Source organism: Stenotrophomonas sp. Steno-Z2 (genome assembly GCF_056393235.1).
The window spans coordinates 1,073,534-1,129,867 of record NZ_JBWJOY010000001.1 but is presented as its reverse complement, the minus strand read 5'-3'; the positions used below and the strand labels follow the sequence as shown (position 1 = coordinate 1,129,867).

At 69.6% G+C, this 56,334-nt stretch carries 50 protein-coding genes (2 of these 50 only partly in view); 24 read left to right on the top strand and 26 right to left on the bottom strand.

All coding sequences use genetic code 11. The features are described 5' to 3' along the window. Positions 1 to 98, top strand: partial view of a bifunctional 4-hydroxy-2-oxoglutarate aldolase/2-dehydro-3-deoxy-phosphogluconate aldolase gene (gene eda, locus AC06FP_RS04910; RefSeq protein WP_456117637.1) — the final stretch only. 541 nt of this gene lie to the left of the window's left edge; only the last 98 of its 639 coding nucleotides appear in the window; its start codon lies beyond the left edge, outside the window; its stop codon occupies positions 96 to 98. Between the two features lie 266 nt (positions 99 to 364). Here eda and AC06FP_RS04905 read toward each other — a convergent pair whose 3' ends face one another. Continuing rightward, positions 365 to 2,452 carry a TonB-dependent receptor domain-containing protein gene (locus AC06FP_RS04905; RefSeq protein ID WP_478074756.1) on the bottom strand — a complete coding sequence of 696 codons (2,088 nt, stop codon included), beginning with the start codon at positions 2,450 to 2,452 and terminating at the stop codon, positions 365 to 367. A 205-nt stretch (positions 2,453 to 2,657) separates the two neighbouring features. Here AC06FP_RS04905 and AC06FP_RS04900 point away from each other — a divergent pair, with 205 nt between their 5' ends. The 3 genes from AC06FP_RS04900 (at position 2,658) to AC06FP_RS04890 (ending at position 5,641) form a co-directional block, all read left to right on the top strand. Then, a complete protein-coding gene (locus AC06FP_RS04900) occupies positions 2,658 to 3,860 on the top strand; it encodes an amino acid aminotransferase (RefSeq protein ID WP_456117636.1) in 1,203 nt (400 codons plus the stop codon). Positions 3,861 to 4,067: 207 nt separating this feature from the next. After that, on the top strand, positions 4,068 to 5,081 hold the full coding sequence (locus AC06FP_RS04895) for a class 1 fructose-bisphosphatase (protein WP_478074712.1): 1,014 nt from the start codon (positions 4,068 to 4,070) through the stop codon (positions 5,079 to 5,081). A gap of 131 nt (positions 5,082 to 5,212) precedes the next feature. Continuing rightward, positions 5,213 to 5,641: a nuclear transport factor 2 family protein gene (locus AC06FP_RS04890; protein ID WP_478074711.1), complete on the top strand. Its 429-nt coding sequence runs from the start codon at positions 5,213 to 5,215 to the stop codon at positions 5,639 to 5,641. A 27-nt stretch (positions 5,642 to 5,668) separates the two neighbouring features. Here AC06FP_RS04890 and AC06FP_RS04885 read toward each other — a convergent pair whose 3' ends face one another. After that, positions 5,669 to 6,760 (bottom strand): PA0069 family radical SAM protein, encoded by a 1,092-nt coding sequence (locus AC06FP_RS04885; RefSeq protein WP_478074710.1) that lies wholly within the window; start codon positions 6,758 to 6,760, stop codon positions 5,669 to 5,671. A 106-nt stretch (positions 6,761 to 6,866) separates the two neighbouring features. Between AC06FP_RS04885 and cls the strand changes: the two genes are divergently transcribed. From cls to AC06FP_RS04870, 3 genes are read left to right on the top strand one after another with little or no spacing between them, the layout of a single operon-like run. After that, on the top strand, positions 6,867 to 8,327 hold the full coding sequence (gene cls / locus AC06FP_RS04880) for a cardiolipin synthase (RefSeq protein ID WP_478074709.1): 1,461 nt from the start codon (positions 6,867 to 6,869) through the stop codon (positions 8,325 to 8,327). A gap of 47 nt (positions 8,328 to 8,374) precedes the next feature. Beyond that, complete coding sequence (locus AC06FP_RS04875; protein WP_456117631.1) at positions 8,375 to 8,653, top strand: hypothetical protein; 279 nt, start codon at positions 8,375 to 8,377, stop codon at positions 8,651 to 8,653. After that, positions 8,650 to 9,405, top strand: coding sequence for a pyridoxine 5'-phosphate synthase (locus tag AC06FP_RS04870; RefSeq protein WP_478074708.1), 756 nt, complete (start codon positions 8,650 to 8,652; stop codon positions 9,403 to 9,405). Before AC06FP_RS04875 ends, AC06FP_RS04870 begins: the two co-directional genes overlap by 4 nt. Positions 9,406 to 9,610: 205 nt before the next feature. Here the strand turns inward: AC06FP_RS04870 and AC06FP_RS04865 are convergent, their stop codons facing one another. From AC06FP_RS04865 to recF, 9 genes are all read right to left on the bottom strand, one after another. Then, positions 9,611 to 10,021, bottom strand: coding sequence for an ExbD/TolR family protein (locus tag AC06FP_RS04865; protein WP_055768671.1), 411 nt, complete (start codon positions 10,019 to 10,021; stop codon positions 9,611 to 9,613). A 3-nt stretch (positions 10,022 to 10,024) separates the two neighbouring features. After that, positions 10,025 to 10,450, bottom strand: coding sequence for an ExbD/TolR family protein (locus AC06FP_RS04860; protein ID WP_433853102.1), 426 nt, complete (start codon positions 10,448 to 10,450; stop codon positions 10,025 to 10,027). Between the two features lie 45 nt (positions 10,451 to 10,495). Continuing rightward, positions 10,496 to 11,239 (bottom strand): TonB-system energizer ExbB, encoded by a 744-nt coding sequence (gene exbB, locus AC06FP_RS04855; RefSeq protein WP_153190421.1) that lies wholly within the window; start codon positions 11,237 to 11,239, stop codon positions 10,496 to 10,498. 85 nt (positions 11,240 to 11,324) lie between these two features. Beyond that, the gene (locus AC06FP_RS04850) at positions 11,325 to 11,996 is read right to left on the bottom strand and encodes an energy transducer TonB (protein WP_478074707.1); all 672 of its coding nucleotides are present in this window, start codon (positions 11,994 to 11,996) and stop codon (positions 11,325 to 11,327) included. Between the two features lie 146 nt (positions 11,997 to 12,142). Further along, entirely contained in the window at positions 12,143 to 13,336 is a 1,194-nt protein-coding gene (locus tag AC06FP_RS04845; RefSeq protein WP_478074706.1) for a tetratricopeptide repeat protein, read from the bottom strand. Between the two features lie 152 nt (positions 13,337 to 13,488). Beyond that, positions 13,489 to 14,295: a M48 family metallopeptidase gene (locus AC06FP_RS04840; protein ID WP_456117627.1), complete on the bottom strand. Its 807-nt coding sequence runs from the start codon at positions 14,293 to 14,295 to the stop codon at positions 13,489 to 13,491. Positions 14,296 to 14,367: 72 nt separating this feature from the next. Continuing rightward, positions 14,368 to 15,210: a lysostaphin resistance A-like protein gene (locus AC06FP_RS04835; protein WP_478074705.1), complete on the bottom strand. Its 843-nt coding sequence runs from the start codon at positions 15,208 to 15,210 to the stop codon at positions 14,368 to 14,370. A gap of 72 nt (positions 15,211 to 15,282) precedes the next feature. After that, on the bottom strand, positions 15,283 to 17,742 hold the full coding sequence (gene gyrB / locus AC06FP_RS04830) for a DNA topoisomerase (ATP-hydrolyzing) subunit B (protein WP_478074704.1): 2,460 nt from the start codon (positions 17,740 to 17,742) through the stop codon (positions 15,283 to 15,285). A 109-nt stretch (positions 17,743 to 17,851) separates the two neighbouring features. After that, positions 17,852 to 18,952, bottom strand: coding sequence for a DNA replication/repair protein RecF (recF, locus tag AC06FP_RS04825; protein ID WP_478074703.1), 1,101 nt, complete (start codon positions 18,950 to 18,952; stop codon positions 17,852 to 17,854). A gap of 430 nt (positions 18,953 to 19,382) precedes the next feature. Between recF and AC06FP_RS04820 the strand changes: the two genes are divergently transcribed. Then, on the top strand, positions 19,383 to 19,571 hold the full coding sequence (locus AC06FP_RS04820) for a hypothetical protein (RefSeq protein WP_478074702.1): 189 nt from the start codon (positions 19,383 to 19,385) through the stop codon (positions 19,569 to 19,571). On the opposite strand, the gene dnaN is transcribed toward AC06FP_RS04820, so the two are convergent. Both dnaN and dnaA read right to left on the bottom strand, forming a co-directional pair. Continuing rightward, positions 19,552 to 20,652, bottom strand: coding sequence for a DNA polymerase III subunit beta (dnaN, locus tag AC06FP_RS04815; RefSeq protein ID WP_478074701.1), 1,101 nt, complete (start codon positions 20,650 to 20,652; stop codon positions 19,552 to 19,554). The two genes, AC06FP_RS04820 and dnaN, sit on opposite strands and share 20 nt — an antisense overlap. A gap of 321 nt (positions 20,653 to 20,973) precedes the next feature. Next, on the bottom strand, positions 20,974 to 22,305 hold the full coding sequence (dnaA, locus tag AC06FP_RS04810) for a chromosomal replication initiator protein DnaA (RefSeq protein ID WP_456117621.1): 1,332 nt from the start codon (positions 22,303 to 22,305) through the stop codon (positions 20,974 to 20,976). Positions 22,306 to 22,558: 253 nt separating this feature from the next. Here dnaA and rpmH point away from each other — a divergent pair, with 253 nt between their 5' ends. From rpmH to AC06FP_RS04770, 8 genes are all read left to right on the top strand, one after another. Further along, positions 22,559 to 22,699 (top strand): 50S ribosomal protein L34, encoded by a 141-nt coding sequence (gene rpmH, locus AC06FP_RS04805; RefSeq protein WP_006404565.1) that lies wholly within the window; start codon positions 22,559 to 22,561, stop codon positions 22,697 to 22,699. A 38-nt stretch (positions 22,700 to 22,737) separates the two neighbouring features. Further along, positions 22,738 to 23,199, top strand: a complete 462-nt coding sequence (gene rnpA / locus AC06FP_RS04800) for a ribonuclease P protein component (RefSeq protein WP_456117620.1) — start codon at positions 22,738 to 22,740, stop codon at positions 23,197 to 23,199. Then, positions 23,199 to 24,917, top strand: a complete 1,719-nt coding sequence (gene yidC / locus AC06FP_RS04795) for a membrane protein insertase YidC (protein WP_478074700.1) — start codon at positions 23,199 to 23,201, stop codon at positions 24,915 to 24,917. Before rnpA ends, yidC begins: the two co-directional genes overlap by 1 nt. A 210-nt stretch (positions 24,918 to 25,127) precedes the next feature. Next, a complete protein-coding gene (locus AC06FP_RS04790; RefSeq protein ID WP_478074699.1) occupies positions 25,128 to 27,788 on the top strand; it encodes a polysaccharide deacetylase family protein in 2,661 nt (886 codons plus the stop codon). A 3-nt stretch (positions 27,789 to 27,791) separates the two neighbouring features. Then, a complete protein-coding gene (gene mnmE / locus AC06FP_RS04785; protein WP_478074698.1) occupies positions 27,792 to 29,135 on the top strand; it encodes a tRNA uridine-5-carboxymethylaminomethyl(34) synthesis GTPase MnmE in 1,344 nt (447 codons plus the stop codon). 185 nt (positions 29,136 to 29,320) lie between these two features. After that, a complete protein-coding gene (locus AC06FP_RS04780; protein WP_478074697.1) occupies positions 29,321 to 30,937 on the top strand; it encodes an ABC-F family ATP-binding cassette domain-containing protein in 1,617 nt (538 codons plus the stop codon). Between the two features lie 212 nt (positions 30,938 to 31,149). Next, the gene (locus AC06FP_RS04775; RefSeq protein ID WP_478074696.1) at positions 31,150 to 32,196 is read left to right on the top strand and encodes a glycerophosphodiester phosphodiesterase; all 1,047 of its coding nucleotides are present in this window, start codon (positions 31,150 to 31,152) and stop codon (positions 32,194 to 32,196) included. Further along, the gene (locus AC06FP_RS04770; protein WP_478074695.1) at positions 32,126 to 33,142 is read left to right on the top strand and encodes a hypothetical protein; all 1,017 of its coding nucleotides are present in this window, start codon (positions 32,126 to 32,128) and stop codon (positions 33,140 to 33,142) included. Before AC06FP_RS04775 ends, AC06FP_RS04770 begins: the two co-directional genes overlap by 71 nt. A 24-nt stretch (positions 33,143 to 33,166) precedes the next feature. Here AC06FP_RS04770 and AC06FP_RS04765 read toward each other — a convergent pair whose 3' ends face one another. Next, complete coding sequence (locus AC06FP_RS04765; protein ID WP_478074694.1) at positions 33,167 to 33,955, bottom strand: rhomboid family intramembrane serine protease; 789 nt, start codon at positions 33,953 to 33,955, stop codon at positions 33,167 to 33,169. 96 nt (positions 33,956 to 34,051) lie between these two features. Continuing rightward, the gene (locus tag AC06FP_RS04760) at positions 34,052 to 35,011 is read right to left on the bottom strand and encodes a TerC family protein (protein ID WP_456119509.1); all 960 of its coding nucleotides are present in this window, start codon (positions 35,009 to 35,011) and stop codon (positions 34,052 to 34,054) included. A gap of 280 nt (positions 35,012 to 35,291) precedes the next feature. Here AC06FP_RS04760 and AC06FP_RS04755 point away from each other — a divergent pair, with 280 nt between their 5' ends. After that, positions 35,292 to 36,461, top strand: a complete 1,170-nt coding sequence (locus tag AC06FP_RS04755) for a class I SAM-dependent rRNA methyltransferase (protein ID WP_478074693.1) — start codon at positions 35,292 to 35,294, stop codon at positions 36,459 to 36,461. Between the two features lie 270 nt (positions 36,462 to 36,731). Beyond that, positions 36,732 to 37,973: a dipeptidase gene (locus AC06FP_RS04750; protein ID WP_478074692.1), complete on the top strand. Its 1,242-nt coding sequence runs from the start codon at positions 36,732 to 36,734 to the stop codon at positions 37,971 to 37,973. Positions 37,974 to 38,314: 341 nt separating this feature from the next. Here AC06FP_RS04750 and AC06FP_RS04745 read toward each other — a convergent pair whose 3' ends face one another. The 5 genes from AC06FP_RS04745 to AC06FP_RS04725 all read right to left on the bottom strand — a co-directional run bounded on the left by AC06FP_RS04745 (position 38,315) and on the right by AC06FP_RS04725 (position 42,096). Then, positions 38,315 to 38,719, bottom strand: coding sequence for an arsenate reductase ArsC (locus AC06FP_RS04745; RefSeq protein WP_478074691.1), 405 nt, complete (start codon positions 38,717 to 38,719; stop codon positions 38,315 to 38,317). A 21-nt stretch (positions 38,720 to 38,740) separates the two neighbouring features. Next, positions 38,741 to 40,180, bottom strand: a complete 1,440-nt coding sequence (locus AC06FP_RS04740; RefSeq protein WP_478074690.1) for an amino acid permease — start codon at positions 40,178 to 40,180, stop codon at positions 38,741 to 38,743. A 357-nt stretch (positions 40,181 to 40,537) separates the two neighbouring features. Further along, the gene (locus AC06FP_RS04735) at positions 40,538 to 40,894 is read right to left on the bottom strand and encodes a DUF488 domain-containing protein (protein WP_478074689.1); all 357 of its coding nucleotides are present in this window, start codon (positions 40,892 to 40,894) and stop codon (positions 40,538 to 40,540) included. 25 nt (positions 40,895 to 40,919) lie between these two features. Continuing rightward, positions 40,920 to 41,543 carry a leucine efflux protein LeuE gene (gene leuE, locus AC06FP_RS04730; protein ID WP_478074688.1) on the bottom strand — a complete coding sequence of 208 codons (624 nt, stop codon included), beginning with the start codon at positions 41,541 to 41,543 and terminating at the stop codon, positions 40,920 to 40,922. 19 nt (positions 41,544 to 41,562) lie between these two features. Then, positions 41,563 to 42,096 carry a nucleoside 2-deoxyribosyltransferase domain-containing protein gene (locus AC06FP_RS04725; protein WP_456117608.1) on the bottom strand — a complete coding sequence of 178 codons (534 nt, stop codon included), beginning with the start codon at positions 42,094 to 42,096 and terminating at the stop codon, positions 41,563 to 41,565. 80 nt (positions 42,097 to 42,176) lie between these two features. On the opposite strand from AC06FP_RS04725, the gene AC06FP_RS04720 reads away from it, so the two are divergent. From AC06FP_RS04720 to AC06FP_RS04710, 3 genes are all read left to right on the top strand, one after another. Then, complete coding sequence (locus AC06FP_RS04720) at positions 42,177 to 43,724, top strand: DNA recombination protein RmuC (RefSeq protein WP_478074687.1); 1,548 nt, start codon at positions 42,177 to 42,179, stop codon at positions 43,722 to 43,724. A gap of 52 nt (positions 43,725 to 43,776) precedes the next feature. After that, positions 43,777 to 44,322 (top strand): glutathione peroxidase, encoded by a 546-nt coding sequence (locus tag AC06FP_RS04715; protein WP_478074686.1) that lies wholly within the window; start codon positions 43,777 to 43,779, stop codon positions 44,320 to 44,322. 92 nt (positions 44,323 to 44,414) lie between these two features. Beyond that, positions 44,415 to 44,597 carry a hypothetical protein gene (locus AC06FP_RS04710; RefSeq protein WP_478074685.1) on the top strand — a complete coding sequence of 61 codons (183 nt, stop codon included), beginning with the start codon at positions 44,415 to 44,417 and terminating at the stop codon, positions 44,595 to 44,597. 64 nt (positions 44,598 to 44,661) lie between these two features. Here AC06FP_RS04710 and AC06FP_RS04705 read toward each other — a convergent pair whose 3' ends face one another. From AC06FP_RS04705 to AC06FP_RS04680, 6 genes are all read right to left on the bottom strand, one after another. After that, complete coding sequence (locus AC06FP_RS04705; protein ID WP_478074684.1) at positions 44,662 to 45,675, bottom strand: MlaA family lipoprotein; 1,014 nt, start codon at positions 45,673 to 45,675, stop codon at positions 44,662 to 44,664. Between the two features lies 1 nt (position 45,676). Then, positions 45,677 to 45,985: an STAS domain-containing protein gene (locus AC06FP_RS04700; RefSeq protein WP_478074683.1), complete on the bottom strand. Its 309-nt coding sequence runs from the start codon at positions 45,983 to 45,985 to the stop codon at positions 45,677 to 45,679. Continuing rightward, a complete protein-coding gene (locus tag AC06FP_RS04695) occupies positions 45,975 to 46,643 on the bottom strand; it encodes an MlaC/ttg2D family ABC transporter substrate-binding protein (protein ID WP_478074682.1) in 669 nt (222 codons plus the stop codon). Before AC06FP_RS04695 ends, AC06FP_RS04700 begins: the two co-directional genes overlap by 11 nt. Before the next feature lie 2 nt (positions 46,644 to 46,645). Then, on the bottom strand, positions 46,646 to 47,164 hold the full coding sequence (gene mlaD / locus AC06FP_RS04690; RefSeq protein WP_456117601.1) for an outer membrane lipid asymmetry maintenance protein MlaD: 519 nt from the start codon (positions 47,162 to 47,164) through the stop codon (positions 46,646 to 46,648). A 102-nt stretch (positions 47,165 to 47,266) separates the two neighbouring features. Next, complete coding sequence (locus AC06FP_RS04685; RefSeq protein ID WP_456117600.1) at positions 47,267 to 48,016, bottom strand: MlaE family lipid ABC transporter permease subunit; 750 nt, start codon at positions 48,014 to 48,016, stop codon at positions 47,267 to 47,269. Then, a complete protein-coding gene (locus AC06FP_RS04680) occupies positions 48,016 to 48,804 on the bottom strand; it encodes an ABC transporter ATP-binding protein (RefSeq protein WP_478074681.1) in 789 nt (262 codons plus the stop codon). The genes AC06FP_RS04685 and AC06FP_RS04680 overlap by 1 nt, the downstream gene beginning before the upstream one ends. A 196-nt stretch (positions 48,805 to 49,000) precedes the next feature. Between AC06FP_RS04680 and recC the strand changes: the two genes are divergently transcribed. The 3 genes in view from recC to recD are tightly spaced (each overlapping or abutting the next) and all read left to right on the top strand, a layout consistent with a single transcriptional unit that may run on beyond the window. Beyond that, on the top strand, positions 49,001 to 52,357 hold the full coding sequence (gene recC, locus AC06FP_RS04675) for an exodeoxyribonuclease V subunit gamma (RefSeq protein WP_478074680.1): 3,357 nt from the start codon (positions 49,001 to 49,003) through the stop codon (positions 52,355 to 52,357). After that, positions 52,354 to 56,010, top strand: a complete 3,657-nt coding sequence (locus AC06FP_RS04670; RefSeq protein ID WP_478074679.1) for a UvrD-helicase domain-containing protein — start codon at positions 52,354 to 52,356, stop codon at positions 56,008 to 56,010. The genes recC and AC06FP_RS04670 overlap by 4 nt, the downstream gene beginning before the upstream one ends. After that, a protein-coding gene (recD, locus tag AC06FP_RS04665) for an exodeoxyribonuclease V subunit alpha (protein WP_478074678.1) crosses the window boundary here: on the top strand, positions 56,007 to 56,334 show its 5' end (the start). It continues 1,613 nt past the right edge of the window; the window shows 328 of its 1,941 coding nt (coding positions 1-328); it begins with the start codon at positions 56,007 to 56,009; the stop codon falls past the right edge of the window. The genes AC06FP_RS04670 and recD overlap by 4 nt, the downstream gene beginning before the upstream one ends.

The window sequence follows — 56,334 nt, the reverse complement described above, 5'->3', positions numbered from 1 at the left end:
TGGGCGGTTCGTGGCTGACCACGCGCGAGCTGCTGGCGGCACGCGACTGGGCCGGCATCGAACGGCTGGCGCGCGAGGCGGCGGTGCTGCCGGGCTGAGCGCTGAGCGGGTCTGGCCGATGCGGGGCTTGCCCCGCATCGGGCTTTCCCGGCAAAGCCCCGTGCCGGGCGAGCCCGGCACCTACGGCCTCATCGGTCGCGGCGGCGCCCCCGACATGTCGTCCCAACCGGCACCGCGCATCGGCGATGCAACCCGACCTGCGCATTCCTGCGGCACGTCCAAGCGTAGATGCGGGGCTTGCCCCGCATATGGCTTTCCCGGTAAAGCCCCATGCCGGGCGAGCCCGGCACCTACGGCCTCGTTTTCACTCGTTCCTGCCCCACTGCCATTCCAGGCCCAGCGTCCAGCCGCGATCCGGGCCGGGTTCGTAGTAGCGGCGGTTGCCGTCGTTGACGATGACCGAGCCGATATGGCGCCGGTCCAGCAGGTTGTCCACGCGCGCGAACAGGCGCAGCGGGCCGTGCGCGGTGCGCCACTGCCGGGCCGCTTCCAGGTTCAGCAGGGCGTAGCCCGGCGCGCGCTCGTTGCCCAGGTCGGTGGCGACCGTGGCCCCTGCGGCCACGGTTTCGAGCGCCAGCTGCCACGGGCCCGGTTGCCAGCGCCAGCGCGCATGGAGCTGCTGGCGCGGCACGCCCGGCAGCGCGGTGCCGGCCGCCACCGGATTGCGCGGCACGGTGCAGGGCGCGGGCAGGCCGGTGCAGGTGAGGTAGCCCTCGCGCACCGTGGCCTGCAGCCAGGTCCAGGCCAGCTGCAGCTGCTGGGTTTCGCCGATGGGCTGCCGCCAGCCCAGCTCCACGCCCTGGCGGCGGGTGGCGCCGATGTTGCGGTAGCTGCTGCGGCCGCCGACGCTGCTGGCCACGGCCAGCTCATCGTCGGTGTCGGCACGGAACAGCGCCAGTTCCAGCCGCGCGCCGGCCTGGGTGCGCCACTTGGCGCCGATTTCGTAGGTGCGGCTGGTGGCCGGGGACAGGTCCAGCGCCAGCCCGGCGCCGCCGTCGGCGCGGTAACCCAGTTCGTTGAAAGTCGGCGTCTCGAAGCCGCGCCCGGCCGAGGCATACAGGCGCAGGTCCTCGCCGGCGCGGAACACCAGCCCGGCCACCGGCGTGGTGGCGGTGTAGTCGCGGCGGCCGCTGTCGTCGGGATTGCCGGCGGCGATGTAATGGTCGTCGGAACGGAACCGTACCCGGCTGTGGCGCGCCCCGGCCAGCAGCGACCAGCGCGGGCCGAGCTGCCACCAGGCCTGCGCGAACTGGTCCACGTTGCCGACGCGGTCGCGCTGGTCGCGGCGCAGCCGGCCCCTGGTGCCCAGCACATCACCGGCAAAGTTCTCGTAGCCGGTGCGGTGCTGGCGCTGGCCGTCGGCGTTGGCGCCGATCACCAGCTCCAGCGGCCGGCCGGCGAGGGCGCCGTGCCAGGCCCAGCGCGCGTCCACCCCGCCATAAGCGCCGTCCAGGTCGATCACCCCGCCCGAATGCAGCGGGCTGGCCTGCGCCGCCGGCGGGATCGCCAGGAACTGCTCCACCGTGCGCTGCCCGGCATAGGCCATCAGCCGCCAGGTCTGGCGCGCGCGTTCCAGCGTGTACACCGCACCGGCCTGCGCCTGGCGCACCGATTTGCGGGTGTCGTACTGGTGGGCCACCGCGGTGGCCTGGCGCGGATCGGCACGCACCTGGTCGGCGCTCAGGCCCAGCGGGTCCTGCGCGTGCGGGGCATCGAGCACGTTGAACAGCAGGTCCAGGCGCTGGCCGGGCGCAAGGTCGAAACCGAGCCGTGCGTTGAGCGATTCCCGCCGCGCCGCGCTGTGTTCGCGCCAGCCATCGGTGCGGTAATCGCTGGCGGCGACGTTGTAGTGCATCGCCCCGGTTTGGCCCCTGAGCTGCAGGCCCAGGCTGCGGCTGTTGTCGCTGCCGATGCTGGCGCGCAGCCGCCACGGGTCGCCGGCCTGGCCATCGGCGCTCCACAGCTGCACCACGCCGCCGGAGGAGTTGCCGTACAGCGCCGAGAACGGCCCGCGCAGCACCTCGATGCGTTCGGCGCCGAGCAGGTTGAAATGCGACAGCTGGCCCTGGCCGTCCGGCATCGTCGCCGGCACGCCGTCGGCCAGCAGCCGCACGCCGCGCACGCCGAAGGTGGAACGCGCGCCGAAGCCGCGGATCGACAGCTGCGTGTCCTGCGCCAGGTTCTGCCGCTCGCGCGCCAGCAGCCCGGGCACGCCGCCCAGGGCTTCGGACACCAGCGCGCCGCGGCCGTTGGCGTCCTCGTCCACGCCAAGGGTGGTCATCGACGCGGGCAGGTCGAAATCGTCGACGGCATGCACCCGTGCCGCCTGTACCTGCACGGCATCGAGCGTGGCGGGCGCGGGGCCGGCCCATGCCGTCGCCGGCAGCGCCATGGCCCATCCGAACGCCGGAAACAACCGCTTGCATCGCTTCATGCCGGCATCATCGCCGATCGCCGGCAGGCGAGGCGTCACGTCGCGACGGTTCCGCCTGAAACCCTGCGGCCAAGGCCTCCCGGCCCTGTTACGATGGGGCGGTTTGACCGCGCCGCGCGGTCGTCCCGAACTTCCCCCTCCCGCCACCGTGACGAGTACCGCCGTGTCCTTCTTTGCAAACGTGGAACAGGTTCCTGGCGACCCGATCCTGGGTCTGACCGAGGCCTACAACGCCGATCCGCGCCCGACCAAGGTCAACCTTGGCGTCGGCATCTATTACGACGAGGACGGCCGCATCCCGCTGCTGCGTGCCGTGCATCTGATCGAACAGCAGCTTGCCGCCGAGGCCAAGCCGCGCGGTTACCTGCCGATCGACGGCCTGCCGGCCTATACCCAGGCCACGCAGAAGCTGGTGTTCGGCGAGGGTTCGGACCTGATCGCCGCCGGCCGCGTCGCCACCTCGCAGACCATCGGCGGCAGCGGCGCGCTGCGCGTGGGTGCGGACCTGCTGCACAGGCTGCTGCCGCACGCCACCGTCGCCATCAGCAATCCGAGCTGGGAAAACCACCGCGCCGTGTTCGGCGCCGCCGGCTTCGACGTGGTCGATTACACCTATTTCGACAACGCCAGCCACGGCCTGGATTTCGCCGGCATGATCGCCGACCTGCAGAAGCTGCAGCCGGGCACCGTGGTGCTGCTGCACGCCTGCTGCCACAACCCGACCGGCGCCGACCTGGACACCGCGCAGTGGCAGCAGGTCGCCGCGCTGCTCAAGGAGCGCCAGCTGTTCCCCTTCATCGACATGGCCTACCAGGGCTTCGACAAGGGCATCGAGCAGGACGGCCAGGCCGTGCGCATCATCGCCGAAGCCGGCATCGACAGCTTCATCGTCGCCAACTCGTATTCCAAGTCGTTCTCGCTGTACGGCGAGCGCGTCGGCGCGCTGTCGGTGGTGGCCCCGGATGCGACCTCGACCCGGGCCGTGCAGTCGCAGGTCAAGCGCATCATCCGCACCATCTACTCCAGCCCGTCCACCCACGGTGCCGCGCTGGTGGCCGGCGTGTTGGGCAGCGCCGAGTTGCGTGGCATGTGGGGCGCCGAGCTGACCGGAATGCGCGAGCGCATCCACGCCCTGCGCGCCAGCATGGTGCAGAAGCTGGCCGCCCTGGGCGCGCCGGAGTTCGGCTTCATCCAGCAGCAGGCCGGCATGTTCTCCTACTCGGGCCTGAGCAAGGCGCAGGTGGACCGGCTGCGCGACGAGTACGGCATCTACGCCGTGGGTACCGGCCGCATCTGCGTGGCCGCGCTGAACCAGAAGAACCTGGACTACGTGGCCAAGGCGGTCTTCGACGTCAGCCGCGGCTGATCGCATCGCCCCGTTGCAGCGAAAGCCCGGCGCAATGCCGGGCTTTCTGCATCCGCAGCTGCGGGGCCTGCCCGCACGCGGCCGTCGCGGGAGAGCCTGCTCCGGGCAAGCCCGGCACCTGCATGGGACATTTCCTGACTCGCGTTCGCAAATAAGCGGACAACCCGCGACAATAGCGCTCCTTTTGTCTGAAGGTAGCTCCCGACCATGTCCCGCACGTCGCTGACCCGCTTCCTGATCGAAGAACAGCATGCCCGGCGCATCAACGCCGACCTGCGCCAGCTGGTGGCGGTGGTGGCCCGCGCCTGCACCAGCATCTCGATCGCGGTGAGCAAGGGCGCGCTGGGCGGCGTGCTCGGCGATGCCGGCACCGGCAACGTGCAGGGCGAGGCGCAGAAGAAGCTGGACGTGATCTCCAACGAGATCCTGCTCGAGGCCAACGCCTGGGGCGGCCACCTGGCCGCCTGCGCCTCGGAGGAAATGGACCACAGCCAGCCGGTGCCGTCCGAATACCCGCAGGGCGACTTCCTGCTGCTGTTCGATCCGCTGGACGGCAGCTCCAACATCGACGTGAACGTGTCGGTGGGCACCATCTTCTCGGTGCTGCGTGCGCCGGCCGGCGTCGACAGGCCCGGCGACGAACACTTCCTGCAGCCGGGCGTGCAGCAGGTCGCGGCCGGCTACTGCATCTACGGGCCGAGCACCATGCTGGTGCTCAGCGTCGGCCACGGCACCCATGCCTTCACCCTGGACCGCGAGACCGGCGAATTCGTGCTGACCCAGCGCGGCATGCAGGTGCCGGCCGACACGAAGGAATTCGCCATCAACATGTCCAACCAGCGCCACTGGGAAGCGCCGATGCAGGGCTACGTGGCCGACCTGCTGGCCGGCCGCGAAGGCGTGCGCGGCAAGGACTTCAACATGCGCTGGATCGCCTCGATGGTGGCCGACGTGCACCGCATCCTCACCCGCGGCGGCATCTTCATCTACCCGTGGGACAGGAAGGACCCGTCCAAGGCCGGCAAGCTGCGGCTGATGTACGAAGCCAACCCGATGTCGATGCTGATCGAGCAGGCCGGCGGCGCCGCCACCGACGGGCGCCGGCGCATCCTCGACATCCAGCCCGACCACCTGCACCAGCGCGTGCCGGTGTTCCTCGGCTCGCGCAACGAGGTGGCCGAGGCCACCCGCTACCACCACGAGCACGACGCGCAGGCCTGAATCCACGCGGCCGGGGGCAGGGCGGGGCGGTGCACCGCTGCGGTGTGCCGTAAACCACGGCCGGGCATTGCCGGCACTACCGAGCCGCAGGCATTCGGGGCACCATCGGCGTTTTCCGCGAGGACACGCCGATGCGCGCCTGGGTCGCCGTACCGCTGCTGCTGGTTTCCGCCCTGGCCTGGGCGCAGGCGCCCACCCTGGAGCAGGCCGATACCGACTGGAACCGCCTGCGCCTGCAGGGCGATGCGGCGGCATTGGCGCCGTTGCTGGCCGAGGACTGGCTGCTTACCCATTCCGACGGCCGCGTGCAGCACAAGGCCGACTACCTGCAGGAACTGGCCACGCGCCAGCGCCGCAATACCCGCATCGACAACGAGGACGTGCAGGTACGCCGCTACGGCGATACCGCCGTGATCACCGGCACCAGCGTGCAGGCGGCGGTCAGCGACGGCCAGCCCTGGGAAGGGCGCTTCCGCTTCACCCGCGTGTGGGTGCTGCGCGACGGCCACTGGCAGATGGTGGCCTCGCACTCCTCGCGGCTGGCCGCGCCCGGTTCCTGACCATGCGGGCCGCAGGGCATCGGCGGATCAGAACAGCTCGCCCTGTGGCGAGGCCTTTTTCGGCGGCGCCGGCGGCACGAAACGGCTGCAGTCCAGCCACGGCCATTGTTCACGCGAGGCGTTGAAGCCCAGGCGCTTGGTGGCCAGCGCGAAGCGCCGCGACAGCAGCTGCGCGTAGACGCCTTCACCGCGCATGCGCTTGCCGAATTGGCTGTCGTAATCCTTGCCGCCGCGCAGCTGGTTGATGGTGCTCATCACGTGTTCGGCGCGCTGCGGGTGGTGCGCCTGCAGCCAGTCGCGGAACAGGGGCGCCACCTCGTAGGGCAGGCGCAGCAGCACGTAGCCGGCGCTGCGCGCGCCGGCGTCGCGCGCGGCTTCCAGCACCGCCTCCAGCTCGGCATCGTTGATCCACGGGATCACCGGCGCCACCATCACGCCCACCGGAATCCCGGCCTCGTGCAGGCGCCGCATCGCCCGCAGCCGCGCATGCGGCGCGGAGGCGCGCGGTTCCAGCTTCGCCGACAGGTGCGGGTCCAGCGAGGTCACGGAGAAGTGCACGCTGACCAGGCGTTGCGCGGCCAGCGGCGCCAGCAGGTCGATGTCGCGTTCGACCAGCGCGTTCTTGGTGATCAGCGAGAACGGGTGGCGGGTTTCCAGCATCACCTCGATCAGCTGGCGGGTGATGCCCAGCCTGCGCTCGATCGGCTGGTAGGCGTCGGTATTGATGCCCAGCGCGATCGGCTTGACCACGTAGCCGGGTTTGGCCAGTTCCCTGCGCAGCAGTTCGGCGGCATTGGTCTTGGCGAAGATCTTGGTCTCGAAATCCAGGCCCGGCGACAGGTTCAGGTAGGCATGGGTGGGCCGCGCGAAGCAGTACGAGCAGCCGTGCTCGCAGCCGCGGTACGGGTTCACCGACTGGTCGAAGCCCACGTCCGGGGAGCTGTTGCGGCTGATGATGCTGCGCGCGACTTCCACGCGCACGTCGGTGCGCAGGCGCGGCGCGGCGAACTCTTCGGCCTCGTCGGTCGTCCAGCCGTCGTCGACGGCATCGGTGGTGGTGGTTTCGAAGCGGCCGGGCAGGTGGCTGGTGGCACCGCGGCCCTTGATCGGTGTCGGCATCGGTCTACGCTAGCGCGGCTGCGTCGCAGATGCAGCGACGCGGCGTTCATGCAGGTGTACGACGCCGCGTCGCGCACCGCGCACCCGCCGTGGCTAGAATCGCGGCATGCGTGAAACCCTCTACAGCCTCTGGACCAGCGTGTCCTCCATCCCGCACGCGGCGCAGGTCCTGGCGGCCGCCTATGTGGTCTACCTGGTGCTGCTGGCTGGCTACATCGTGCTGCAGAAGCGCGAACCGGTGGCGACGCTGAGCTGGATCCTGTCGCTGGCGGCGCTGCCCTACATCGGACTGTTCGTGTTCTACGTGCTCGGCCCGCAGAAGATCGTGCGCCAGCGCCTGCGGCGCGGGCGTTCGCGCGAGGGCATGGAGGCCTACAACGCGGTCTGCCCGGCCGACGTGCACTGCACCGAGCTGGCGCGCATCGGCCAGGCCACCACCGGGCTGCCGCCGAGCACCGCCACCGCCGTGGACTGGCTGGTCGACGGCGCGGCGACCTATGCCGCGATCCTGGCGGCGGTGGCCGGCGCGCGGCGGCACGTGAACCTGGAGTACTACATCTTCGAGCCCGACCATGCAGGCACGGCCCTGCGCGACGCGCTGGCCGAGCGGGCCAGGGCGGGGGTGAAGGTGCGCCTGCTGCTGGACGCGGTCGGGTCGTCGCGGGTCAGGCGCAGCTTCCTGCGGCCCCTGCTGGACGCCGGCGCCGAGGTGGAGTGGTTCCACCCGCGGCAGCTGCTCAAGCCGTTCCAGCGCCCGTGGCTTAACCTGCGCACGCACCGCAAGCTGGTGGTGATCGACGGCGCGGTCGCTTTCACCGGCGGCATCAACATCACCGACGCCGAGGACGACAGCCGCAACCCCGACGCCTACCGCGACCTGCACACCCGCCTGACCGGCCATGTCGTGCGCAGCCTGCAGCTGGTGTTCCTGGAGGACTGGATCTACGCCAGCGGGCAGGGCGTGGCCCATTTCGACCGGGAGGACCTGTTCCCTTCCGATGGCCCCGCGCGCGAGGACGGCACGGTGCAGGCGCAGGTGCTGGTGTCCGGCCCGGACTCCTCGTGGGAGGCGATCCACCGCATGCACGTGGCGGCGATCCACGAGGCCACCCGCCGCGTCTGGCTGGTGACCCCGTACTTCGTCCCCGGCGAAGCCGCGCGCATGGCGCTGACCTCGGCCGCGCTCGGCGGGCTGGACACGCGCCTGCTGGTGCCACGGCGCAGCGATTCGCTGTTCGTCACCCTGGCCGGCCGCTCCTACTACGACGAACTGCTGCAGGCCGGGGTCAAGATCTACGAATACGGCCCGCGCATGCTGCATACCAAGGCCTTCATCGCCGACGACGACACCTGCATCGTCGGCAGCGCCAACTTCGACCACCGCAGCTTCCGGCTGAACTTCGAGCTGTCCATGCTCTACCACGACCGCGGGCTGACCGCGCAGCTGCAAGCGATCCTGGAACAGGAGTTCGCCCGCGCCACGCCGGTGCTGCCCGACCGCCATCGCCCGTTGTGGCGGCAGCGCCTGCCCGAGGCTTTCGCCCGCCTGGCTTCGCCGCTGCTGTAGCCGCACCGGGCGGGCCGCTACACTGGGCGCCTCCATGGGAGATCGTCATGTACTGGCTGTTCCTGCTGCTCGCGCTGGGCGCCTTCACCCTCGCCATCACCACCACGCACACGGGCCTGCTGCTCCTGTCGCTGCTGGCCGCGCTGCTCTTCTTCCTGCTGTGGATGAAGGGGCTGTATGCGGCACGCTTCGCCGGCACGGCCCACCAGACACCGCGTGCCCTGCACCCGGCCGAGCTGCAGGCCCTGCGCGACCAGCTGCGGCCAGGCATGCCACCGGCCGCGTCCCCGCCTCCTTCCGCCCCCGAACAACACCCGCCGTCATGACCCGCCTCAGCGTCAACGTCAACAAGATCGCCGTGCTGCGCAATTCCCGCGGCGGCAACGACCCCGACGTACTGCGCGCGGCAACGGCCTGCCTGGACGCCGGCGCGCACGGCATCACCGTGCATCCACGCCCCGACCAGCGCCACATCCGCGCCGACGACGTGCATGCGCTTTCCGCGCTCACCCGCGCGCGGGGCGTCGAGTTCAACATCGAAGGCAACCCGTTCGCGCCGCCGCGCGCCGGCTACCCGGGGCTGCTGCCGTTGTGCGAACAGACGCGGCCGGCGCAGGCCACCCTGGTCCCGGATGGCGACGGCCAGCTCACCTCCGACCACGGTTTCGACTTCGCCCGCGATGGCGAACGCCTGCGTCCGCTGATCGCCGCGCTGAAAGCCTGCGGTTGCCGGGTCAGCCTGTTCGTCGACGCCGGCAATCCGGACATCGCCGCGGCCGCCGCGCTCGGCGCCGACCGCGTCGAGCTCTACACCGGCCCCTATGCCGAAGCCTTCACCGCCGGTTCCGCGGACGCCGCACTGGCGCTGTTCGCGGACGCCGCGCGCCGGGCGCAGGCCGCGGGCCTGGGCGTCAATGCCGGCCATGACCTGTCGCAGGCCAACCTTGGCCGCTTCCTCGAACATGTACCGCAGGTGCTGGAAGTCTCCATCGGCCATGCGCTGATCGGCGAAGCGCTGTATGACGGGCTGGACGCGACGGTGAAGGGCTATCTGGCGGTGATCGCGCGCGGCCCCTGAGCATCGGCGCGGCCTACGGCCGCCGCTGCCATCCCTGTCCAGGTACGACGCCCCTGCCGCCGCCGGGGCGGCCTTCGATCGCCAGGGGTCCGGCTGCCGTCATCCGGCGTACCGACGATCCGCGTCCAACGTTCTTCATCGACAAAAAAAAAACGCCCCCGGCAAGCGGGGGCGTTTTCCAGTCGCGTCATGACTTGGTATTGCGTTACTGCACGAAACCGATCTTCTTCATCTGGGCGTTCTTGGCCTGGGCCAGGATCTTGGCCATGACCTCGTACTCCGAATCCGGATTGGCGTCGATGCGAAGTTCCGGCTGGTTGGTCGGATCCTTCTGTACTTCTTCTTCCATCTTCTGCTGCAGCTCGTTCACGTTCACCGGGCTGTTGTTCCAGTAAACCTGATTGCTCGCATCCACGCGCAGATCAATCGGCGGCGGCGGCTCGCGCAGCTGCGGCGGCGGGTTGATGACCCTCTGCGGCAGGTCCACGGCGATCGGATACGTCATGATCGGCGCGGTCACGATGAAGATGATCAGCAGCACCAGCATCACGTCCACGAGGGGCGTGACGTTGATGTCGGCCATGGGGCCCCTGTTACCACCACTACTGAATGCCATCGCTTATTGCCCCTTTTCTTTGGTGGCAACGAAACCGACGTCCAGCATGCCCTGGCTCTGCGCGATCTTGGTCACTTCGTTGATCACGCTCATCTTGGTGGTCTTGTCACCACGCAGATTGAGCGGCGGCTGCGGCGTCTGCTGGGCAGCAGTGGCGAAACGCGACTCCATGGTCTCCTTCGACACAGGCTCATCGTTCCAGTAGAGCGAACCGTCTTCCTTGACCGCCACCGTGATCGGGCCCGAACGCTTTTCAGCGTCGTCCGGATTGATGTACAGGTTGGCCTCGGGCAGCTCCACCTTGACCTTGTGGGACATCAGGGGAGCCGTGATGATGAAGATGATCAGCAGCACCAGCATCACGTCCACGAGGGGCGTGACGTTGATGTCGGCCATGGGGCCGCCGCTGTTACCACTACTGAAAGCCATAACGGGCTCCGTCTATATCGTTGCGAGGACTGCTCTGCTGCCGGCTCAGCGAACGCGCGAGCCGGTGGCGAAGAAGTCGTGCAGATCGTGCGCGAAGGTGTCGAACTTGCTGACGGTGGCGCTGTTGATCTTGCTGAAGAAGTTGAAGGCGAACACGGCCGGGATGGCGACGAACAGACCGATCGCGGTCATGATCAGCGCTTCACCCACCGGGCCGGCAACGGCGTCGATCGAAGCGGAGCCGGTGGCACCGATCTTGATCAGCGCGCCGTAGATGCCCCACACGGTACCCAGCAGACCCACGAACGGAGCGGTCGCGCCGACGGTGGCCAGCAGGATCATGCCGCCCTGCAGCTTGTTGGATTCGCGGGTGACGGCCTGACGCAGAGCGCGGTCGACGAACTCCGAACGGCTCAGGGTTTCGGCGGCGCCAGCCTGCTGGTGGTGGGCAGCGGCCTGGGCAGCGTCCAGCGCGATCTTCGAGAACGGCTCGGAAGCCGGCTGCTCTTCCATGGCGCGGATGGCGTCCTGGGCATTGGCGGCATCCCAGAACATGCCCGGCACGCGGTCGGAAGCCGACTTCAGGCGAGCGGTGCGGAAGATGTTGATGACGGTCCAGTACCACGACATCGCCGACATGGCGACCAGGGTCAGCAGCACGACCCAGGAAACCGCGAAGTCACCCGGCTTGGAGGTCATTTCGTGAATCAGATGCTCGAAGCCCATCTGCGAGAGCGCGTTGTTTGCGTTGCCCCCGGCAGCAGCGGCGATGAAGATTTCCTGCAGCATGACGCTTACCTTTGTTGTGTGTGGTGTTAAAGGGTGTAGCTAAAGTCGAACGGTTCCCCGCTGGCGGCCATTGGCCGCCGGAGGATCAGCTCAGCGCAAAGTTGACCGGGACGCGGACGCGACCAGCCGCCTTTTGTCCATTGATGACGGAAGGATTGAACTTCCACTTGCGTGCCGCTTCCATGGCGGCGCGGTCGAGATCACGGTTACGGCTGGACTTCTCGACGGACACATTGGTGACGTTGCCGCTGGCGTCGACATCAATGATGAGGATGACCTCGCCCTGGATACCGGCGCGGAAAGCGGCCGGCGGGTAACGCGGCGGGTTCATGTTCTTGGACGAGATGTCCACGCTGGCCTGGATGTCGGTGACCTGCGCCGGCGGCGACGGCGGCGACGGCGGCGTCACCACGTCGTTCGGGCGCGGCTCCGGAATGTCCACCACCGGAGCTTCCGGCGGCGGCGGCAGCGGCGAGGGCTTCGGCGGCGCCAGGTTCTTGACCGGCGGCGGCGGCGTGTCCTGCGGCGGCGGCGGCGGCGGCGGTGGCGGGGGCGGCGGCGGGGCGTCGACCAGGGTCACCATGACGTTGCGTTCCTTTTCCGCGGCGGCCTTGGGGGCCACGGCGGGAATCAGGAGCATCATCAGGGCTGCCAGATGGAGTGCGATTACAAAGGCGATACCGGCGATGCGGGGCCAGCTCAGACCCTTGTCTTTCTCGCCGTCATACCTGTGGTGGAAAACCAGTTGTTCCGTCATGCGCCAAGAGCTCATTAGTGGGGCCGGGGCGGCGCTGTTCCGACGCCCCTGATTCAGCGGTGCATGACACCGCAGGAACCTCCAAGCTTATACCAATCCTGACCAGCTGCGCATCACAAATGCAGCTGTTCAGGCGTTATTCCTGCTTACTTCAGGTTGATGATCTTGTCTGCATCGGCCGGGTTCTTCACACCTTTAGCCTTTGCATCCCGGGCCGCCTGCTTGGCTTCGGGAATCCGCCCTTCGGCATGCAGTACGCGCGCCAGATTCAGGTAGGTCTCGCCATCCTTGGAAAGCGGGGCGGCCTTCTGCCACGCCTCGATGGCCTGCGGGATCTGGTCGGAGTAATAGTACGACTGCGCCAGCGCCAGGTAGACCTGGTAGTCCGGCTTGAGGATGCCCTTGGACAGGCCCTCGTTGATCACCGCAATGACGTCCTTTTCCTTGTTCTCGGTGTTGGCGTAGATCGAGTACAGCTGCTTGTACTCGCGCTCTTCGGTGAGCTGTCCGGCCGCGCGCAGCTTGTCCATCACCGCGGCGGCCTTGTCCATCTGGTCGGCCTGCATGTACATGCTGGCCAGGTTCAGTTGCGCCTTCTTGTCCTCCGGGTTCCTGGCGGCCAGGGCCTCGGCTTCCTTGACTGCCTCCCCGGTCTGGCCGGCTTCGGCGTAGGCGGCCATCAGCAACTGGTTCCAGTTGTCCTTGGGCTCGGGCGAGGCGGCGATGGCGGCCTTCAGCACCGGGATGGCCTCGGCGTACTTCTCGGTCTGGTACAGGGCCTGGCCCTTGATCACCAGCTCCTCGGGCTTTTGCGACTTGGACTCGGCGAAGTACTTGTCCAGGTTGGCCAGGCCTTCGGCGTACTGCTCGTCCTGCAGCTGCAGCTGGGCCAGCATCAGCATGGCCTGGAAGTGGCCGTTGTTGTCCAGCTGGTTCAGGGCGATGGCCTGCTGCAGGTACTGCTTGGCGGCGGCATTGTCGTCCAGGTTGTAGGCGGCCTGCGAGGCGAGCTGGTTGGCGACCGCCTTGTCGTACTCGTTGGCACCGTCGGCGGCGATGATCTCATCGGCCAGCGTGCGGGTTTCCTCGTACTCGTCCTTGTTGTAGGCGGCGAACAGCTTCTGCAGCTTGCTGCCCATCTTCGAGGACGACTTGGCCTTGGGCTCCTCGCGCGTCGCTTCCGGGAACAGCACCTCGGGCTTGTTCGAACCGCGGTTGCGCCGTTCGCCGGCACGATCGGCCGAACGCGACTGGGCGGCAGCATCGGCAACCACGACGCCGCCGAGCACGGTGGCGATGAGGACGGAAAGCAGGGCCTGCTTATGGCTGCGGGAGATCATGGGTCACCTCGATGAAACCGCGGGGGCGGTGCTGTAGACGAACGGTCTGGATAGACAGAGCCGCCAAACGTAACAGAAAAATTTTGACGGAGAAATCACTTCCGATGCTGTATTGCACCAATGTCTAAGGCTGGCCCGGGCCAAGGCCGGCGTCACCCGCAACGCGGTGTGCGCCCGGACTGCCTTGCCTGGCGGTAGACGGGTTCCAGCGCGGCAACATCGCGCTGCAGTTCGCGGATGCGGTTGGTCGGGTCCGGGTGGGTCGAGAGCCACTGCGGGGGACGTCCACCGCCCGCCGCCATCATGTTCTGCCAGAGGTCCACGGCCTGGGCGGGATCGAAGCCGGCCTGGGCCATGAGGCGCTGGCCGACCACGTCCGCCTCGCTCTCCTGGGTGCGGGAATTCGGCAGCAGGATCAGGCCCTGGGCGCCCATGCTGCCGAACTGGTTGACGGCGCTGGCGGCGGTCTCGCCATAGGCGGCACCGGCCAGGGCCCCCAGGATGCCGAGGCCTACCTGGGTGTTCTGCTGGCGGGTCAGGCGTTCTTCGTGATGCCGCGAAATCACGTGGCCGATCTCATGACCCAGCACCGCCGCCAGCTGGTCCTGGTTCTTCGCCACCGTGAAGATGCCACTGTTGACCCCGACCTTGCCGCCCGGCAGGGCGAACGCATTGGGCTCCTTCTCGACGAACAGCGCCGTCTCCCACCGTACGCCCTTGTATTGTTGCGGCAGCTGCGCCACCAGCGCATTGACCACGCACTGCACGTAGGCGTTCTGCCGGGCATCCCTGCTCAGGGTCTGCTTGGCCTTGGTTTCGGCGAAGGCCTGCGCGCCAAGCTGGTCCAGCTGCTGCTGGGAAACGCCTCCCACGACCTGGCGACGGCCAGTGGGCGAGGTGGTGGTCGCGCAGGCGCCTACCAACAGGGCGATGGCGACGCCGAACAGTACGGGTTTCATGGCGTATTTCCCCTCGTTCATGTCGGCAGTGTGCGAGCGTCCGGCTTAAATTTTCGTCAACCGTTCCGGCACTTACTGCAGCCCGAAAAACACCAGTGCCGCCAGTGCGATCGCGTTGTTGAGCGTATGCGCGGCGATCGCCGCCCACAGGGTGCCGGTCCTGCGGTAGAGCCAGGCGAAGGCGACGCCCATGCCGCCATAGACCAGCCACAGCTGCAGGATTTCCGGCAGGCCGTTGCCGCTGGTACCGGGGATCTCGTGGATGAACGCGAAGGCCGCGCCGCTGAGTGCCATGCCCAGCCACGGCCGGCCAGCCGCCCACAGGCGGCCGAACAGCACCCGGCGGAACAGCAGTTCTTCATAAGCAGGCGCCAGGAACACCGCAAAGGCGACCAGGAACACGGGATAGTGGGCCAGTGCCTGTTCCATCAGCGGCAGATTGGTCGGCACCGGCTCGATGCCGAGCTGCTTGCCGGTCCAGCCGATCAGGCTGCTGCCGACGAACACCCCGGCGGCCACGAGCAGGGTCCAGCCCCAGGTAGAGCCGCGACGCGCGGCAGAGCGGGATGCGGCGCGTTCGGCCTGCGACGCGCGCCGGCGCCAGAAATAGAGCACCAGCGCGGTAGCGCCGGTGGAAACCAGGGCGATCAGCATCTGCGCCAGCGCACCCGGCTGGCCCAACTGCGCGCCCAGCTGGGCCGCATCAGGTGCGGCGCCGCCCTCGCGCGCGATCGCCATGCCGACCTCGAATCCGCGCCACAGGCCCCAGGCCAGGCCACAGAACAGGCTCAGGCCCAGCAGGATGCAGGCCGCCAGCAGGACATCCAGCCCGAACCCCAGCAATGGCGAACTTTCGCGGGATACCCGCGGCGCGGCAGGAGGAACGGACAACGGAACCGGCGGTGGTGCGGACATCGTGATCCTGGGGCAGCAGATGGAGAGCGGGCCGGCGCCAGGAGCGGCGCCGGCCCGTGTTGCCGGATTGTGTCAGATATCCAGGTTGGTGACCTTCAGCGCGTTGTCCTCGATGAAATCGCGGCGCGGTTCGACCACGTCGCCCATCAGGGTGCTGAAGATCTGGTCGGCGGCCACCGCATCCTCGATGCGCACCTGCAGCAGGCGCCGGGTATCCGGATTCACGGTGGTGTCCCAGAGCTGCTCCGGGTTCATTTCGCCCAGGCCCTTGAAGCGCTGGATCTGGCGGCCTTTCTTGGCTTCCTCCATCAACCAGGCCTGGGCCTGGGCGAAACCGGTGACTTCGGTCGAACGGTTGCCGCGGTTGATGGTGGCGCCTTCGCGGATCAGGCCGTGCAGCAGCTGCGAGGCCTGGTGCAGCGGGCGCAGTTCGCCGGATTCGAACGCCGCCAGCGGCAGCACCTGGATGTGCTCCTCGCCCATGTGGCGGCGGGTGACCAGCACGGCGGCCGGGCGCTGTTCGGTCGGTTCCTGCAGGACCAGGCTGAAACGCGGCGTGCCCAGGCTGCCCTGGTTCAGGCGCCGGGCCAGCGCATCCAGGCCTTCGCCGGCGGGGGCATTGCGCAGGTGCTCCAGATCCATCGGGGTGAAATCGACCAGCGCCTCGAGCAGGCTGCGGTCGTAGCGATGGGCGTTGCGGTCGATGGCGTCCTGCGCGCTGGCGTAGGTCATCAACAGCTTCTCCAGCGCCACGCCTTCGATGGGCGGCTCACCGGCGGCCGGGACCAGCGAGGCGTTCTCCACCGCGCTGTTGGCCAGGTAGGCGTCCAGCGCCGGGTCGTCCTTCAGGTAGAGCTCGGTCTTGCCCTGCTTGATCTTGTACAGCGGCGGCAGGCCGATGTAGACGTAGCCGCGCTCGATCAGCTCCGGCATCTGCCGGTAGAAGAACGTCAGCAGCAGCGTGCGGATGTGCGCGCCGTCGACGTCGGCGTCGGTCATGATGATGATCTTGTGGTAGCGCAGCTTGTCCGGGTTGTACTCGTCGCGGCCGATGCCGGTGCCCAGCGCGGTGATCAGGGTGCCGACCTGGTCGGAGGACAGCATGCGGTCGAAGCGCGCGCGTTCCACGTTGAGGATCTTGCCGCGCAGCGGCAGCACGGCCTGGTTCTTGCGGTTGCGGCCCTGCTTGGCCGAGCCGCCTGCCGAGTCACCCTCGACGATGAACAGTTCGGACAGCGCCGGGTCCTTTTCCTGGCAGTCGGCCAGCTTGCCGGGCAGGCCGGCGATGTCCAGCGCGCCCTTGCGGCGGGTCAGGTCGCGGGCCTTGCGCGCGGCTTCGCGCGCGCGCGCGGCGTCGACGATCTTGCCGGCGATGGCCTTGGCTTCGTTCGGGTTTTCCTGCAGGAACTCTTCTAGGCGCGCGCCGAAGGCGTTTTCCACGGCCGGGCGCACGTCGGAGCTGACCAGCTTTTCCTTGGTCTGGCTGGAGAAGCTCGGGTCCGGCACCTTCACCGACAGCACCGCGATCATGCCTTCGCGCATGTCGTCGCCGGTCAGGCTGATCTTGGCCTGCTTGGCGATGCCGTTCTGCTCGATGTAGTTGTTCAGCACGCGGGTCAGCGCGCCGCGGAAGCCGGCCAGGTGGGTGCCGCCGTCCTTCTGCGGGATGTTGTTGGTGAAGCAGTACATCGTTTCCTGGTAGGAATCGGTCCACTGCAGCGCCACTTCCACGGTGATGCCGTTGTGCTCGCCGGTGACCGCGATGACGTTCGGGTGCAGCGGGGTCTTCAGCTGCGCCAAGTGTTCCACGAAGCTCTTGATGCCGCCTTCGTAATGGAAATCGTCGCGGCGGCCCTCGCCGCGCTCGTCGACCAGGATGACCTTGACGCCCGAGTTGAGGAACGACAGTTCGCGCAGGCGGCGCGCCAGGATTTCGTAATGGAACTCGACGTTGCCGTGGAACGCGACGGTCGACGGCCAGAAGCGCACGGTGGTGCCGCGCCGGGTGGTGGTGCCCAGCTGCTTCAGCGGGCCTACCGCGGCGCCGTTGCTGAATTCCTGCTGGTAGTGGAAGCCGCCCTGGAACACATCCAGCAGCAGCTTCTCCGACAGGGCGTTGACCACGCTGACGCCGACGCCGTGCAGGCCGCCGGACACCTTGTAGCTGTTGTCGTCGAACTTGCCGCCGGCATGCAGGACCGTCATCACCACTTCGGCGGCGGAGACCTCGCGGCCGAGCTTCTGGCTCATCTGCTCGTGCTTGCCCACCGGGATGCCGCGGCCGTTGTCCGACACCGACACCGAACCGTCGGCGTGGATCGTCACCAGCACATTGTCGGCGTGGCCGGCCAGGGCCTCGTCGATGGAGTTGTCGACGACTTCGAACACCATGTGGTGCAGGCCGGTGCCATCGTGCACGTCGCCGATGTACATGCCGGGGCGCTTGCGGACAGCCTCCAGGCCTTCAAGGGCGGTGATGCTGTTGGCGTCGTAGTTGCCGTTGCTGGCCGGAGTGTTCTGTTCTTCGCTCATCGCGCTTGCCGTTGGCTCCACAGGTCACGCGCCGGCCCGGAGGTCGGGGCGTGAGTAAAGAGGGGGTCGTTGGGAGTATACCAGCCGGGCCCTTACGCACCCGGAACGGTCATTGCGGTGCCTGGATGGCGCCGTGTTCCACGTGGAACACGGCAGCTGGCCGCAGTTGTTCCTGGAGTGCCGCAGGCGGTTCGGTCGCGGTGATGAAGACCTGTGCGGGCGTCGCCGCCAGCCGCTGCAGCACGCGCTGCTGGTGGTGCCGGTCCAGCTCCGCGCCAAGGTCGTCCAGCGCGATCACCGGCCATTCGCCACGCTGGGCGGCATAGTCGTCGGCCTGCGCCAGCAGGCAGGCGAGGGCGGTAAGTTTGGCCTGCCCGCGCGACAGGGCATCGCGTCCCGGGATTTCCCCGTAGCCGACCGACCAGTCGGCGCGGTGCGGTCCCACCGAGGTATGACCCATGGCGCGATCCCGCTCACGGGACAACAGCAGCGCATCGGCCAGCGACATCTCATGCCGGCGCCAGCCGGGCTGCAGCTCCAGATTGCGCAGCTCGAGTCCCGGCGCGAGATCCGCGGCGATCGCCACCGCGCGGTCCTGCAGGCGGTCGAGGTACTGCTGGCGCCGCGACGTCAGCGGAGTGCCCGCTTCCGCCAGTTCGTGATCCCAGGCATCCAGCTGCCGTGGCGCAGCCCCCGCCTTGAGCAGGGCGTTGCGCTGCTTCAGCGCCCGCGTGTAGCGACGCCAGAGCGGCAGAAAGTCTGGTTCCACGTGGAACAACCCCCAATCCACGAACCGCCGGCGCGGCTCGCTGCCGCCGCTGACCAGGGCATGGCTGCCGGGTTCGAAGGTCACCACGGCCAGCGCCGCGCAAAGCGTTCCCAGCTGGGCCACATCCTCACCGTCCAGGCGTCCTTTCCATGCCTGTCCCCCGTGGCGCAGCCCCGCCCGGCGCAGGCGCCCGGGCGTCCCTGCTTCGCCGTGTTCCTGCCATTCGACGAAGACTTCCAGGGCGTCGGCCCCTTTCTGCACCAGTCCATCGCGGACACGGCCGCGGAAGCTGCGTCCGTACGCCATCAGGTGCAGGGCTTCGAGCAGGCTGGTCTTGCCCGCACCGTTGTCGCCGGTGATCAGATTGATCCCCGGGCGAGGGGCCAGTTCCACGGAGTCGAACCTGCGGACGCGGTTCAGCGAGATACGGACGATGTGCATTGACGCTCGGGAGTAACGCGGCGCCCAGGAAGGTGCTATCCGGGACAGGACCGGCAGCTTAAAGCATCCGCAGCGCCGACCGGTCGACCTTGGCGGCGAGCCCAGAAAGACATGCCGTGATAGCGCGCCAAGCCTGTGCGCGACCGGTTCGTTGATACCGGACATCCTGTGGATAATTCTGCCGGATTTCGCTTCGAACCCGCTTGCCCACAGCTATCCACAGCCTCATCCCGGGGTTTTCCATGGGGGTTTCACCACCCCAAAACCCTTTTGAAACAGGAAGATAGTGAAGTTTTACATAAAATCTGCGCCTACCATCATCACCAAGCTTCTGATTTATTCCCAGATTTAAAGCTTTGCAAAGCCGCCAGCGCAAAGCCTGAAGGCGAGATTCGCTCAATCTGCACAGAGCAGGTCGTTGGAAGTTCCGTTGAGCAACATTGACGCTTTGAGCGGTGTCGACGCGGATATCTCGTTGGAACTGATCCGTCCAGCAGTTCCACGTGGAACAACGGCCAGCCGGATATTCCAGGCCGGAGCAAAGACAAAAAAAAAGCCCGGCGATGCCGGGCTTCTGTTCCACGTGGAACCTGAAAACGTCAGAGGCGCAACGGCATGACCACATGCCGGGACTTCTCGCTGCTGGCTTCGCGCACCAGCGCCGACGAATTGGAATCGCGCAGCTGGATCACGACGTGTTCGTCGCGCAGTGCCGACAGGGCATCGAGCAGGTAGTTCACGTTGAAGCCGATGGCCAGGTCGCTGACCTGCGTGTCGGCCTCGATCTCTTCCTGCGCCTCTTCCTGCTCCGGGTTGTGTGCACTGATCTTCAGCTGGCCCGGGGTGACTTCGACGCGGACGCCGCGGTACTTCTCGTTGGAGAGGATCGCCGCACGCTGCAGCGAAGCGCGCAGGCTCTCGCGGTCCACCTTCACTTCGCGGTCGGCGCCGATCGGGATCACCGCCTCGTAATCCGGGAAGCGGCCGTCGATCAGCTTGGAGGTGAAGGTCACATCGTCGCGCTTCACGCGCACGTGGCTGCGGCCCACCTCCAGCTCGACTTCGCGATCGCCGCCTTCCAGCAGGCGCTGCAGCTCGGTCACGCCCTTGCGCGGCACGATGATCTGGCGCTTGGAACCGGTGCTGTTTTCCAGCGCGGTCTCGCACAGCGCCAGGCGGTGGCCGTCGGTAGCCACGCAGCGCAGCAGCTGGTCGCGCAGGTCGAACAGCAGGCCGTTGAGGTAGTAGCGCACGTCCTGCTGCGCCATCGCGAACGCGGTGCGCTCGATCAGTTCCTTCAGGCCCGACTCCGGCACTACCACGCGCTCGGTGGCCTCGACTTCGTCCACCGAGGGGAAGTCGTTGGCCGGCAGCGTCGCCAGGGTGAAGCGGCTGCGCCCGGCCTGCACGGTGATCTTCTCGCCGGTCTGCGACACCGTCACGCGGCTGCCATCGGGCAGGGCGCGGATGATCTCGAACAGCTTGCGTGCCGGGATCGTGGTTTCGCCGTCCTGCGCATCATCGACCGCGATGCGGGAGACCATCTCCACTTCCAGGTCGGTACCGGTCAGCGACAGCTGGCTGCCCTGCACCTGGACCAGGAAATTGGCCAGAACCGGGAGGGTCTGACGGCGTTCGACCACGTTGACGACCTGGGCCAACGGCTTGAGGAAGGCTTCGCGCTGCAGTGTGAAACGCATGTGGTTTCGTGCCCCTATGCTTTTAAAGATGTGGGTTAAATCAAAAGCTTGGTGGTGCTGGTAGAGCCAGATTTGGTTTAAAACACACCCAAGTATTTGTTTTTAAAGGATTTCATTGTATCGAAACCCTCTGTATTACTGGTCCGGAACGGGTGGGGAAAGCTGTGGATAATTCTGCGTCGATCCGGAAGCGCATTTTTATCCACAGATTCCCCAACGTCTGCCCCCGAATGATGCACCGTTTTGTGCGATGACGCCTGCGTGGCGTCGATGCATCATGCGCTGGCCCTGCTGCTTCGACGTTCCCGGTGTCCCGATGGCTTACTCACTCAACTTGCGGATGAGCTTGTCCCAGTCCTCGCGCAGCTTGCCGTCGGTTTCCATGAGCGTGCGGATCTGGCGGCAGGCATGCAGGACCGTGGTGTGGTCGCGGCCGGCGAAGGCATCGCCGATCTCGGGCAGGCTGTGCTCGGTCAGTTCCTTGGTCAGCGCCATCGCGACCTGGCGCGGACGCGCCAGCGAACGGGTACGGCGCTTGGACAGCAGGTCCTTGATCTGCAGGCCGTAGTAGTCGGCCACGGTCTTCTGGATGTTGGGAATGCTGATCGCCTGCTGCTGCGCGCGCAGCAGGTCGCGCAGGGTTTCCTGTGCGAACTCGGTGGTGATGGCGCGGCCGGTGAAGTTGGCGCGCGCGGTCAGCGTATTGAGCGCGCCTTCCAGGTCGCGCACGTTCGAGCGCATCTTTTTGGCGATCAGGAACGCCACATCGTCCGGGATCTCGGCACCGCGCTCGCGCGCCTTGGCCAGCACGATGGCGGCGCGGGTCTCGAAATCGGGCGGTTCGATCGCCACCGACAGGCCCCAGGCCAGGCGCGATTTCAGCCGCGCTTCCAGGCCCTCGACCTCGCGCGGGTAGCGGTCGCAGGTCAGGATGATCTGCTGCTTGCCGTCGAACAGCGCGTTGAAGGTGTGGAAGAACTCCTCCTGCGTGCGGTCCTTGCCGGCGAAGAACTGGATGTCGTCGATCAGCAGCGCGTCCACCTGCTGGAACTGGCGCTTGAACTGGTCCATCGTCTTTTCCTGCAGCGCCCGGATCATGGCGCTGAAGAACTGTTCCGAACGCAGGTAGAGCACGCGCGCGGCCGGGTTGGCCTGGCGCATCGCGTTGCCGGCGGCCAGCATCAGGTGGGTCTTGCCCAGACCGGTGCCGCCGTACAGCAGCAGCGGGTTGTGCGCGCGGTCGCCGGGCTTCTGCGCCGCCTGGAACGCGGCGGCCAGGCCCAGCTGGTTGCTGCGGCCTTCCACGAAATTGGCGAAGGTGTAATGCGCGTCCAGGTTGCCGTTGAACGGCACCACCGGTGCGGCGGGCGCCGTGCTGCCGGCGGCGGGAGCGGCGGCCGGCAGCGGTTCGGCCGCGCGCGGGCGCGAGCCGATCTCCAGCTGCACGTCGGTGATGTCGGCGAAATAGCGCAGCAGTTCATGGATGCGCGGCAGGTAGCGCTCGCGCACCTGGTCGACGATGAAGGCGTTCGGGGCGTACAGCACCATGCTGTCGGCGCGGTGGTCGGCCTGCAGCGGCTTCAACCAGGTGTGGACATCTTCCGGCGGGAACTCCGCTTCCAGACGTTCGATACAACGGGACCAGGCATCCATCAGGAATAATCGTCGAAGGCACGCGGGACGGGCGCAGGAAGCCGCCCGGCCACGTGCCGGAAAGGGGGAAAGTGGATGGCCCAGACTACCACCGCGCGGCGGGGGCGGGAATGCTTGTCCCTGACTTGTTCACAGATCCATCCACAGCCTGTGGATGAAACCCCCGTGGACCAGGCGTAGTGCGGCTTGACGCGGTGGGGGGAGGGTCTATAGAATTTCCGGTTCTTTCCGTCCCATTCATACAGGTGCCCCCATGGCCACCAAGCGCACGTTCCAACCCAGCAACCTCAAGCGCAAGCGCGACCACGGCTTCCGCGCGCGTATGAAGACCGCCGACGGCCGCAAGATCCTGTCGCGTCGCCGCGCCAAGGGCCGCAAAGTCCTCAGCGCTTGATTGCGTTGCCGCCCCGTGCGGCAGATGCAAATCCGATCGTGAGCAGCACCGACCCGCGCAAGCGATTTCCTCGCTCTGCGCGGGTTCGTACGCGTGCCGAATATACAACGGTCTTCAACGGCGCCCGCCGTGTATCCGACCCGCTGATGACACTGCACTGGCTGAAAGGGGATTCCCCCGCCCGGCTGGGTCTTGCCGTGTCGCGCAAGGTCGATACGCGGTCGGTGGGCCGCAACCGCATCAAGCGTGTGCTGCGTGACGCCACACGCCACCTCCGGGCAGACATGGCCGGGGGCGATTACGTCGTGGTCGCCCGCTCGGCGGCCAAACTCGCCAGCAACCAGCAGATCCGCGAGGCGTTCGTGCGCCTGCTGCGCCGTGCCGGCGCATTGCCCGCGGTGGTCGCTGACGGCACAATGCCGCCGCGCGAGGGCAACGAACCCTCTTCTTCCTTGAATGCGCCGGGCACTCCGCCTGGTCGAGCCGAGCCTGCCTGCTGATGAACCAGACCCGTGTATTCCTGATTTTCGCCTGGCTGATGGTGGCGGTGCTGCTGTGGATGGAATGGGGCCGCGAGAAGAACGCGCCGGATCCGGCCACCGTCGCCGCGACCCAGCCGGCGGTGCCGGCCGCCAACGACGCCGACCTGGCCCCGCCGTCGGCCGGCAACGTGCCGCAGGCCGCGGTTCCCGGCCAGGCACCGGCCGCGGCGGCGCCGACGCCCGGCATGGAAGCGGCCAGTGCCGCGCCGCGGGTCACCGTCACCACCGACGTGCTGAAGCTGGTGCTCGACGGCCGCAGCGTGCTCGACGCCGACCTGCTGCAGTTCCCGCAGACCAAGGCCGCCGGCAGCCCGCCGGTGCAGCTGCTGACCGAAGAAAAGGCGCATCCGTACAGCGCCACCAGCGGCTGGGTGGGCCAGGGCGGTTCGCCGGCGCCGGGTGCCAGCGGCTTCCAGCCGGCGCAGGCCGCGAAGGAATACACCCTGGCCGACGGCCAGAGCGAGCTGCAGGTGCCGTTCGTCTGGAATGGCCCGAACGGCGTCAGCATCCATCGCACCTACACCTTCAAGCGCGGCGACTACGCCATCGGCGTGAAGGACGAAGTGGTCAACGCCGGCGCCGCGCCGTGGCAGGGCTACGTGTTCCGCAAGCTCGACCGCGTGCCGGCGATTCTCAGCCGCAGCATGACCAACCCGGATTCCTTCAGCTTCAACGGCGCCACCTGGTACGACAACGACAAGAAGTACCAGCGTCGCCCGTTCTCCGACTACCTGGAGGACGGCAACCTCAACCAGACCGTGAGCGGCGGCTGGGTGGCGATGCTGCAGCACCACTTCTTCACCGCGTGGATCCCGCAGGCCGACCAGGCCTCGCTGTACCTGCTCTCGCAGAACGGCCCGCGCAACGTCATCGAAGCGCGCGGCCCGGGCTTCACCGTGGCGCCGGGCCAGAAGGTGAGCACGCAGGCGCGCCTGTGGGTCGGCCCGAAGCTGGTCAACCAGATCGCCAAGGAAGACGTGCCTGGCCTGGAGCGCGTGGTGGACTACAGCCGCTTCACGCCGATGGCCATCATCGGCCAGGGCCTGTTCTGGGTGATGAACCAGGTGCACAAGCTGGTGGGCAACTGGGGCTGGTCGATCATCGGCCTGGTGATCCTGCTCAAGCTGGCGCTGTTCCCGCTGGCCAACGCGCAGTACAAGTCGCAGGCCAAGATGCGCAAGTTCCAGCCGCGCATCGCCCAGCTCAAGGAACGCTATGGCGACGACCGCCAGAAGTTCCAGACGGCGATGATGGAGCTGTACAAGAAGGAAAAGATCAACCCGATGGGCGGCTGCCTGCCGCTGCTCATCCAGATGCCGATCTTCTTCGCCCTGTACTGGGTGCTGGTGGAATCGGTGGAACTGCGCCAGGCGCCGTGGTTCGCCTGGATCCAGGACCTGACCGCGCGCGACCCGTACTTCATCCTGCCGGTGCTCAACGTGGCCATCATGTGGTTCACGCAGAAGCTGACGCCGGCGCCGGGCATGGACCCGATGCAGCAGAAGATGATGCAGTTCATGCCGCTGGTGTTCGGCGTGATGATGGCCTTCATGCCGTCCGGCCTGGTGCTGTACTGGGTGGTCAACGGCGGCCTGAGCCTGGTCCAGCAGTGGTGGATGACCAAGAAGCACGGCGAGCCCGCAGCCACGCCGCCGGCCAAGGCCGAAGCCAAATAAGCACGAAAGCCCGCCGCAAGGCGGGCTTTCTGCATGTCCCCCGCCGTTGGTCTGCAGGAGCGCACCCCAGGGCGCGCCGGGGCTTTGCCGGGAACGCTTCGCCGCGCGCTGAAGTGCGCTCCCGCGGGGTTCCTTGGATTGCCGGCGAATGGCAGCGGGGCGAGCCCCGCTCCACTAGAATCTTCCGGCCTCCGCCCGTCTTCGCCTGCCATGTCCCGTCTTCCTGCAATGCGCGGTTTCCTGCTGCCGCTCGCCCTGTGCGCGCTGCTGTCCGGCTGCGGCGGCAAGCCCGCCGATCCGCGGCAACCGGCGGCGGCGGCGCCCGGGCAGGACGCGGTGGACGATGCGGCTGCCGCCCCGCTGCTGGCGGCGCTGCAGAAGCAGCTCGACAGCCACCGCCGCATCATCGTGCTGCTGGCCGACGAGGATGCGCAGAGCGAGCGCGACCGCGCCACCTCCACCCGCATCGGCCAGCAGCTGTTCCACGACGGGCTGGAGCAGCGCGACGCCATCGCCGCGCAGTTCGACGCGCTGCTGCGCACGGCCAGCCCGCAGCGCTTCGCCACGCTGGGCGCGGCGCTGGACTACATCGAATCGGCGCCGGACCTGTTCGACGCCGACCGCCTGGCCTTCCGCGAAGTGCTGCGTGACCTGCACGAACGCGTCGGCGCCGATTCCTCGCTGCCGGCGGTGAAGCTGCACCAGCGCATCGGCGAGGACCTGGAGGCGCTGGACGAGATCGAGCGCAACTACAACCAGGAAATCACCCGCATCTTCAGTCGCTTCGAGCGCACCCGCGCCATCGCGCTCAGGCGCGAGAAGTGGGAAGACTACGTCGCCCACCTGCGCCGGCAGTACGACCGCGAGGCGATCCTGCGCGACTACGGCGTGATCGAGCCCTACCCGATGTCGATGAAGGACAGCGAGCGCGAGATCTTCGGCCGCGACCTGCCTGCGAAGACCGTGGTGCTGACCTTCGACGACGGCCCGCACAGGGCCTATACCGACGAGATCACCGCCATCCTCAAGCGCTACGACGTGCCGGGCGTGTTCTTCGAGGTCGGCCGCAACATCGGCAACGTCGGCGCCGACGGCAAGGTGGCGCTGGGCGCGATGGCCGGCATCAGCCGCCAGCTGATGGCCGATGGCTACGCCGTAGGTAACCACAGCCTCACCCATGCGCAGCTTTCGCGCACCAGCGGCGACGCGCTGCGCGAGCAGGTGCTGGGCACCGACACGCTGCTGCGCAGCGTCGGCGACGAACGTGCGCCGCTGTTCCGCTTCCCGTACGGCGCACGCAACGCCGAAGGCCTGCAGCTGCTGGGCGAGGCCGGCCTTAAGTCGATCATGTGGAACATCGATTCGATGGACTGGGCCGACCCGGTGCCGGAATCCATCGTGCAGCGCGTGCTCGACCAGGTGCAGAAGGAACAGCGCGGCATCATCCTGTTCCACGACATCCACGACCGCGCGGTGAAGGCGCTGCCGCAGATCCTGGACCGGCTGATCGCCGACGGCTACCAGTTCGCCGGCTGGAACGGCCGCGACTTCTCCGTCAGCCGCGCGCGCCGCGACGCCGGCAACGCGGCCACCGTCACCACCGGCTACGAGAACTCGTGGGCCATCGTCATCGGCATCGACGACTACACGAAGTGGCCGAAGCTCGAATACGCCAGCCGCGACGCGCAGTCCATCGCCGACACCCTGACCGGCCAGTTCGGCTTTCCGTCCTCGCAGGTGATCGTGCTGAAGAACCGCGAGGCCACCCGCAACAACATCCTGGCCGCGTTCCACGACCGGCTGGCCGATGGCCGCACGCAGAAGAACGACCGCGTGTTCGTGTTCTTCGCCGGTCATGGCGCCACCCGCCAGCTCGCCTCCGGGCGCGACCTGGGCTACATCATCCCGGTGGATTCGGACCCGGACGAGTTCGCCACCGACGCCATCGCCATGACCGACGTGCAGAACATCGCCGAGAGCCTGCAGGCCAAGCACGTGCTGTTCGTGATGGACGCCTGCTACAGCGGCCTGGGCCTGACCCGCGGCGGCCCGTCCCCGTCGTCGTTCCTGCGCGAGAACGCGCGCCGCACCGCGCGGCAGATGCTCACCGCCGGCGGCGCCGACCAGCAGGTCGCCGACAGCGGCCCCAACGGCCATTCGGTGTTCACCTGGGTGCTGCTGCAGGCGCTGTCCGGCAAGGGCGACCTCAACGGCGACGGGCTGATCACCGGTACCGAGCTGGCGGCCTATGTCGCGCCGGCGGTATCGGCGGTATCGCGGCAGACGCCGGCGTTTGGCAGTCTGCCCGGCTCGCAGGGCGGCGAGTTCGTGTTCCAGGTGCCCGGCAGCCAGGAATTCCTCAACGCCGACACCACCCAGCTGTCGGCCGATGCCATCGCGCTCAACAGCCGCGTCGATGCGGTGCAGGGCGGCAACGAGGCCGCGGTGAAGGTGGCCGGCCTGCAGGGCGGCAGCAATACGCTGGTGGTGCCGGCCGCGGCGCCGGCGTCCGATCGCCAGCGCGCGCAGCAGGCCAACGACCGCGGCCTGCAGTTGTACCGCGAGAAGCGCTACGACGAGGCGGTGGCGCAGTTCACCGAAGCGCTGAAGCTGCGCCCGGATTTCGCCCAGGCCGCCAACAACCTCGGCTTCGTCTACTACCGCCAGCAGCGCTACGCGGAAGCGGCGCGCTGGCTGGAGAACACGCTGAAGATCGACCCTTCGCGCGCGGTGGCCCACCTCAACCTCGGCGACGCCTACTTCCAGGGCGGCGACAAGGCCAGGGCGAAGCAGGCCTACACCACCTACCTGGCGCTGCAGCCGCAGGGCAGCGGCGCCGCGCAGGCGCGCGCGCAGCTGCAGAAGCTCTGAGCCATGAATGCATCCACCGACACCATCATCGCCATCGCCAGCGGCGCCGCTGCCGGCGGGGTCGGCATCCTGCGTCTTTCCGGTCCGCTGTCGGCGTCGATCGCCCGCGGGCTCGGCTGCCCGCCGCTGCAAGCGCGCCATGCGCACTACGCGCGCTTCCGCGACGCGGCCGGCGAGGTGATCGACGACGGCATCGCGCTGTACTTCCCCGGCCCGCGCAGCTTCACCGGCGAGGACGTGGTGGAACTGCAGGGCCATGGCAGCCCGGTGGTCCTGCGCCAGCTGCTGGCGCGCTGCATCGAGCTGGGCGCGCGGCAGGCGCGGGCCGGCGAGTTCAGCGAGCGCGCCTTCCTCAACGGCAAGCTCGACCTGGCCCAGGCCGAGGCCATCGCCGACCTGATCGCCGCCGGCGACGTGCGCGCTGCCCGCGCTGCGCGCCGCTCGCTCGACGGCGTGTTCTCGCGCCGCGTGGAGGACGTGGCCGAGCAGCTGGTGCGGCTGCGCATCCACGTCGAGGCCGCCATCGACTTCGCCGACGAACCGCTGGATACGCTGGGCGGCGCGCAGGTACGCGCCGGCGTGGAGCAGGCGCGCGCCGCGCTCGCCCGGCTGCGCCTCGACGCCGAACGCGGGCGCAAGTTGCGCGACGGCCTGCATGCGGTGCTGATCGGCCCGCCCAACGCCGGCAAGAGTTCGCTGCTCAACGCGCTGGCCGGCAGCGAGCGCGCCATCGTCACCGACATCGCCGGCACCACCCGCGACACCCTGCGCGAGACCATCCGCATCGATGGCCTGGAACTGGAGCTGGTGGACACCGCCGGCCTGCGTGAAGGCGGCGACGCCATCGAGCGCGAAGGCATGCGCCGCGCTCGCGCCGAAATGCAGCGCGCCGACCTGGCCATCGTGGTGCTGGACGCGCGCGACCCGGAAGCGGGCCGGCAGGCGATCGGCGACGCCGCGGCGCAGGCCGCGCGGCGGCTGTGGATATTCAACAAATGCGACCTGCTGCCGCAGTGGCCGCAACGGCTGGACGACGACGCGATCGCGATTTCCGCCGCCAGCGGGCAGGGCCTGGAGCAGCTGCACGCGCGCCTGCGTGTGCTCGCCGCCGACGGTGCCGGCGAAGGCCAGCAGGGCGAATTCTCCGCGCGCCTGCGCCATGTGCAGGCCATTGCCCGCGCTGCCGCGCATCTGGACGACGCCGATGCGCAGCTGCGCCACGACCAGCTGGAACTGGCCGCCGAGGAACTGCGCCTGGCGCACGACGCGCTGGGCGAAATCACCGGCCGCATGACCGCCGACGACCTGCTGGGCCGCATCTTTTCCAGCTTCTGCATCGGCAAGTGACCGGCCACCGGCATTGAACCGTTCATCCGTTGCCGGTTAGTCTTTGCCCCGCCGCCGCGATGGCGGCCCTGAAGGAGTCCGGTCCAATGCGCCACTGATGCCCGCCCCGCCAGCACGCGCTGGTGAGGCCTCGCGAAGTCCCGCTGCCGCCGGCAGCCGGGTGATCCGGGCATGGATGGACTGCAATGACCACGACTCCCTTCCTGACGCTTGAACGCGTCTGCTGGCAGACGCCGGATGGCAGGCTGCTGTTTTCCGATCTGGACGAAACCTTCGACGCGCGGCCTACCGGGCTGGTGGGGCGCAATGGCGTGGGCAAGAGCGTGCTGGCGCAGGTGCTGGCCGGCCGCCTGGCGCCCACGCGCGGGCGCTGCCTGCGCTCCGGTCCGGTGGCATGGCTGCCGCAGCAGATCGATGCGCCGTCCACCGCCAGCGTCGCCGACCTCGCCGGTCTGGGCGATGCGCTGGCCGCGCTGCATCGCATCGAACAGGGCAGCAGCGACGTCGCCGATTTCGAGGCGCTGGGCGATCGCTGGCAGCTGCGCGAGCAGCTGCAGGCCGAGCTGGAACGGATGCAGCTGCAGGGCGTGTCGGCCGATACGCCGGTGCGCCGGCTCAGTGGCGGCCAGCGCATGCGCGTGGCCCTGGCCGGCGCCTTCCTGTCCGACGCCGATTTCCTCATCCTCGACGAGCCCAGCAACCATCTCGACGCGCAGGGCCGGCACCTGCTGCGCGACCAGCTGCGGCGCTGGCCGCGCGGCCTGCTGGTGGTCAGCCACGACCGCGAACTGCTGGGCGACATGCAGCGCATCGTCGAGCTGTCGCCGCTCGGCCTGCGCAGCCACGGCGGCAACTACGCGTTCTACGCGGCGCGCAGCAGCGAGGAACGGCGCCTGGCCGCGGAAACCCTGCAGCAGCGGCGCCACGAACGCCGCCAGGGCGAACTGGCGCTGCGCGAGCAGCAGGAACAGCGCGAGCGCCGCACCGCGCGCGGCAACCGCCAGGCCGCGCATGCCAACCAGGCGCCGATCCTGCTGGGCCGGCAGAAGCAGCGCGCGCAGGCCAGCGCCGGCAGGGCGCAGCTGCAGCAGCAACAGCAGCGCGAGCGGCTGGACGCGCAGGTGCGGCAGGCCGCCGCCGGGGTCGAAGCGGCCGCTCCCGTGGTGCTGCTGCCCGCCGATGCTGCCGGTGCCGCGCCCGAACGCGTGGCGGTGCTGGAAGACGTGGTGCTGCCGTTCGTCCAAGGTGCCCACGCGAAGATCGATCTGCTACTGCGCCGTGGCGAGCGGCTGGCGCTCACCGGCCGCAACGGCAGCGGCAAGTCGGTGCTGCTCAAGGTGCTGGCCGGCCGGCTGCACCCCGTGCGCGGCGCGGTGCAGGTGAACGCGCCCCACGCCTGGCTGGACCAGCACCTGGCCCTGCCCGTACCGGAGGCGTCGGCGATGGAACAGCTGCGTCATGCCAACCCGTCGATGGCCGAGGCCGAGCTGCGCACGCGCCTGGCGCTGTTGGGCCTGGAGGCCGGGCATGCGCGGCAGCCGGTGGCGGCGCTCAGCGGCGGCGAACGCATGAAGCTGGCGCTGGCCTGCGCGCTGTATGCGCAGCCGCCGGCGCAGCTGCTGCTGCTGGACGAACCGGCCAACCACCTCGACCTGGACGCGATGCAGGCGCTTGAAGCGATGCTGCGCGACTGGCCCGGCACGCTGCTGGTGGCCGCGCACGACGAGGTCTTCCTGCAGGGCATCGGCCTCACCGGCCGCCTGCATGCCGGCGCCGGAGGCTGGCAACGGCTTCCACCTTGAAACGCAGGAGCGGCTTCAGCCGCGATGGGGCTCTACCGGGAATGCCCCTTCGCGGCTGAAACCGCTCCTACGGGAGCGTGCGGCTGTCCCATGGCGGTCACACGCACGCTGCACACTCCCGCTTCCTTCAGGGCGGGAAACAGGAGCGGGTGGTGTTCGGCAAAGCGGTGATGAGTGTGGTGGCGGGTCTTTGCATGGCATCCTCGGCGGCGATGGCTGCCGCCCCCACCCCGTCGTTCGCGCATGTGCCGGTGTACGCGCACCGCGGCGCCAGCGCGCTGCTGCCCGAGCACACCCTGGCCGCCTACGCGCAGGCCATCGCCGATGGCGCCGACTACATCGAGCCGGACCTGGTGATGACCCGCGACGGGGTGATGGTGGCGCGCCACGAGAACGAGATCGGCGGCACCACCGATGTCGCCGCGCATCCGGAGTTCGCCGCGCGCCGTACCACCAAGGTGATCGACGGCCAGCGCATCGAAGGCTGGTTCACCGAGGATTTCACCCTTGCCGAACTGAAGACCCTGCATGCGCGCGAACGCCTGCCGGAGCTGCGCGGCACCGCGTTCGACGGGCAGTTCCGCATCGCCACGCTGGACGAGATCATCGCGTTCCTGGTGCAGCAGGCGCGGCGCAGCGGGCGCGGCATCGGCCTGGCGCCGGAGATCAAGCACGGCAGCTATTTCCGCGGCATCGGCCTGCCGATGGAAGAGCGCCTGCTCGACACCCTGCGCGGCGACCCCTACACCAACGTCGCGCCGATCCTGCTGCAGTCGTTCGAGACTGCCAACCTGCGCCAGCTGCGCGCGCGCATCGGCCGGCCGTCGAACATCCGCCTGCTGCAGCTGCTGGACGAAGCCCAGGCCAGGCCCGCCGACGTGGCGCTGGCCGGCGGCGAGCTGACCTATGCGCGCATGATGACGCCGGCCGGCCTGCGCGAGATCGCCACCTATGCCGATGCGATCGGCGTCGAGCGTCGTGCCCTGCTGCCGGTGGACGCGCAGGGCCGGCTGGCCGCGCCCACGCCGCTGATCGCCGATGTGCACGCCGCCGGCCTGCAGGTGGTGGCCTATACCTTCCGCCCGGAAAACCCATTCCTGCCCGAGGCCCTGCGCGAGGGCGCGGCCAACGCGCGCAATCCGCAGGGTTCGGTGGCCGAGATCCGCGCCTACTTGCAGGCCGGCATCGATGCCTTCTTCACCGACGACCCGGCGCTGGGCCGGCGTGCGGTGGACGGCGGCGACGTACCGGCACCTTGATCGCGCTTGCCGCCGGGTCCACCCAGCGACGACCATCCCTCCCATGGAGGGAGCGATGTTGATCGGCTACAGGTACGAGGAACAGGGCGACACCCTGCGCATCCATTCGGCCAACCGGCTGTTGCAGGCCTTGCTGCTGCTGTTCCTGCTGGCCTGTGTCGCCCTGCCGTTGCTGTTGCGAGGCGAGCTGGCGGGCAGGGGCGGCGCCGACATGCTGGTGGCGCTGCTGGCCTTGACCGCGCTGCCGGCGCTCGGCGTGGTCTGCGCCTGGTATTTCCCCGTGCGCGAAATGCTGGTGCTGGACCGGGCCGGCAGGCGGGCGCAGCGCCACCGCCGCAACCTTTTCGGCGGACGGGCGCGGCGGGAGGAGGCCTTCGCGCTGGAAGACGGCGGCCGGCTGCAGTTGCAGCGCGTCGGTTCCGCATCCGCGCCGGTCCGGTTGTGGCTGCTCGGCCACGGCGGCGCGGCGCACCGGCTCAGCTTCGAAACGGTCGCGGTGCGCCCGGGCAGCGCGGCGACCGACGCCTGGCTGCGGCGGATCGCCACGCACCTTCATCTGCCACTGCCCGGCGAAATCGTCGTGCTGCCACCCACGCAGACGCAGCAGGCGCACGCGGCGTCTCTGCAGGCGGCCCCGGTTGCGACGGCCCCCGGCGCCGCGCGCGAGGACGGCGATGCGCCCGCACCGGGCATCCGCGCCGTGCTCGCGCTGCTGGGCTGCTTCCTGGCCGTGTTGGAGGCCAGCCAGGCCTTCGCGCTGCTGCGTGCGGTGTTTACCGGCACCCTGCACGGCAGTTTCTGGCGTGGGCGAGCCCACGCCTACCACTGGGATGCGCAGCCGCTGCCGTTCCTGCTGCACGCATCGGTGGGACTGGCGGAAATCCTGCTCGTCGGCCTGCTGGCCTGGGGCTGCCTGCGCCTGGCGCTGGCCGGCCGGCTGCGCTAGCCGCCCGCGTCCCCGGTCTGCGCCTTACCCGTCGCGGCGCGTACGCGGCCGCAGCTGTACCACCACCTCGTAGTCGCGGCCCTCGCGCGGCTGCCACAGCACCGGCACCTGGCCGGGCGAGGGCGGCTCCAGTTCGGCATCGGCCAGCGGCGCATCGGGGTCGTCCTCTTCGTCCTCTTCTTCCCAGCTGTAGCGCTTGCGCGGCGCCAGCGGGTCGGCGTGGCGGAACAGCAGCGCGGCGATGACGCCGGCCGCGGCGCCGCCCATGTGCGACTGCCACGACACGCCGGGTTCGTGCGGCAGCACGGTCATCACCATGCCGCCGTAGAACAGCACGCCGATCATGCCGGCGGCGATGGCGGCGCGGTCGCGGCGCAGCAGGCCCAGCCCCAGCACCAGGAACATCAGGCCGTGGGTGACGCCGCTGGCGCCCAGGTGATGGCTGCCGGGCTCGCCCAGCATCCAGGCGCCAACGCCCGAGCCCAGCCACAGCAGGGGCAGGGCGCGCAGCGTCGCCTTCGGATAGACGCTGCCGGCCAGGGTGCCCAGGATCAGCAGGGCCGCCGCGTTGGCGCCCAGGTGTTCGACGGAACCGTGCAGCAGCGGCGCGCCGAGCAGGCCCAGCAGGCCGGCGGTGTCGTGCGGGCCCACCGCCCACGGGCGCCAGTCCCAGCCGGTCTGCTGCAGGGTGAACATCGCCACCAGCAGCAGCACGAAGCCCAGGCTCAGGTTGAAGGCACGCAGCACGCGGCGGCGGTCGCTGCGGTCGGTGGCCGGCGTGTCGCCGGTGTCGGGCGTGTGGGAAGTGTCCATGGCTATCGGGATTGCGGCGCCCCGCGGTGAATGCAAGGGCGCCGCTTCGGGAAGCCGGCGTACCACCGGCGGGACAATCGCGGCGACGGGACCGCGTTACGGGACGTGCCTGTTGCGGGGAGGAAGCTTCATGCTCAGCACCATCGTCACCACCAGGATCGCCGCGACCACGCCCAGCGACACCGGCACCGGGATCTTGAACACGTCGATCAGCAGCATCTTGGCGCCGATGAAGCCCAGGATCACCGCCAGCCCGTATGGCAGCAGGTGGAAGCGGTCGGCCATGCCGGCCAGCAGGAAGAACATCGCGCGCAGGCCCAGCACCGCGAACACGTTCGAGGTCAGCACGATGAACGGGTCGGTGGTGATGGCGAAGATCGCCGGGATCGAGTCCACCGCGAAGATCACGTCGGTGACCGCGATCAGGATCAGCACCACGAACATCGGCGTGAACCAGCGCACGCCGTCCTTCTCGGCGACCAGGCGGTTGCCGTTGTATTCGTGGGTGATGCGCAGGTGCCGGCGCATGAACTTCAGCGCCGGGTTGTCGTCCAGGCTCGGTTCCTGGCCGGCGGCGAACCACATCTTCCAGCCGGTGAACAGCAGGAACGCGCCGAACACGTAGAGCAGCCAGTGGAACTGGCTGACCAGCACGGTGCCGGCGAAGATCATCACCGTGCGCAGCGCGATGGCGCCGAGGATGCCGATGATCAGCACGCGCTGGCGCTGCGTCTCGGGCACCGCGAAGTAGCCCATGATCAGCAGGAACACGAAGATGTTGTCGACCGCCAGCGCCTTCTCGATCAGGTAGCCGGTCAGGAACTGCAGGCCGACCTCGTTGGCCACCGCGCTGCCGGCGGTCTCGTTCAGGTAGTACCAGAGGCCGGCGTTGAAGGCCAGGGCGAGCGCGACCCAGCCGACCGACCACAGCAGCGCCTCCTTGAAGGTCACCTTGTGCGGGCCGCCATGGCGCATCAGCACCAGGTCGATCAACAGGGCGGCGATGACGACGGCGATGAAGCCGCCCCAAAGCCAGGGATTACCGATTGTCTGGATCATGGGAGTTCCGGTCTTGTGGAGGTTCTCGGGACCGCAGGGGCCAGGAACTGGACACGGAATCGGGGGGAGACCGGGGACAGAGCTTCGCCATTGCGGCGAAGGTCTCGCTCACAGTTCCGGCGGCCGGAACTGCCGTTGCACCGGAGCCCTGCGGCTCGAACTGACGGCGACAACGTCTGGGAGCTACTCCCCTTCAGGCCCGGATAGTGCCGCCTGCGGCCTTTGCCGTCAATGAACGCGCCGCGGCGGCGGGCCGGCGCCCGCTACAATGCCGCCCATGAATACCCCCCTTCCCGTCGTACGCCTGAAGAACGCGTGGCGCTCCAGCCACCCGTGGATTTTCCAGAAACTGGTCGAAAAGCCCGCCGCCAGGCCCAAGCCCGGCACCATTGTCGACGTGGTCGGCGTGGACGGGGAGTGGATCGGCCGCGGCTTCTACAACGGCCATTCGCGCATCGCCGTGCGCATCCTGGAAACCCGCCAGGACGTGGACGTGGACCAGGCCTGGTTTTTCCGCAGGATCGCCGAGGCGGTGTCGCTGCGCCGCGACGTGCTGAAGCTGGACGCGGTGTCCGACGCCTGGCGCGTGGTGCACAGCGAGGGCGACGGCCTGTCCGGCCTGGTGGTGGACCGCTACGGCGACCTGATCGTGGTCGAGTTCTTCGCCGCGGGCATGTTCCGCCACCGCGACTGGATCTACGAGGCGCTGCGCGCGCAGTTCCCCGGCTGCCGCTTCCACAGCTTCGCCGACGAGCACGTGCAGAAGCAGGAAAGCTTCGACTTCCACGGCAATACCACCACCGAACCGGCGGTCATCACCGAGTACGGCGTGAAGTTCCGCGCCGACCCGGCCGGCGCGCACAAGACCGGTTTCTTCGCCGACCAGCGCGAGAACCGGCAGTGGCTGAGCCAGCAGGTCGAGGGCAAGAGCGTGCTCGACCTGTGCTGCAACACCGGCGGTTTCGCGGTCTACGCGGCCGCGCGCGGCGCCAGCGAGGTGCTGGGCGTGGACATCGACCAGGACGTGATCCAGATCGCCAAGGGCAACGCGCGGCTCAACAACGCCAGGCCGAAGTTCGTGCAGGCCGACATCTTCCCGTGGCTGCGCGATGCCGCCAACCGCGGCGAGCAGTACGACGTGGTGATCCTGGACCCGGCCAAGATGACCCGCGACCGCGACCAGGTGATCAACGCGCTGAAGAAGTACCTGGACATGAACAAGCTGGCGCTGGGCGTGGTCAAGCCCGGTGGCCTGTTCGCCACGTTCTCCTGCACCGGCCTGGTGTCCGAGGAGCAGTTCCTGGACATGCTGCGCCGCGCCGCGTTCTATTCCGGCCGCACGATCCAGATCCTGAAGGTGGCCGGCGCCGGCCCGGACCACCCGTTCATGGCGCACGTGCAGGAATCGCGCTACCTCAAGGCGGTGTTCTGCCGCGTGGTGGACTGAGCGGGGTAGTGCCGGCCGTTGGCCGGCACACGCCAGCGCCTTGGGCGCTGGCGCCCCGCAGTTTGTGTAGCAAACCGCGGGGCCCGTGCCGTTTTCTCGCATACCCCCGCCGCTTCGCGGCCGCCCCCTGACTCAGCGGGCTTTCCTCCAGATACAGCCCGCTGCTTTCCTAAGGCCGCGGTCGCGACAGATGGTTCGAAGCCACCCGGCGTCGCTCCTGCAGCCACTCCTGCGGTATGGTCGTGGCCTTTCCCCGAAGTCGAGGCCCGCATGTCGCTGCGTCGTCTGTCCCTGCTGCTCGCCCTGGCGCTGGGCGTTCCACTGTCCGCCCAGGCCGTCGAATTCACCCAGGCCGAGCTGGCCCGGGCCAAGGCGCTGCAGCAGCGCCTGCTGACCCTGGACAGCCACCTCGACACGCCGGCCAACTTCGCCCGGCCCGGCTTCGACATCCTGCATCGCCACGACCACAACGCGCTGTCGCAGGTGGATTACCCGCGCATGCTCGACGGCGCGCTCGACGGCGGCTTCTGGGCGATCTACACCGACCAGGGCGACCGCAGCGCCGCCGCGCACCTGGCCGAGCGCGACCACGGCCTGATGCGGCTGATCGAGATCCGCCAGATGCTGGCCGCCCACCCGGACAAGTTCCAGCTGGCGCTCACCGCCGATGATGCGGCGCGGATCAAGGCCGCAGGCAAGCGCGTGGTCTACATCAGCATGGAGAACGGCAGCCCGCTGGTGGCCGACCCGTCGCTGCTGGGCTTCTACCAGAAGGCCGGCCTGCGGCTGCTGTCCACCGTGCACTTCGCCAACAACGAGTTCGCCGACTCGGCCACCGACCCCAAGGGCGCGGAGTGGAAGGGCCTGAGCCCGGCCGGCAGGGCGCTGGTCCAGGAAGCGGTGCGGCTGGGCATCGTGATCGACCAGTCGCACGCGTCCGACGCGGTGTTCGACGACCTGGCGGCGATGCTGCCGGTGCCGTTCATCCTCTCGCACAGCGCATCCAAGGCGGTGTTCGACCACCCGCGCAACCTCGACGACGCGCGCCTGCGCCAGCTCGCGGCAAAAGGCGGGGTGATCCAGGTCAACGCCTACGGCGGCTACCTCGTCGACGAGACCCCCAGTGATGCGCGCAGGCAGGCCGAGGAGGCGCTGGAGAAGCAGCTCGGCGGCTGGGACGACATGCCCATCGAGAAGGGCGTGGAACTGGCGCGGGCGATGGCCGAACTGGACAGGCGCCTGCCGCGCCGAAGGGCCACGCTGGATGATTTCTTCGCCCATTTCGGCCACATCCTCGACGTGGTCGGCCCCGACCATGTCGGCATCGGCATGGACTGGGACGGCGGCGGCGGCCTGCCGGGCATGGCCGACATCGCCGACCTGCCCAAGATCACCGCCTGGCTGCAGCGCCGCGGCCTGAGCGAGGCGCAGATCGCCAACATCTGGAGCGGCAACGTGCTGCGGGTGATGCGCCAGGCGCAGGACTACGCGGCGAAGAACGGCGCGAAGTAACGACAAATCCTGCGTACCCCGTAGGAGCGGCTTCAGCCGCGAAAGAGGCGCTACCAGCCAAGCCCCGTTCGCGGCTGAAGCCGCTCCTACGCGGAGCTGTTCTCGCAGGACGCGGTGTGGATCATGTCGGGGGCGGCATTCCGCGCTGCCCCGCATGCGCCGATGCCGCCAACATCCGGAGCGGCAACAGGCTGCGGGTGATGCGCCAGGCGCAGGGCTACGCGGCAACCCTGTATACCCCGTAGGAGCGGCTTCAGCCGCGAAAGAGGCTTTACCGGCAAAGCCCCGTTCGCGGCTGAAGCCGCTCCTACGGAGGGTTGCTCACGACGCAGCCGCCGGGTTCAGGCCGGTGGCGGAACGCCCAGCGCCGCGAGCATCGCCGCCACGCGCGCGCGGATGTCGTCGCGCACGCCGCGGTACTGCTCCGGCGTCATGTCGCGCGGGTCGGGCAGGGCCCAGTCCGCGCGCTGCCGGGCGGAAAGGAAGGGGCAGGCGTCGCCGCAGCCCATGGTCGCCACGAAGTCGAACTCGATGTCCGGCAGCGCATCCAGCGATTTCGAATCATGCGCGGCGAGGTCGTAGCCCAGTTCGGCCATCGCCGCGATGGCCCGGGGGTTGATGACGCCGGAAGGGCGCGAACCGGCGCTGTAGGCTTCCACCGCCGCGCCGCCGAGCATGCGCGCGAAGGCTTCGGCCATCTGGCTGCGGTTGGCGTTCTCCACGCAGACGAAGAGAACGCGTTTCACCGGTGCGGCCATCGCCCGCGCTCAGCCCGCCTGCCTGCCCAGCACCGCGTTGCGGCGGCTGTACAGCACGTAGACCACCAGGCCGAACACGTTCCACAGCGCGAACCACAGCTGGGTGCGGGTGGGCAGGCTGAAGAACAGGTAGATGCAGCCCAGGATCGCGACCGGGCCGACCACCCAGGCCAGCGGCGTGCGGAAGGTGCGCGCGCGGCCGGGCTCGCGCCGGCGCAGCACCAGCAGGCACAGGCCGACGGCGGTGAACGCGGCCAGCGTGCCGGCGTTGGCCAGCGCGGCGATTTCGTCCAGGCGCGCCACGCCGGCCAGCGCGGCGACCAGCACCGCGGTGAACAGGGTGATGGTCACCGGCGTGCCGGTGCGCTTGTTCACCAGCGACAGCCCGCGCGGCAGCAGGCCGTCGCGCGACATCACGAAGAAGATGCGGCTCTGGCCGTAGAAGAACGCCAGCAGCACGGTCGGCAGGGCGATGATGGCGACCACGCCGATCACCAGCGCGGCGGTGCCGTGGCCGAGTTCGCGCATGATCAGCGCCAGCGGTTCGGCGCTCTTGCCGAACACGGTGTAGCTCATCGCGCCGACCGCGGCCAGCGCCACCAGCAGGTAGATCAGCGTGCAGCCGACCATCGAGCCGACGATGCCGATCGACAGGTCGCGCTTGGGGTTCTTGGTTTCCTCGGCGGCGGTGGAGATCGCATCGAAGCCGTAGAAGGCGAAGAAGATGATCGCCGCGGCCGCCATCACCCCGCGCTCCACGCCGTCGGCGCTGACCGACTTGGGAAAGCCGTAGGGCATGAACGGCTGCAGGTTGGCCGGGTCGAACGCCGGCAGCGCCACCGCCACGAACACCGCCAGCGCGATCAGCTTGAACACCACCAGCACCGCGTTGACCGTGGCGCTCTCGCGGGTGCCGGCGATCAGCATGCCGGCGACCAGGAAGGTGATGACGATGGCCGGCACGTTGAGGAAGCCGCCTTCCACGTGCGGGCCGGCGGCCAGCGCCTGCGGCAGCACCACGTTCCAGCCGAAGGAGGTGTGCAGCCATTCCAGGAAGCCGACGAAGTAGCCGGACCAGCCCACCGCCACCGTGCTGACCACCAGCGAGTACTCCAGGATCAGGCTCCAGCCCACCACCCAGGCGATGGTTTCGCCCAGCGCGCTGTAGCTGTAGGTGTAGGCGCTGCCGGCGGCCGGCATCATCGTCGACAGCTCGGCGTAGGCCAGCGCCGCGCAGGCGCAGACGATGCCGGCGACGATGAAGGAGATCAGCACCGCCGGGCCGGCCTTGTCCGCGCCCACGCCGATCAGCGTATAGATGCCGGTGCCGACGATGGCGCCGATGCCCAGCGCGACAAGATGGGGCCAGCTCAGCGAAGGAATCAGCCGGCGGCCTTCCTCGTGCTGGGTGAGCTGGTCGATGGATTTGCGCCGGAGCCAGGACTGCATGCGGACCTCGCGGTTCGTGGTATTCGGGAAAGGGGCCGAGTTTCGCCGAACGCAGCGCAGCAAAGCCAGAATTTCCCGCTGCTTTCATGGGGTTTGGCGATGGGCGGTAGCGGTAATGACGGATCCGGCATAAAAACGCCAGGCAGCGCTGTGGCGGCGCCCGCTGACGCCGGCAGGCAGGCGGGGCGGGGAGCAGGACACAGCGCCGTGCGGCCCCCCAGCCATACCGCCGCCGGGCTTGCGGACGGAGGCCTGCTGGCGAATGCGCTGCCCATCCCGGGCACAGGGGTGGCGCCCGGCCCGCACGGGCCTTCCCGATGGACGCCGGATCGACCGCCCTGCGGGGCGGCCCCGTACCTACGCGCGGCGCGGATGCGCCAGCAGGTACTCGCGCAGGGCCACGGCCTGGTTGTGTTCGGTGTCGCGGGCGCCGTACACCAGGGTCAACGGGCCGGCGTCCAGCGCGTCGCGCAGCGGCGCCAGCAACCGCGGCTGCGCCGCCAGTTCCTGCCAGTAGCGCCGGCGGAATTCGTCCCAGCGCTCGGCGCGGTGGTCGAACCACTGCCGCAGTTCGTTGCTGGGCGCCACGTCCTTGAGCCATTGCGCCTGCAGCTGCGCGTGGCTGACCCCGCGCGGCCACAGGCGGTCGACCAGGAAGCGCTGGCCGTCGCCGGCCGTGGCCGGTTCATAGGCGCGTCTGCAATGGATGGGCATGCCGGCCTCCGCGGTGCGGGGCGTCTCAGCTTTCCAGCCCCAGCCGTATTCCGAACGCGACCAAGCATACGCCCACCGCGCGCCGCAGCCACACGCCCACCCGCGGGTAGCCGGCCAGGCGCCGGGCGATGAACTGGCCGCCGAAGATCAGCACCGAGCACCAGCCCACGCTCAGCACCGCGATCAGGGCTGCCATCAGCGCCAGGGTCAGCGCGCCGCGCTGCGTGGCCGGGTCGATGAACAGCGGGAAGAAGGCCATGTAGAACAGGATCGCCTTGGGGTTGAGCACGCCCACCAGCAGCGCCTGCCGGAACCAGCGCCGGCCCTGCTGCAGGGGCGCGGCGGGGCCGGCGGCGGCCGGCTCGCGCAGCAGCTGCACCCCGACCCAGACCAGGTAGGCCGCGCCGACGTAGCGCAGGCCGGCGAACAGCAGCGGGTGCGCCTTCAGCAGCGCGGCCACGCCGGTGGCGGCGATGGCGATCAGGATCTGGTCGCCCAGCATCAGCCCGGCCAGCGTCGCGTAACCGGCGCGCACGCCGCCGCGCGCGGTGGCGGTGAGCAGGGTGAAGGTGCCCGGGCCGGGCAGCATCAGGAACAGGATGACGGCCACCACGAAGGTGCCCAGGTCGCTGATGCCCAGCCACGGCATGGCGTTCGTCCCGTCCGGCTCAGCGCGCGCGCAGCGCGGCCAGGCGCTGCTTCACCGCGGCGATCAGCGCCGGCAGGTCGTCATGGCGCGGTACGCCGTAGCGGTCGCCGGTGATGTCGAGGTTGCCCTTGCGCCAGAAACCGGCCGGCGCGGCCACCAGCAGCTTGCCCGAGCGCGCGTACAGGCCGAACTCCAGCAGGGTGATCGGGCTCTGCGTGCCGGGTGCGAAATACATCAGCACGATGTCGGCCTGTTCCAGCGCCGCCAGCTCCCATTCCACCTGGCGGCGGAACTCCGGCTCGTCGGCCTCGGCGCGCCAGGCCGGGTTCCAGTCGGCGCGGCGCGGGTTGAGCAGCAGCACGTCCTCCTCGGCCAGCGCCTGCTGCACCTGCTGCTGCCAGTCGCCGGCCCGGCCCATCTCGATGCTGCCGGCCAGGAACACCCTGGGCCGCGCATCGCCTTCGGGAAGGGCGGCCGGCGAGGTGATGGTCTGCGCGCCCGCCGCGGCGAACGGCGACAGCAGCAACAGGCAGGACAGCAGCAACGGCTTCATGGCGGGGTGGGAGCGTGGGGGATGCACATGATCGCAGAAGCGGCGCAGCCGTTGAGACGCGCGGGGCTACACTTCGCCCCATGCAAACCGAAACCCTGATCCTGGCCGGCCTGTTGCTGGTCGTCGTGGCGCTGCAGCTGGCGCTGTTGTTCCGCCGTTCCGGCAATGCCGCGCTGGAAAGCGCGCTGCGCGAGGAACAGCGCAACGGCCGTGGCGAACTGCGCGAGCAGCTGGAAGGCATGTCGCGCCAGCAGGATGCGCGCATGGACGGCTTCAGCCGCAACCTCACCGATCTGTCCACCCGCACCGACCAGCGCCTGGACCTGCTGCGCGACAGCCTCACCGACGACGCGCGCAAGGGCCGCGAGGAAAACGCCGGCGCCCGCCAGCAGATGGCGCAGCTGCTGGACGCGCGGCTGCAGGAGGTGCGCGGGCAGCTCGACGCCTTCGGCCAGCAGCAGCAGGCGCGCATGGACCTGTTCGCCAGGCAGCTGGCGGACCTGCAGCTGGCGCTGCTGGAGGAAACCCGCAAGGGCCGGCAGGAGGGCGGCGAGGCGCAGCAGCGCTTCGGCGACATGCTGGGCCAGCGCCTGGCCGAACTCACCCAGCGCAACGAGCAGCGCATCGCCGAGATGCGGCAGACGCTGGAAGCGCGGCTCAAGGACCTGCAGGGCGACAACGCCGCCAAGCTCGAACTGATGCGCCAGACCGTGGACGAGAAGCTGCAGAGCACGCTCAACACGCGCCTGGATTCGTCCTTCAAGCTGGTCTCCGAGCGGCTGGAGCAGGTGCAGCGCGGGCTGGGCGAGATGCAGCAGCTGGCCACCGGCGTCGGCGACCTCAAGCGCGTGCTGAGCAACGTCAAGAACCGCGGCGGCTGGGGCGAGGTGCAGCTGGACGGCATCCTCGAACAGACCCTCACCATCGAGCAGTACGCGCGCGGCGTGAAGCTGCGCCCGGACGGCAACGAGGTGGTGGATTTCGCCGTGCGCCTGCCGGGCCGCGGCCGCGACGACGCGCCGGTATGGCTGCCGATCGATTCCAAGTTCCCGCGCGAGGATTACGAGCGCCTGCTCGACGCGCAGGAGGCCGGCGACCAGGAGGCGGTGCGCGCCAGCGGCAACCAGCTCGAACGCGCGCTGCGCGTGCAGGCCCGGTCGATCTGCGACAAGTACATCGTGCCGCCGCATACCACCGACTTCGCGGTGATGTTCCTGCCCACCGAGGGGCTGTACGCCGAGGCGATCCGCCGCCCGGGGCTGGTGGATGTCCTGCAGCGCGAACACCGCGTGGTCATCGCCGGTCCCACCACCGTCACCGCCCTGCTCAACAGCCTGCAGATGGGGTTCCGCACCCTGGCCATCGAGCAGCGCTCGTCGGAAGTGTGGAGCCTGCTCGGCGCGGTCAAGGGCGAGTTCGGCAAGTTCGCCGGCATCCTCGAGAAGGCCGAGAAGCAGATCCACACCGTCGGCAGGAGCCTGGGCGACGCCAGCCGCAAGACCCGCACCATCGAGCGCAAGCTGCGCGGCGTGGAGTCGCTGTCCGCCGATGCCTCGCAGGCGCTGCTCGGCGATCTCGGCAACGAGGACGACGGCGAGGAGCAGGGCGCCGATTCCAGCGATGCGTGACTGGCACTAGGCCGGTTTATGCTTGCGCTCCACCCCCTCACCAGGAACCGCCATGACTGCTTCCATACGCGACATCCCCCTGACCACCATCGACGGCGCCCCGGCCTCGCTCGGCGACCATGCCGGCAAGGTGCTGCTGGTGGTCAATGTCGCCTCCAAGTGCGGGCTCACCCCGCAGTACGAAGGGCTGGAAAAGCTCTACCGCGAGAAGAAGGATTCCGGCCTGGAAGTGCTGGGTTTCCCGGCCAACAACTTCAACGGCCAGGAGCCGGGCAGCGAGGACGAGATCAAGCAGTTCTGCTCGCTCAGCTATGACGTGACCTTCCCGATGTTCGCCAAGATCAGCGTCGCCGGCGCCGATACGCACCCGCTGTACCAGCAGCTGACCGCGGCGCAGCCGGTCGCCACCGGCGAAGGCCCGATGCGCGAGAAGCTGGTCGGCTTCGGCATCGAACCCAATCCGGCGCCGGGCATCCTGTGGAACTTCGAGAAGTTCCTGGTCGGCAAGGACGGCACGGTGATCGGCCGCTTCTCGCCGGACACCACGGCCGAGGACGCCGGCCTGCGTGCGGCGATCGACGCGGCGCTGGCGGCCTGAGCGCGGCGGCAGCCGGTGAACTTCCCGGCTGCCAAAGCCGGGGAGCGGGTTCAACATCGGGCGACGCGCCCAGGCAGGGAGGCAATCACGGGATGGCAGCAGGTAATTCCGGTGGGTTCGCGGTCGGCTGGTTCACCCTGGCGCTCATCAATGCCGGCCTTGCCCAGGGCAAGGGACGCAGCGGCATGAACTGGGGGTTGCTGTCGCTGTTGCTGGGACCGCTCGCCACCTTTCTGCTGGTGCTCCAGAAACCAGGCGGTGCCGGCGGCAGCTGAAGTTCTCCGGCACGCAACGAAAAAGCCCGGGTTTCCCCGGGCTTTTTCATGCACGACTACCTGCTCAACGCCCCCAGTCGGGCATCGGCATCGCATCGACCGGGATGGTGGTCTGCTCGTCGTTCTCGTGGCCGCGATGACCGCGGCGCAGGTCCTTTTCGATCTGGTAGTTGCGGCGCTGCAGCCAGGCGTCGCGGGTCAGCGCGTATTCGTCCACCGCACTGTCGCGGATGTCGTCCAGCGACAGCAGCTGCACGCGGGTATCGACCAACTGCAGGCCCTGCAGGCCCAGGCGCAGCTTGTCCATCTCGATGCGCCGCAGTGGCGACAGCGGCGTGTCGCCGGCCAGGCCGAACACGTCGCGCACGGTGCGCGGGCCGAAGAACGGCAGCTCCACGTAGCGCGACTGGCGCCAGCCCCAGGTGCCCAGGGTCTGGCCGAAGTCCTCGCTGCGGCGCGGCACCATCGCCTTGCTGGCCGGGTCGAACAGGCCGCCGATGCCGAGTGTGGAGTTCATCAGAAACCGGCCCAGCGTGTCCCAGGCATCGTCGGCGTGGCCCTGCAGCAGCTGGTTGACCATGGTCAGCGGCGAGCGCAGGTTGCTGAAGAAGTTGCTCACCCCGGTGCGCGCCACACGCGGCACCACATGCACGTAGGCGGTGGCCAGCGGGCGGGCGACGCCGCGGTCCACCGCCAGGTTGAAGCGGTGCATGCGGCGGTTGTACTTCTCCCACGGGTCGTAGGCCGGTGCCGCGCCGTTGCCCGCGCTGGTGTCGGCGGTCGGGCCGCCATACAGCGCGGCGAAGTCGTCCTCGGCGTCGGTGGGCGCAGCGGTGGACGGGGTACCGGCCTCCGCTGCCTGTGTCTGCGCGGGCGAAGCGGCGGCCGCTTCGGCGTTGGCGCTGGCCTGCGGTGCTTCCGGTACGGAGGCGGCCGGAGCGGTTTCCTGCGCGGTCGCGGGCTGTTCCACGGCGACGCTGGCGCTGGCCGGCGGCGCGGTCGCGCGCACGGGCCTGCCGGCGCAGGCGCCGAGAAGGAGCACGGCGGCCAGGAGGGGGAGGATGCGATGGAGGTTCATGTCAGCGTTCCGCCGGGGAGGCGTTGAAGTCCAGTTCCGGCGACAGCCGGTAGGCCGCGCGCAGTTCGTCCAGGCCCGCGGGCGTGCCGTCGATGGTAACGCCGCCATCGCCACGCATGCGTGCAGCCAGCTCGGCCAGCAGCGCCACGCCGGCGCTGTCCACGCGCTCGACGGCGTGCAGGTCGAGCCGGCGCAGCCCGCCCGCCTGGCGCAGCAGCTGCGGCCACAGCGTTACCGCCGCGGCGCGGTCGAGCGTGCCGGCCAGGTGCAGGGCGTCGCCTTCGACGCGCGCGGTGGCGTCACTTGCCACGGGGCGCCGGGCCCGCGCCGGCCTGCATGCTGCCGCTGCGCAGTTCGGCCGCCACGTCCTTGATCGACTTCTGGCGCAGCGGGGCGTCGAACTGGTTCTTGAAGGTCTGCACGTAGGAGATGCCTTCGATCATCACGTCGAAGATCTTCCACTGGCCGCCGACGTTGCGCATCAGGTACTCGACCGGGGTCGGTTCGCTGCCGGCGCGCACCAGCTCGGTGGACACCTTCACGCCGCGGTTGCCCGGCAGCGCGGCCTCGCCCTTGTAGCGGAAGCTGGGCTTGCCCTGGATGTCGAGCAGGGTCGAGCCGTAGCGCGCCATCAGGTTGTCGGCCATCGCGTCGGCGAACAGCTTCACGTCGGCGTCGGAGGCGCCGCGGCCGTGCACGCCGAGCACCAGGCGGGCGGCGTAGTCGCGGTCGAAGCCGCGGCTCAGCTCGCTGTCGATGAAGCCGCGCAGCGCGGCCGGGTTGGCGCGGAACTCGGCGCGGCGGGTTTCCAGCGTGGACAGGATGCGCGAGCTGGCATCGAGCACGGTGCGGGCGGCGGCCGAAGGCTGCGCGGCGGTGGCCGCCGGGCGCGCCTGCGCCATGGCCAGCGACGGGGCCGCGGCCAGCAGGGCCGAGGCGAGCACGGTGGTGAGCAGTCGGGTCTTCATGATTACGGCTCTTCCTTGGTGGGCGTGTCGTGGGTGCCCGGGGCGGGTTCGGAGGCGTTGTTGCCGCCACCGCTGAACATGTATTTGCCGACCAGCTGGATCAGGTCCACCGCCGGCTGGGTGAACACGATCTCGTCGCCGGACTTGAGCACGTCCGGATCGCCGCCCGGCTGCAGGCCGATGTAGCTCTCGCCCAGCAGGCCGCTGGTGAAGATGCCGGCCGAGGTGTCGGCAGGCAGGTCCTTGAACTTGCCGTCCAGCGCCAGGGTGACGATGGAGTCGTATTTAACGGGGTCCAGCTGAATATCGGCCACTTGGCCGATGGTCACCCCGCCCACCTTCACTGGCGCCTGCTTGCGCAGCTGGCCGATCTGGCTGAAACGCGCCTTGAGCACGTAGTCGCCGCCGCCCATGCCGAAGCGCTGGTTGGTGGACGCCACCGCCAGTACCAGCAGCGAGGCCAGCGCCAGCAGCAGGAAGGCGCCGACGGAGAATTCGAGTCGAGGTCCACGGATGGCCATATTTGTCTCACTCCTGATCCAGCAGATGCCTCGCCGGTTCGGGCGAAGCGGGTTGTTCGTCGGGTCCGCGCACCGGGCTGTGCGGGCTCCCGGGGATGGGCATCACTTAAACATCAGTGCGGAAAGCACGAAGTTGAACATCAGCACCAGCAGCGAGGCGTTCACCACCGCGCGGGTGGTCGCCACCGAAGTGCCTTCGATGGTGGGTTCGGCATGGAAACCGACATAGGCCGCGACCAGCGCCGCGGTGCCGCCGAAGATCGCCGACTTGAGCAGGGCCACGGCGAAGTCGTCCCAGAAATCGACGCTGCCGCGCAGCCCCGACCAGAACGTGCCGTTGTCCTGGCCCAGCACCTGCACCGCCTCGAACCAGCCGCCGGTGATGGCCAGCGAGCAGAAGATGCCGGTCAGCAGCGGCACGGTCAGCACCGCCGCCCAGAAGCGCGGCGCCACCGCCTTGGCCACCGGGTCGATGGCCATCAGTTCCAGCGCCTTGATCTGGTCGGTGGCGCGCATCAGGCCCAGCTCGGCGGCGATGGAGCTGCCGGCGCGGCCGATGAACAGCAGCGCGGTCAGCACCGGCGCCAGTTCGCGGTACAGCGACAGGCCGAGCAGGGTGGACAGCGCGTCGGCGGCGCCGAAGGTGGTCAGCGTGCGGTAGCCCTGCAGGGTCAGCACCAGGCCGACGAAGGCGCCGCCCACGGCGATGATCGGCAGCGAGCGCGCGCCGATCTTGTAGATCTCGCGGGTCAGCTCGGCGAGGAAGTCGCGGGTGGGCAGCGAGCCGCGCAGCACCGTCAGCGAGAACAGGCCGGCGCGGCCCAGCGAGCGGATCGAGGAAACGAACGGCATCAGGCAACCCTCGCGCGCGGGGCGGCATCGAACGGGATCGGGCCATCGGGCTGGCCGTGCAGGAACTGCCGCACCAGCGGGTCGGCGCTGGCCTGCAGCTGTTCCGGCGTGCCGGAGAACACGATGCCTTCGTTGGCGATGACCACGGCCTGGTCGCAGATCGGCAGGGTCTCGTGCACGTGGTGGCTGACGATGATGCTGGTCAGGCCGAGGCTGTCGTTCAGGCGCTTGATCAGGCTCATGATCACGCCCGAGGCGATCGGGTCCAGCCCGGTCAGCGGCTCGTCGTAGATCATCAGCGGCGGGTCCAGCGCCAGCGCGCGGGCCAGCGCCACGCGCCGCGCCATGCCGCCGGACAGCTCGCGCGGCCAGGCGTCGGCCGCGGCCAGCAGGCCCACCGCGTGCAGCTTCATGCGCACCAGGCGCTGCAGCACCGGCTCGGGCAGGCGGGTATGGGTGCGCAGCGGCAGGGCGACGTTCTCGGCGACGGTAAGGTCGGTCAGCAGGCCATTGCCCTGCAGCAGCACGCCGACGTTGCGGCGCATCTCCAGCAGCGCGCGGCTGCCATGCGGGATGTCGTTGCCGAACAGCCGCACATGGCCGGCCACCGGGCGCAGCTCGCCGGTCAACGCCGCCAGCAGCGTGGACTTGCCGGTGCCCGAAGGACCGAGCACGGCGGTGATGCTGCCGCGCGGCACGTCCAGCGAGACGTCGCGCAGGATCGTGCGCCCGCCGCGGTCGATGCGGACGTCGGACAACTGCACCAGGGGCGTCCGGGAAGGGGACATGGCGGCCTTTAACGGAAAACCAACGTGGCAGGATTATCGGGTCCGGCTGAACAAAAGAGAACTGGACCGTGCAGTATTGTCGCCGGACCGGCGCCGCGCGTCTGCGCCCATGGGCGGAACGCCCAGTCCCCTGCACGGCATTGCCGCGTGGCCAGGCCGCCGGAAAACGGCCGCGCTCCGGCACAATGGCGCGGTCATGCCTGATCCCGCCGCGGACTTCCGCCTCTACCACTCCAACGCGCTGGACGTGCTGGCCTCGCTGCTGGCCCATGCGCTGCGCGAGCCCGCGCCCGGGCAGCCGCTGCTGGCCGCCGATACGGTGCTGATCCCGCAGGTGGCGATGCGGCGCTGGCTGCAGTCCACGCTGGCGGCCGAATACGGCATCGCCGCGAACCTGGAGTTCCTTACCCCCGGCGAGTTCGTCGCGCGCGCACTGAACGAAAACGTGCCCGGCGAGCAGGACGACCTGGGCGCGGCCGGGCTGCACTGGCGGCTGTACGCGGCGCTGACCGACGCGGCGCTGATGCGGCAGCCGGCGATGGCGGGGCTGCGCGCGTATTTGAATGGCAATGGTCCGGACCGCGACGACCCGCTGCGGCCGTGGTCGCTGGCCGCCGAGCTGGGCGGCGTGTTCGAGAAGTACCAGGCCTGGCGCCGCGACTGGCTGCTGCGTTGGGAGGCCGGCGCCGATGCCGACGACCCGCAGGCCATCCTCTGGCGCCGCATCGCCGGCGGCCAGCAGCACCGCGCGCGCCGCATCAACGACTACCTGGCGCGCTTCGAGGGCGCCGGGCAGCCGCTGCCGCGCGGGCTGCCGCCGCGGCTGTTCGCCTTCGCCACGCTCAATGTCTCGCCCGACGTGCTGCGGGTGATCGCCACCCAGGCGCGGGTCGGCACGCTGCATTTCTACCTGCCCACGCCGACGCGCGCGTACTGGGGCGACCTGCAGACCCTGTCCGAACGGCTGCGCGGCGGCATGGACGATCCGTTCGGCAGCGCTGCCGGCGAGAACCCGCTGCTGCAGGCCTGGGGCGCGGCCGGGCGCGACTTCATGGCGGTGCTGGGCAGTTACGAGGTGGTGCACCCGTCCGGCGAGATCGCCGCCTATGCCGACCCGGAACAGCGCGGCGGCAGGACCCTGGACGAAGGCGGCCTGCGCGACAGCCTGCTGCACCGCCTGCAGGCCGACCTGTTCCACCGCCGGGCGCGGCCACCGGCGCCGCTGCGCCCGGCGCTGCGGCTGGACGACCCCAGCGTGCAGATCCACGCCTGCCACACCCGCCTGCGCGAGATGCAGGTGCTGCACGACCAGCTGCGCGCGCTGCTGGACGACCCGCGCTTCGAGCCGCCGCTGCAGCCGCGCGAGATTGCCGTGCTGGCGCCGGACATCGACCCCTACGTGCCCTACCTGGAATCGGTGTTCGGCGGCCGCGGCGCCGGCGAGGGCCATATCCCGTGGGCGCTGGCCGACGCCAGCCCGCTGCAGGGCGAGCCGCTGGCCGAAGTGTTCGTGCAACTGCTGGGCCTGCCGGTGTCGCGCTTCGGCCTCAACGAGATCCTCGACCTGCTGGCCAGCCCGCCGCTGGCCGCGGCCGCCGGGCTGGACGCAGCCGCGTTCGAGCGCCTGCACGGCTGGCTGCAGGCCGCCGGCGCGCGCTGGGGGCTGGATGCCGCGCACCGCGGCCAGCACCAGGCGCCGGCCGACGACGCCTGCACCTGGCAGTTCGCGCTGGACCGGCTGCTGCTCGGCCACGCCAGCGGCAGCGACGACGACCTGGCCGGCGTCGCGCCGTGGCCGGAACTGGAAGGCAGCGCGCTGGCCGCGCTCGATGCGCTGATCCGCCTGCTGCGCGTGCTCGCCCGCCACCAGAAGACGCTGGCCGAAGCGCTCGCTCCCACGCAGTGGCGCGAACGCCTGCTCGGCCTGCTGGACGCGCTGCTGCCGGAAACCCCGGCCGAAGCTTCCACCCAGCGCGCGCTGGACCGGCTGCGCAAGCTCATCAACGAATTCGCCGAGGACGCGGACAATGCCGGTTTCGACGCGCCGGTGCCGGCCGAGGTGGTGCGCGCGCATTTCGCGGCGGTGCTGTCCGAAGCCGACACCCGCGCGCCGCTGCTCACCGGCGGCGTCAGCTTCGGCCGCATGGTGCCGATGCGGCTGCTGCCGTTCCGCGCGATCTGCGTGCTGGGCCTGAACGATGGCGATTTTCCGCGCCGCGACCCGGCCGCCGGGTTGAGCCGGCTCACCGCCGAACTCGGCACCGCGCGCCGCCGCCACGGCGACCGTTCGCTGCGCGAGGACGACCGCTTCCTGTTCCTGCAGCTGCTGGCCTCGGCGCAGGACGTGTTCTACCTGAGCTACCTCGGCGCCGACGCGCGCGACGGCAGCGTGCGCGAACCCTCGGTGCTGGTCAGCGAACTGGTCGACGCGGTGGCCGCCTGCCACGCCGATGCGGCCGCCGCGCGCAGGGCCATCGTGGTGCGGCATCCGCTGCAGCCCTTCGCCCCGGCCGCGTTCGGCGGCGACGGCGAGCCGCGCCGTTTCAGCTACCGCCGCCAGTGGCACCCGGCGGCGGGCGCGGTCGGCGGCCCGCGCCAGCGGCTGGCGCCGTGGTCGGCCGGCGAACTGGCCGTGCCGCTGCCGGAAGCCCTGCAGGAACCGGTGCTGTCGCTGGACGCGCTGCGCCGCTTCTTGGCCGACCCGGCCGGGCAGTTCCTGGAACAGCGGCTGGGCCTGCGCCTGGGCGGCGAGATCGAGGCCAGCGACGACATCGAACCGCTGGTGATTCCCGAACGCGGCCGCGTGCATGCCTCGCTGCAGCAGCAGGTGCTTGCCGCGCTGCTGGAAGGCCGCGAGCAGGGCCTGTACGAACGCCTGCGCGCGCGCGCGCTGCTGCCGTCCGGCGCGCTGGGCCGGCAGCAGTTCGAACAGCTGCTGGGCCGCATCCGCCCCTGCGCGGACAGCTTCGCGCACTGGTACGACGGTGCGCCGCTGCAGTCGCAGCGGCTGGAAGTGGCGATCGACGGCACCACCGTGCACGGGCGCGTCGCGCAGATCCATCCACAGGGGCTGCCGCGCCTGCAGGCCGGCGCGCCGGGCGTGGCCTGGGTGCTGCGCAGCGGGCTGGACTGGCTGCTGGCCAACGCCACCGGCATGCAGCAGCCGCTGCTGCAGTTCATCGACGGCGGTGATGGCGGCTTCGGCCCGCACGTCCTGCCGGCGCTGCCCGCCGCGCAGGCGCAGGCGGCCCTGAAAGCCTTGCTGCAGCTGCGTTCGCAGGGACTGCAGGCGCCATTGCCGTTCGCGCCGTACACCGGCTGGGCGATCTACACCGCCGATCCGGACAAGCGCGAAAAGGCCGCGCGCGAGAAGTGGCATGGCAGCGAACGCAGCTGGGGCGAGCGCGACGGCGAAGCCCTGCAACTGGCCCTGCGCGGCGCCGATCCGTTCGCCGACGCGGCCACTGCCAACAGCTTTATCCACAACAGCCTGTTGATATTCACCGCGCTGCGCGAGGGCCGCGTACTGGCTGAAACGGAGGTGCGGGCATGAACGCCGGCGCGCCCGTGGACGACCCCTACCTCGACCTGCCGCTGCACGGCCTGCGCCTGATCGAGGCCAGCGCCGGCACCGGCAAGACCTTCACCCTGGCCACCCTGTTCACCCGGCTGGTGGTCGAACAGGGCCTGCGCATGGGCCAGATCCTGGCGGTGACCTTCACCGACGCGGCGACCCAGGAACTGCGCAAGCGCATCCGCGAGCGCCTGGACCTGGCCGCGCGGCTGGCGGAGTCCGGACCGGCCGGAGGCGACGGCGCGGAAGCCGCGCTCACCCGCGCCGTCCTGCAGCGCCACCTGCGCGACGGCACCGAAACCGCCGCGCAGCTGGCCCGGCGCCTGCGCATCGCCGCCGAGGAAACCGACCTGGCGGCGATCTTCACCATCCACGGCTTCTGCGCCCGCGTACTGGCCGAGCATGCGCTGGAAAGCGGCCACAGCTTCGCCGCGCCGGAACTGCTGACCAACACCCGCCAGCTGCATGCCGAACTCGCCGCCGACCTGTGGCGCCTGCATGCCGGCCGCGGCGAGTCGCTGCAGGCCCTGCTGGGCCTGTGGAAAAGCCCCGAGGCGCTGGCGGCCGACCTGCCGGTGCTGGTCGCCGACCTGCCGCTGCTGCCGGCGCTGCCGCAGGCGCCGCTGCAGGATGCCCGCCCGCTGCGCGATGCCGCCGCCCTGCGCCTGGCCGAAGGGCTGGCTACGCAGGGCGAGGCCTATCTGCAGCAGCTGCGCGCCGCGCTGGAAGGCGGCGTGCTCAACAAGGCCAGCTACAGGGCCGACTGGATCGAACCGCTGTTCCAGCACCTGCTGCATTGGTCGCGCCACCCCGATCCGGCCGCCGCGCTGGACGGGCGACTGGAGCGGCTCACCCTGGAAGCGCTCACCGCCAGGACCAACAAGGCCAAGGCCGGCAGTACCCCGGTCTCGCCGCTGCAGCCGTTGATCGCCGACTACGTGCAGGCGCTGGCGCGCTTCCATGAATGGCGCCGGCAACAGTCCGTCGCCCTGCTGCACCAGCTGCGCGGCGAAGCCCGCCAGCGCCTGGCCCGGCACCGGCAGCAGTACCGGGTGCAGACCTACGACGACCTGATCGACGGCGTGCACGCCGCGCTGGATGGCGCCGGTGGCGCCATGCTCGCCGGGCGCCTGCGCGCGCAGTACCGCTTCGCCCTCGTCGACGAGTTCCAGGACACCGACCCGCGCCAGTGGGACATTTTCCGCCGCGTGTTCGCCGAACCGGCGGAACACGCGGCACTGTTCCTGATCGGCGACCCCAAGCAGGCCATCTACGGCTTCCGCGGCGGCGACGTGCACACCTACCTGCAGGCCCGCGAGTGCGCCGCGGAGGCGCCGCGGCTGGCGCACAACTTCCGCTCGCGCCCGGCCGTGCTGCGCGCGATCGACGGGCTGTACGCCAACGCCGGCGAACAGGCCTTCCTCGACCCGCGCATCCGCTTCGAGCCGGTGCACCCCGGCAGCAAGCGCAGCGACGCCGACTACCTGCTCGACGGCGCCCCGGCCCCGGCGCTGACCCTGCACCTCATCGACGCCGACGACCAGGGCAGGCCGCTCAAGGCCGACGACTCGCGCCACGCCGCCACCCTGGCCTGCGTGGCCGACATCCACCGCGTGCTGTCCGCCGCGCGCCAGGGCAGGGCGCTGGTCGACGGCCGCCCCGTGCGCCCGGGCGACATCGCCGTGCTGGTGCGTTCGCACCGCGAAGCCACGCGCATCCAGCAGGCGCTGGCGGCGGTCGGCATCCCGGCGGTCGCCGCCGGCAGGCGCAGCCTGTTCTCCACCGCCGAAGCGCATGAACTGCGCCTGCTGCTGCTGGCCCTGCTGCAACCGGCCGACGAAGGCCGCCTGCGCGCGGCGCTGGCCACCGTGCTGCTGGGCGAGAGCGCCGCCGCCATCGCCGCGATGGAACACGAAGGCGAACGCCAGCGCCGGCACCAGGAGCGCCTGCTGCAATGGCGCGAGCGCTGGCAGCGCGGCGGTGTGCTGGCGATGCTGTCGGACCTGTGCGCCGAACAGGCCGAACGCCTGCTGGCGCTGGTCGACGGCGAGCGCCGCCTGACCAACTACCTGCAGCTGGGCGAACTGCTGCAGGAAGCCGGCACCCGCAGCATCGGCCTGCATGGCCTGCTCGACTGGCTGCAGGCGCGCATCGCCCATGCCGACGATGGCGACGAAACCCAGCTGCTGCGCCTGGAATCGGACGCGCACCGGGTGCAGGTCATCACCCTGCACAAGAGCAAGGGCCTGGAATATCCGCTGGTCTACCTGCCCTTCGTCGGCATCGATGGCGGCGCGCCCGCCGCCGACGCGTACCGGATCGTGCACGACGGCGCGCGGCGCGTGCTGCACTGGAAGATCGACAAGGACGCGGAGGACTGGAAGGCCATTGGCCAGCAGGCTGCCGCCGAGGACGCCGCCGAGACCGCACGCCTGCTCTACGTCGGCCTGACCCGCGCCGAACACGCGCTGTGGATCGCCGGCGGCGCGCTGGCCGGGCTGCCCGGTTCGCGGCTGGGGCCGATGCTGGGCGACCTGGAACGCCTGGCCGCACGCCCGGAAATCCGCATCGTCGAAGGCAGCGTGGACGCGCTGCCGGCGCGCCTGCCGTCCGCCGTCGAACAGGCGCTGCCGCCGGTGCGCAACCCGCGCCGCGCGCTTTCGCAGGACTGGTGGGTCTACAGCTTCACCCAGCTTGCCCATGCCGAGGCCGGCCACGACACCTCGGCCGCGGCCACGCAGGACAGCGGTGGCGCCGCCGACGAACCGGTGCAGGGCGAAGACGAAGCCGGGCAGGATCCTGCCGCGCCGCAGGACATCTTCGATCCGCGCTTCGCCGGCAGCCGTTTCGGCAACGTGCTGCATGCCGCGCTGGAAAACACCGACTTCGGCGCCTGGCGCGGCTGGCGGCCCGGCGACGCCGCGCCGCAAGGGCAGGCCGAGGTGATCGCCCGGGCGCTGCGCGCCGAAGGCTATGCCGGGATCGACATGGACGATGGCGTGGCCGTGCTCACCGCGCTGGTCGGCCAGACCCTGACCGTGGCCCTGCCCGAAGGCGGCGCCCTGCACGCGCTGGGCGCCGGCGAGCGCCGCGCCGAGATCGAGTTCCACTTCGCCATGCAGCCCACCGCGGTGCCGGCGCTGCTGCGGGTGCTGCACGCGCACGGCGTGGTGCGCGGCCGCCATGGCTTCGGCGCGCGCGGCCGCCTGGAAGGGCTGATGACCGGCAAGATCGACCTCACCTACCTGCGCGATGGCCGCTGGTACGTACTCGACTACAAATCCAACCGCCTGCCCGGTTACGCCCCGGCACAGCTGGAGGCGGCCATGCGCCACAGCGAATACGACCTGCAGGCGCTGATCTACACCGTGGCGCTGCACCGCTGGCTGCGCTTCCGCCTGGGCGACGGCTACGACTACGCGCGCGACTTCGGTGGCATCCGCTACCTGTTCTGCCGCGGCCTGGACGCGACCCGCACGCCGTCGCCCGGCCTGTACGCGCATCGCTTCGCGCCGGAACTGGTGCATGCGGTGGATGCGCTGTTCGCCGGTGGCGAGCCTTTGAAGCCCCTCTCCCACGGGGAGAGGGGTTGGGGTGAGGGGCAAACGAAGTCCGCGGGAACCGAACCATGAGTTTGCTGAGTGCCCTCGCGAAAACCGGCGCGCTGCGCGCGCTCGACCACGCGCTGGCGCAGAGCCTGCGCCGCCTCGATCCGGAAACGCCCGATGCCGTGCTCGCCGCCGCCGCGCTGGCATCGCTGGCGGTGGCGCAGGGCCATGCCGGTTTCGACCCGGCCCAGCCGGCGCGGTTGATCGAAGCCGCGCTCGCGTGGCCCGAGCCGCAGGCGTGGATCGCCCAGCTGCAGGCCTCGCCCTGGGTCGCCACCCCCGGCGACGACAGCCTCGAAGCCGCGCAGGCGCCGCTGGCCTGGGAACACGGCCTGCTCTACCTGCGGC

Coding starts and splice junctions, on each gene's coding strand:
- AC06FP_RS04685 (WP_456117600.1), bottom strand. CDS start 48,016: ATGCCGTTCGTTTCCTCGATCCGCTCGCTGGGCCGCGCCGGCCTGTTC.
- AC06FP_RS04725 (WP_456117608.1), bottom strand. CDS start 42,096: ATGAAGCCGTTGCTGCTGTCCTGCCTGTTGCTGCTGTCGCCGTTCGCC.
- AC06FP_RS04695 (WP_478074682.1), bottom strand. CDS start 46,643: ATGAAGACCCGACTGCTCACCACCGTGCTCGCCTCGGCCCTGCTGGCC.
- exbB (WP_153190421.1), bottom strand. CDS start 11,239: ATGCTGCAGGAAATCTTCATCGCCGCTGCTGCCGGGGGCAACGCAAAC.
- AC06FP_RS04670 (WP_478074679.1), top strand. CDS start 52,354: ATGAACGCCGGCGCGCCCGTGGACGACCCCTACCTCGACCTGCCGCTG.
- leuE (WP_478074688.1), bottom strand. CDS start 41,543: ATGCCGTGGCTGGGCATCAGCGACCTGGGCACCTTCGTGGTGGCCGTC.
- AC06FP_RS04895 (WP_478074712.1), top strand. CDS start 4,068: ATGTCCCGCACGTCGCTGACCCGCTTCCTGATCGAAGAACAGCATGCC.
- AC06FP_RS04845 (WP_478074706.1), bottom strand. CDS start 13,336: ATGATCTCCCGCAGCCATAAGCAGGCCCTGCTTTCCGTCCTCATCGCC.
- AC06FP_RS04780 (WP_478074697.1), top strand. CDS start 29,321: ATGACCACGACTCCCTTCCTGACGCTTGAACGCGTCTGCTGGCAGACG.
- AC06FP_RS04740 (WP_478074690.1), bottom strand. CDS start 40,180: ATGCAGTCCTGGCTCCGGCGCAAATCCATCGACCAGCTCACCCAGCAC.
- recC (WP_478074680.1), top strand. CDS start 49,001: ATGCCTGATCCCGCCGCGGACTTCCGCCTCTACCACTCCAACGCGCTG.
- dnaA (WP_456117621.1), bottom strand. CDS start 22,305: ATGGATGCCTGGTCCCGTTGTATCGAACGTCTGGAAGCGGAGTTCCCG.
- AC06FP_RS04750 (WP_478074692.1), top strand. CDS start 36,732: ATGTCGCTGCGTCGTCTGTCCCTGCTGCTCGCCCTGGCGCTGGGCGTT.
- AC06FP_RS04905 (WP_478074756.1), bottom strand. CDS start 2,452: ATGGCGCTGCCGGCGACGGCATGGGCCGGCCCCGCGCCCGCCACGCTC.
- AC06FP_RS04860 (WP_433853102.1), bottom strand. CDS start 10,450: ATGGCTTTCAGTAGTGGTAACAGCGGCGGCCCCATGGCCGACATCAAC.
- AC06FP_RS04850 (WP_478074707.1), bottom strand. CDS start 11,996: ATGACGGAACAACTGGTTTTCCACCACAGGTATGACGGCGAGAAAGAC.
- AC06FP_RS04710 (WP_478074685.1), top strand. CDS start 44,415: ATGGCAGCAGGTAATTCCGGTGGGTTCGCGGTCGGCTGGTTCACCCTG.
- AC06FP_RS04765 (WP_478074694.1), bottom strand. CDS start 33,955: ATGGACACTTCCCACACGCCCGACACCGGCGACACGCCGGCCACCGAC.
- AC06FP_RS04865 (WP_055768671.1), bottom strand. CDS start 10,021: ATGGCATTCAGTAGTGGTGGTAACAGGGGCCCCATGGCCGACATCAAC.
- AC06FP_RS04775 (WP_478074696.1), top strand. CDS start 31,150: ATGGCTGCCGCCCCCACCCCGTCGTTCGCGCATGTGCCGGTGTACGCG.
- mnmE (WP_478074698.1), top strand. CDS start 27,792: ATGAATGCATCCACCGACACCATCATCGCCATCGCCAGCGGCGCCGCT.
- mlaD (WP_456117601.1), bottom strand. CDS start 47,164: ATGGCCATCCGTGGACCTCGACTCGAATTCTCCGTCGGCGCCTTCCTG.
- AC06FP_RS04680 (WP_478074681.1), bottom strand. CDS start 48,804: ATGTCCCCTTCCCGGACGCCCCTGGTGCAGTTGTCCGACGTCCGCATC.
- rpmH (WP_006404565.1), top strand. CDS start 22,559: ATGGCCACCAAGCGCACGTTCCAACCCAGCAACCTCAAGCGCAAGCGC.
- AC06FP_RS04890 (WP_478074711.1), top strand. CDS start 5,213: ATGCGCGCCTGGGTCGCCGTACCGCTGCTGCTGGTTTCCGCCCTGGCC.
- AC06FP_RS04835 (WP_478074705.1), bottom strand. CDS start 15,210: ATGTCCGCACCACCGCCGGTTCCGTTGTCCGTTCCTCCTGCCGCGCCG.
- AC06FP_RS04770 (WP_478074695.1), top strand. CDS start 32,126: ATGCCTTCTTCACCGACGACCCGGCGCTGGGCCGGCGTGCGGTGGACG.
- AC06FP_RS04715 (WP_478074686.1), top strand. CDS start 43,777: ATGACTGCTTCCATACGCGACATCCCCCTGACCACCATCGACGGCGCC.
- dnaN (WP_478074701.1), bottom strand. CDS start 20,652: ATGCGTTTCACACTGCAGCGCGAAGCCTTCCTCAAGCCGTTGGCCCAG.
- cls (WP_478074709.1), top strand. CDS start 6,867: ATGCGTGAAACCCTCTACAGCCTCTGGACCAGCGTGTCCTCCATCCCG.
- AC06FP_RS04755 (WP_478074693.1), top strand. CDS start 35,292: ATGAATACCCCCCTTCCCGTCGTACGCCTGAAGAACGCGTGGCGCTCC.
- AC06FP_RS04735 (WP_478074689.1), bottom strand. CDS start 40,894: ATGCCCATCCATTGCAGACGCGCCTATGAACCGGCCACGGCCGGCGAC.
- AC06FP_RS04870 (WP_478074708.1), top strand. CDS start 8,650: ATGACCCGCCTCAGCGTCAACGTCAACAAGATCGCCGTGCTGCGCAAT.
- AC06FP_RS04705 (WP_478074684.1), bottom strand. CDS start 45,675: ATGAACCTCCATCGCATCCTCCCCCTCCTGGCCGCCGTGCTCCTTCTC.
- AC06FP_RS04840 (WP_456117627.1), bottom strand. CDS start 14,295: ATGAAACCCGTACTGTTCGGCGTCGCCATCGCCCTGTTGGTAGGCGCC.
- AC06FP_RS04885 (WP_478074710.1), bottom strand. CDS start 6,760: ATGCCGACACCGATCAAGGGCCGCGGTGCCACCAGCCACCTGCCCGGC.
- AC06FP_RS04790 (WP_478074699.1), top strand. CDS start 25,128: ATGTCCCGTCTTCCTGCAATGCGCGGTTTCCTGCTGCCGCTCGCCCTG.
- AC06FP_RS04875 (WP_456117631.1), top strand. CDS start 8,375: ATGTACTGGCTGTTCCTGCTGCTCGCGCTGGGCGCCTTCACCCTCGCC.
- yidC (WP_478074700.1), top strand. CDS start 23,199: ATGAACCAGACCCGTGTATTCCTGATTTTCGCCTGGCTGATGGTGGCG.
- gyrB (WP_478074704.1), bottom strand. CDS start 17,742: ATGAGCGAAGAACAGAACACTCCGGCCAGCAACGGCAACTACGACGCC.
- AC06FP_RS04720 (WP_478074687.1), top strand. CDS start 42,177: ATGCAAACCGAAACCCTGATCCTGGCCGGCCTGTTGCTGGTCGTCGTG.
- recF (WP_478074703.1), bottom strand. CDS start 18,952: ATGCACATCGTCCGTATCTCGCTGAACCGCGTCCGCAGGTTCGACTCC.